This window comes from Kitasatospora sp. NPDC097643 (assembly GCF_040302625.1).
In the GTDB taxonomy this organism is placed as follows: Bacteria; Actinomycetota; Actinomycetes; order Streptomycetales; family Streptomycetaceae; genus Kitasatospora.
This window is the reverse complement of sequence record NZ_JBEOSA010000057.1, coordinates 1-56,238: the sequence shown is the minus strand read 5'-3', so window position 1 is coordinate 56,238 and position 56,238 is coordinate 1. Positions and strand designations below refer to the sequence as shown.

Annotated in this window: 50 protein-coding genes, 1 pseudogene and 1 riboswitch (1 of these 52 only partly in view); of the genes and pseudogenes, 31 read left to right on the top strand and 20 right to left on the bottom strand. The window is 72.7% G+C overall.

The window, feature by feature from the left end:
- Nucleotides 1–726, bottom strand: the 5' portion of a protein-coding gene (locus ABTY15_RS29575) for an FHA domain-containing protein (protein ID WP_350602038.1). 552 nt of this gene lie to the left of the window's left edge; the window shows 726 of its 1,278 coding nt (coding positions 1–726); it begins with the start codon at nt 724–726; its stop codon lies beyond the left edge, outside the window.
- A gap of 80 nt (nt 727–806) precedes the next feature.
- On the opposite strand from ABTY15_RS29575, the gene ABTY15_RS29570 reads away from it, so the two are divergent.
- Nucleotides 807–1,301 carry a GNAT family N-acetyltransferase gene (locus ABTY15_RS29570; protein ID WP_350602037.1) on the top strand — a complete coding sequence of 165 codons (495 nt, stop codon included), beginning with the start codon at nt 807–809 and terminating at the stop codon, nt 1,299–1,301.
- A 52-nt stretch (nt 1,302–1,353) separates the two neighbouring features.
- On the opposite strand, the gene ABTY15_RS29565 is transcribed toward ABTY15_RS29570, so the two are convergent.
- A complete protein-coding gene (locus tag ABTY15_RS29565; RefSeq protein ID WP_350602036.1) occupies nt 1,354–2,391 on the bottom strand; it encodes a carboxymuconolactone decarboxylase family protein in 1,038 nt (345 codons plus the stop codon).
- A gap of 93 nt (nt 2,392–2,484) precedes the next feature.
- Here ABTY15_RS29565 and ABTY15_RS29560 point away from each other — a divergent pair, with 93 nt between their 5' ends.
- Nucleotides 2,485–3,180, top strand: coding sequence for a TetR/AcrR family transcriptional regulator (locus ABTY15_RS29560; RefSeq protein ID WP_350602035.1), 696 nt, complete (start codon nt 2,485–2,487; stop codon nt 3,178–3,180).
- Between the two features lie 139 nt (nt 3,181–3,319).
- On the opposite strand, the gene ABTY15_RS29555 is transcribed toward ABTY15_RS29560, so the two are convergent.
- The gene (locus tag ABTY15_RS29555; RefSeq protein ID WP_350602033.1) at nt 3,320–4,084 is read right to left on the bottom strand and encodes an SDR family NAD(P)-dependent oxidoreductase; all 765 of its coding nucleotides are present in this window, start codon (nt 4,082–4,084) and stop codon (nt 3,320–3,322) included.
- A gap of 137 nt (nt 4,085–4,221) precedes the next feature.
- Between ABTY15_RS29555 and ABTY15_RS29550 the strand changes: the two genes are divergently transcribed.
- Together ABTY15_RS29550 and ABTY15_RS29545 are read left to right on the top strand one after the other, a co-directional pair.
- Complete coding sequence (locus ABTY15_RS29550) at nt 4,222–4,836, top strand: TetR family transcriptional regulator (protein ID WP_350602032.1); 615 nt, start codon at nt 4,222–4,224, stop codon at nt 4,834–4,836.
- Nucleotides 4,837–5,029: 193 nt separating this feature from the next.
- Entirely contained in the window at nt 5,030–6,172 is a 1,143-nt protein-coding gene (locus tag ABTY15_RS29545; protein WP_350602031.1) for an alpha/beta hydrolase, read from the top strand.
- Between the two features lie 44 nt (nt 6,173–6,216).
- Here the strand turns inward: ABTY15_RS29545 and ABTY15_RS29540 are convergent, their stop codons facing one another.
- Nucleotides 6,217–6,546: a MoaF-related domain-containing protein gene (locus ABTY15_RS29540; RefSeq protein ID WP_350602029.1), complete on the bottom strand. Its 330-nt coding sequence runs from the start codon at nt 6,544–6,546 to the stop codon at nt 6,217–6,219.
- Between the two features lie 207 nt (nt 6,547–6,753).
- On the opposite strand from ABTY15_RS29540, the gene ABTY15_RS29535 reads away from it, so the two are divergent.
- Nucleotides 6,754–8,085 carry an esterase/lipase family protein gene (locus ABTY15_RS29535; protein WP_350602028.1) on the top strand — a complete coding sequence of 444 codons (1,332 nt, stop codon included), beginning with the start codon at nt 6,754–6,756 and terminating at the stop codon, nt 8,083–8,085.
- Between the two features lie 286 nt (nt 8,086–8,371).
- Nucleotides 8,372–8,497, top strand: a riboswitch (cyclic di-AMP (ydaO/yuaA leader).
- Nucleotide 8,498: 1 nt separating this feature from the next.
- Nucleotides 8,499–9,785, top strand: coding sequence for a glycoside hydrolase family 16 protein (locus ABTY15_RS29530; RefSeq protein WP_350602027.1), 1,287 nt, complete (start codon nt 8,499–8,501; stop codon nt 9,783–9,785).
- Nucleotides 9,786–9,919: 134 nt separating this feature from the next.
- Here ABTY15_RS29530 and ABTY15_RS29525 read toward each other — a convergent pair whose 3' ends face one another.
- Nucleotides 9,920–10,489 (bottom strand): hypothetical protein, encoded by a 570-nt coding sequence (locus ABTY15_RS29525; protein WP_350602025.1) that lies wholly within the window; start codon nt 10,487–10,489, stop codon nt 9,920–9,922.
- A gap of 185 nt (nt 10,490–10,674) precedes the next feature.
- Nucleotides 10,675–11,415, bottom strand: coding sequence for an IclR family transcriptional regulator (locus ABTY15_RS29520; RefSeq protein ID WP_350602024.1), 741 nt, complete (start codon nt 11,413–11,415; stop codon nt 10,675–10,677).
- Between the two features lie 265 nt (nt 11,416–11,680).
- Here ABTY15_RS29520 and aceB point away from each other — a divergent pair, with 265 nt between their 5' ends.
- Nucleotides 11,681–13,333, top strand: a complete 1,653-nt coding sequence (aceB, locus tag ABTY15_RS29515) for a malate synthase A (RefSeq protein ID WP_350602023.1) — start codon at nt 11,681–11,683, stop codon at nt 13,331–13,333.
- Nucleotides 13,334–13,476: 143 nt separating this feature from the next.
- Nucleotides 13,477–13,878, top strand: a complete 402-nt coding sequence (locus tag ABTY15_RS29510; RefSeq protein WP_350602022.1) for an allophanate hydrolase-related protein — start codon at nt 13,477–13,479, stop codon at nt 13,876–13,878.
- 113 nt (nt 13,879–13,991) lie between these two features.
- Here the strand turns inward: ABTY15_RS29510 and ABTY15_RS29505 are convergent, their stop codons facing one another.
- The gene (locus tag ABTY15_RS29505) at nt 13,992–15,011 is read right to left on the bottom strand and encodes a winged helix-turn-helix domain-containing protein (RefSeq protein ID WP_350602020.1); all 1,020 of its coding nucleotides are present in this window, start codon (nt 15,009–15,011) and stop codon (nt 13,992–13,994) included.
- A gap of 56 nt (nt 15,012–15,067) precedes the next feature.
- Between ABTY15_RS29505 and ABTY15_RS29500 the strand changes: the two genes are divergently transcribed.
- Nucleotides 15,068–16,351: an MFS transporter gene (locus ABTY15_RS29500; RefSeq protein WP_350602019.1), complete on the top strand. Its 1,284-nt coding sequence runs from the start codon at nt 15,068–15,070 to the stop codon at nt 16,349–16,351.
- 182 nt (nt 16,352–16,533) lie between these two features.
- Here the strand turns inward: ABTY15_RS29500 and ABTY15_RS29495 are convergent, their stop codons facing one another.
- The 7 genes from ABTY15_RS29495 to ABTY15_RS29465 all read right to left on the bottom strand — a co-directional run bounded on the left by ABTY15_RS29495 (nt 16,534) and on the right by ABTY15_RS29465 (nt 22,537).
- Entirely contained in the window at nt 16,534–17,919 is a 1,386-nt protein-coding gene (locus ABTY15_RS29495) for an 8-oxoguanine deaminase (protein ID WP_350602018.1), read from the bottom strand.
- 68 nt (nt 17,920–17,987) lie between these two features.
- Nucleotides 17,988–19,430 carry a nucleobase:cation symporter-2 family protein gene (locus ABTY15_RS29490; protein ID WP_350602016.1) on the bottom strand — a complete coding sequence of 481 codons (1,443 nt, stop codon included), beginning with the start codon at nt 19,428–19,430 and terminating at the stop codon, nt 17,988–17,990.
- Between the two features lie 365 nt (nt 19,431–19,795).
- Nucleotides 19,796–20,716: a factor-independent urate hydroxylase gene (gene pucL / locus ABTY15_RS29485; protein WP_350602014.1), complete on the bottom strand. Its 921-nt coding sequence runs from the start codon at nt 20,714–20,716 to the stop codon at nt 19,796–19,798.
- Nucleotides 20,717–20,747: 31 nt separating this feature from the next.
- Nucleotides 20,748–21,083, bottom strand: a complete 336-nt coding sequence (uraH, locus tag ABTY15_RS29480; RefSeq protein WP_350602013.1) for a hydroxyisourate hydrolase — start codon at nt 21,081–21,083, stop codon at nt 20,748–20,750.
- A gap of 110 nt (nt 21,084–21,193) precedes the next feature.
- Nucleotides 21,194–21,697, bottom strand: coding sequence for a 2-oxo-4-hydroxy-4-carboxy-5-ureidoimidazoline decarboxylase (gene uraD / locus ABTY15_RS29475; RefSeq protein ID WP_350602011.1), 504 nt, complete (start codon nt 21,695–21,697; stop codon nt 21,194–21,196).
- 217 nt (nt 21,698–21,914) lie between these two features.
- Complete coding sequence (locus tag ABTY15_RS29470) at nt 21,915–22,295, bottom strand: helix-turn-helix domain-containing protein (RefSeq protein WP_350602009.1); 381 nt, start codon at nt 22,293–22,295, stop codon at nt 21,915–21,917.
- Nucleotides 22,292–22,537, bottom strand: a complete 246-nt coding sequence (locus ABTY15_RS29465) for a thiamine-binding protein (protein WP_502893625.1) — start codon at nt 22,535–22,537, stop codon at nt 22,292–22,294. The genes ABTY15_RS29470 and ABTY15_RS29465 overlap by 4 nt, the downstream gene beginning before the upstream one ends.
- Nucleotides 22,538–22,750: 213 nt before the next feature.
- On the opposite strand from ABTY15_RS29465, the gene ABTY15_RS29460 reads away from it, so the two are divergent.
- The 14 genes and pseudogenes from ABTY15_RS29460 (at nt 22,751) to ABTY15_RS29395 (ending at nt 37,849) form a co-directional block, all read left to right on the top strand.
- On the top strand, nt 22,751–23,596 hold the full coding sequence (locus ABTY15_RS29460; protein WP_350602007.1) for a TIM barrel protein: 846 nt from the start codon (nt 22,751–22,753) through the stop codon (nt 23,594–23,596).
- Nucleotides 23,597–23,667: 71 nt separating this feature from the next.
- Complete coding sequence (locus tag ABTY15_RS29455) at nt 23,668–24,555, top strand: 2-hydroxy-3-oxopropionate reductase (protein WP_350602006.1); 888 nt, start codon at nt 23,668–23,670, stop codon at nt 24,553–24,555.
- Between the two features lie 362 nt (nt 24,556–24,917).
- Entirely contained in the window at nt 24,918–26,060 is a 1,143-nt protein-coding gene (locus ABTY15_RS29450) for a glycerate kinase (RefSeq protein WP_350602004.1), read from the top strand.
- A gap of 190 nt (nt 26,061–26,250) precedes the next feature.
- Nucleotides 26,251–27,690, top strand: a complete 1,440-nt coding sequence (gene allB, locus ABTY15_RS29445; RefSeq protein ID WP_350602003.1) for an allantoinase AllB — start codon at nt 26,251–26,253, stop codon at nt 27,688–27,690.
- A pseudogene (alc, locus tag ABTY15_RS29440) lies at nt 27,687–28,733 on the top strand (allantoicase); the annotation flags it as partial. The gene allB and the pseudogene alc, both read left to right, overlap by 4 nt.
- A 296-nt stretch (nt 28,734–29,029) precedes the next feature.
- Entirely contained in the window at nt 29,030–30,490 is a 1,461-nt protein-coding gene (locus tag ABTY15_RS29435) for a catalase (protein ID WP_350602001.1), read from the top strand.
- Nucleotides 30,491–30,753: 263 nt separating this feature from the next.
- The gene (locus ABTY15_RS29430; protein WP_350601999.1) at nt 30,754–31,533 is read left to right on the top strand and encodes an IclR family transcriptional regulator; all 780 of its coding nucleotides are present in this window, start codon (nt 30,754–30,756) and stop codon (nt 31,531–31,533) included.
- A 206-nt stretch (nt 31,534–31,739) separates the two neighbouring features.
- The gene (locus ABTY15_RS29425) at nt 31,740–32,657 is read left to right on the top strand and encodes a metal-dependent hydrolase (protein WP_350601997.1); all 918 of its coding nucleotides are present in this window, start codon (nt 31,740–31,742) and stop codon (nt 32,655–32,657) included.
- 141 nt (nt 32,658–32,798) lie between these two features.
- Nucleotides 32,799–33,896: a PDR/VanB family oxidoreductase gene (locus ABTY15_RS29420; protein WP_350601995.1), complete on the top strand. Its 1,098-nt coding sequence runs from the start codon at nt 32,799–32,801 to the stop codon at nt 33,894–33,896.
- Between the two features lie 13 nt (nt 33,897–33,909).
- A complete protein-coding gene (locus ABTY15_RS29415) occupies nt 33,910–34,842 on the top strand; it encodes a M24 family metallopeptidase (protein WP_350601994.1) in 933 nt (310 codons plus the stop codon).
- The gene (locus ABTY15_RS29410; RefSeq protein ID WP_350601992.1) at nt 34,839–36,650 is read left to right on the top strand and encodes an SDR family oxidoreductase; all 1,812 of its coding nucleotides are present in this window, start codon (nt 34,839–34,841) and stop codon (nt 36,648–36,650) included. Before ABTY15_RS29415 ends, ABTY15_RS29410 begins: the two co-directional genes overlap by 4 nt.
- A gap of 76 nt (nt 36,651–36,726) precedes the next feature.
- The gene (locus ABTY15_RS29405) at nt 36,727–36,924 is read left to right on the top strand and encodes a type II toxin-antitoxin system VapB family antitoxin (RefSeq protein ID WP_350601990.1); all 198 of its coding nucleotides are present in this window, start codon (nt 36,727–36,729) and stop codon (nt 36,922–36,924) included.
- The gene (locus ABTY15_RS29400) at nt 36,917–37,333 is read left to right on the top strand and encodes a PIN domain nuclease (RefSeq protein WP_350601988.1); all 417 of its coding nucleotides are present in this window, start codon (nt 36,917–36,919) and stop codon (nt 37,331–37,333) included. The genes ABTY15_RS29405 and ABTY15_RS29400 overlap by 8 nt, the downstream gene beginning before the upstream one ends.
- A 228-nt stretch (nt 37,334–37,561) precedes the next feature.
- Nucleotides 37,562–37,849, top strand: a complete 288-nt coding sequence (locus ABTY15_RS29395) for a hypothetical protein (protein WP_350601986.1) — start codon at nt 37,562–37,564, stop codon at nt 37,847–37,849.
- A 59-nt stretch (nt 37,850–37,908) separates the two neighbouring features.
- On the opposite strand, the gene ABTY15_RS29390 is transcribed toward ABTY15_RS29395, so the two are convergent.
- From ABTY15_RS29390 to ABTY15_RS29370, 5 genes are all read right to left on the bottom strand, one after another.
- Nucleotides 37,909–39,114 carry an XdhC family protein gene (locus tag ABTY15_RS29390; protein WP_350601984.1) on the bottom strand — a complete coding sequence of 402 codons (1,206 nt, stop codon included), beginning with the start codon at nt 39,112–39,114 and terminating at the stop codon, nt 37,909–37,911.
- Between the two features lie 154 nt (nt 39,115–39,268).
- A complete protein-coding gene (locus tag ABTY15_RS29385; RefSeq protein WP_350601983.1) occupies nt 39,269–40,777 on the bottom strand; it encodes an NCS2 family permease in 1,509 nt (502 codons plus the stop codon).
- Between the two features lie 322 nt (nt 40,778–41,099).
- Complete coding sequence (gene pucD / locus ABTY15_RS29380; protein WP_350601981.1) at nt 41,100–43,466, bottom strand: xanthine dehydrogenase subunit D; 2,367 nt, start codon at nt 43,464–43,466, stop codon at nt 41,100–41,102.
- Nucleotides 43,463–43,951, bottom strand: a complete 489-nt coding sequence (locus ABTY15_RS29375) for a (2Fe-2S)-binding protein (RefSeq protein ID WP_350601980.1) — start codon at nt 43,949–43,951, stop codon at nt 43,463–43,465. Before ABTY15_RS29375 ends, pucD begins: the two co-directional genes overlap by 4 nt.
- Nucleotides 43,948–44,835, bottom strand: coding sequence for an FAD binding domain-containing protein (locus ABTY15_RS29370; protein ID WP_350601979.1), 888 nt, complete (start codon nt 44,833–44,835; stop codon nt 43,948–43,950). Before ABTY15_RS29370 ends, ABTY15_RS29375 begins: the two co-directional genes overlap by 4 nt.
- 447 nt (nt 44,836–45,282) lie before the next feature.
- Here ABTY15_RS29370 and ABTY15_RS29365 point away from each other — a divergent pair, with 447 nt between their 5' ends.
- Nucleotides 45,283–46,875, top strand: coding sequence for a PucR family transcriptional regulator (locus tag ABTY15_RS29365; RefSeq protein WP_350601978.1), 1,593 nt, complete (start codon nt 45,283–45,285; stop codon nt 46,873–46,875).
- Nucleotides 46,876–46,991: 116 nt separating this feature from the next.
- Here ABTY15_RS29365 and ABTY15_RS29360 read toward each other — a convergent pair whose 3' ends face one another.
- Nucleotides 46,992–48,140, bottom strand: coding sequence for an alpha/beta hydrolase (locus ABTY15_RS29360; protein WP_350601977.1), 1,149 nt, complete (start codon nt 48,138–48,140; stop codon nt 46,992–46,994).
- Between the two features lie 303 nt (nt 48,141–48,443).
- Between ABTY15_RS29360 and ABTY15_RS29355 the strand changes: the two genes are divergently transcribed.
- The 7 genes from ABTY15_RS29355 to ABTY15_RS29325 all read left to right on the top strand — a co-directional run bounded on the left by ABTY15_RS29355 (nt 48,444) and on the right by ABTY15_RS29325 (nt 56,133).
- Entirely contained in the window at nt 48,444–49,469 is a 1,026-nt protein-coding gene (locus ABTY15_RS29355; RefSeq protein WP_502893624.1) for a substrate-binding domain-containing protein, read from the top strand.
- The gene (locus tag ABTY15_RS29350; RefSeq protein WP_350601975.1) at nt 49,466–50,497 is read left to right on the top strand and encodes an ABC transporter permease; all 1,032 of its coding nucleotides are present in this window, start codon (nt 49,466–49,468) and stop codon (nt 50,495–50,497) included. Before ABTY15_RS29355 ends, ABTY15_RS29350 begins: the two co-directional genes overlap by 4 nt.
- An 11-nt stretch (nt 50,498–50,508) precedes the next feature.
- Nucleotides 50,509–51,351, top strand: coding sequence for an ATP-binding cassette domain-containing protein (locus tag ABTY15_RS29345; RefSeq protein ID WP_502893623.1), 843 nt, complete (start codon nt 50,509–50,511; stop codon nt 51,349–51,351).
- Nucleotides 51,348–52,454 carry an ROK family glucokinase gene (locus ABTY15_RS29340; protein WP_502893622.1) on the top strand — a complete coding sequence of 369 codons (1,107 nt, stop codon included), beginning with the start codon at nt 51,348–51,350 and terminating at the stop codon, nt 52,452–52,454. Before ABTY15_RS29345 ends, ABTY15_RS29340 begins: the two co-directional genes overlap by 4 nt.
- Before the next feature lie 127 nt (nt 52,455–52,581).
- Nucleotides 52,582–54,369, top strand: coding sequence for a gamma-glutamyltransferase (gene ggt / locus ABTY15_RS29335; RefSeq protein ID WP_350601974.1), 1,788 nt, complete (start codon nt 52,582–52,584; stop codon nt 54,367–54,369).
- Nucleotides 54,370–54,508: 139 nt separating this feature from the next.
- Complete coding sequence (locus tag ABTY15_RS29330) at nt 54,509–55,312, top strand: exodeoxyribonuclease III (RefSeq protein WP_350601973.1); 804 nt, start codon at nt 54,509–54,511, stop codon at nt 55,310–55,312.
- A 197-nt stretch (nt 55,313–55,509) separates the two neighbouring features.
- Nucleotides 55,510–56,133, top strand: coding sequence for a hypothetical protein (locus tag ABTY15_RS29325; RefSeq protein ID WP_350601971.1), 624 nt, complete (start codon nt 55,510–55,512; stop codon nt 56,131–56,133).
- The last annotated feature ends 105 nt before the right edge of the window (nt 56,134–56,238 follow it).

Sequence of the window (56,238 nt, the reverse complement as noted above, 5' to 3'; positions counted from 1 at the left end):
CGTCGGCTTGGGCGGCGGTACGTCGGCGGCCTTCGGTGGTACGTCGGTGGCCTTCGGCGGTACCTCAGGGGCCTCCGGTGGTGCCTCCGAGACCTTCGGCCGGACCCGGGACGCCTTCGACGGCGGCTCGGACCGCTTCGGCGGAGCTCCGGGCACCCGCGAGGACGGCTCCGTCGGTCCCTCCAGGCCGGCGGACCCCATCGGCGCGTCGGCAGCGGGACCGCCTGCCGGACCGGCCGCCGGACCGCCTTCCGGCTCCGACGCAAGGCTGGACGCCCCAGCCGCCTTCGCTCTCTCGGCGGCGGCCTTCGACCCCTCGGCGGCCGCCTTCAGCAGGCCGGCCGTCCGGTCCGACGCCCCCACGTCGTGCCCCGGGTCCGTCACCACGACGGTGGCGGCCGCATCGCGCGGCTCCTCGTAATGCACCTCGAACGGCCCGAAGTCGATCACGTCCCCGCTGTGCAGCACCGTTTGCCCGTACACGGGGTGGCCGTTCAGCAGGGTGCCGTTGGTGGACGCGAGATCCTCGACGGTGGTGTGACCGTCCGACCACCACACCACCGCATGGCGTCGGCTGATCTTGGGATCGCCCACGTGGATCTGGCAGTCCGAGCCCCGCCCGACCAGCATCGGCTTGTCGGCCAGCTCGTAGACCTGGCCGCGCAGCTGTTCCGGGCTGTCGACGACGAGTCGCGGTAAGTCCTGTTTCTGCGGAGTGGGTCGCATGGCACGACCTCCTGCCGAGGAACCCTCCTCTCCAGTAAAGGCCACCACGCCGCCACCGCGCACCCCCTAGCGTGGCGGTCATGCTGTCGTTGAAGATCCTCGCGCCGGACGACTGGCCGCTCTGGCGCGAGCTGCGCCTCGCCGCCCTCACCGACGCGCCGCACGCCTTCAAGGCGGGCCTCGCGGGCTGGCACCACGGCGGCGAGGAACGCTGGCGCGCCCGGCTGCACCTCCCGGGCTCCCACCAGGTCGCGGCCCTGCTGCACGAACCCGGAGGCGTCGGGGCCGTCGGCCTCGCGGGCGGGGTGCCCGGGGCCGACGGTGTACGGGAGCTGCGCTCGGTGTGGGTCGGACCGAAGGCGCGCGGCCGGGGCGTCGCGGACCGCCTGATCGAGGAGGTCGAACGCTGGGCCCGCGCGTCCGGCGGTACGACGCTGCGCCTCGCCGTGCTGCCCGGCAACGAGCCCGCCCTCGCCCTGTACCGCCGCCACGGCTTCGTCCCCCTCACGGAGCCCGGTGAGCCCCTGCGCGCCGCAACCGCACGCGAACTCGTCATGGCGAAGCCCTTGCGCTGACCGCCACCCACGACCCCCCCACCCACGACCCCCTCCCACGACGCCGCGACCGCTACCGCCCCACCGCAACCCCGCCGGCGATCCACCCCTCCACCCGTTCGACGGCCGCGAAGGCCCCGAACGCGAGCAGCCGGGTCAGCTCCTCGTCGTCCGCCCCGGGTCGGACGGCGCGCCAGGCGGCGACGTCGGCGGCCGTGATCCGGTACGGCGCGAGGGCGGTGAGCAGGGCGAGGCGGGCGGCAGGGCGGTCCGGTTCGGCGAGTGCGGCGAGGTGCGGGCCGACGGGGTCGCCGCCGAGGGGCGGGTGGGTCCCGTCCCAGGCGGCCAGCGTGTCGCGGACGGCGGAGCGTGCGGCGGGCGTCAGCAGCTCGCCGCCACCGGACGCGGCCGTGCGCAGGGCCAGGAAGGCCGGCCCGATCGAGCCCCGCCCGGCCCAGTCGGGCACCGGGGCGTCGGGGGAGGGCCGGTCGGTGAGGACGGTCAGTCCGGCGCCGGGTGTCACCGTGCGCCGGGCGGCCTTTCCGACGGTCAGCGCGGCCGCCCGTCGGACGTAGCGGGAGCGGCGCAGGGAGCTCGGCAGCAGCGCCTCCTCGTCCAGGAGGGCGGTGACCATCCGGTTCACGAAGTGGGTGACCAGTGCCGTCCCGACGAACTCGGGGGCGAGCGCGGCCGGGAACGGTGGCCGGGCCAGCAGCGGGTCGCCCGGTGAGCGGGTGGCGGCGGCCCAGGCGAGCAGGGCGGCCTGCCCGGGGTCGGCGGGCGCGGTGCCGGCCCGGACGGCCTCGGCGAGTTCGTGGCCGCCGGCGCCGTGGACCAGCAGGGCGTGCGCCTCGGTGCAGAACGGACACCGGTTGGCGAGCGAGACGGCGCTGGCCACGGCTTCCTTGTCGGTGCGCGGTGCGGCTCCGGCGAGTTCGGCCTCGCGCAGCAGTGCCCAGGTGGCGGCGAGCACCGTGGGGGCGGGGGAGAGGCTCATCAGCGGGCCGTCGGCGAGCAGGAAGTCCGCTTCCATCTGGGCGTACACGGCGGCGACCGGGCCGGTGGCGGCCTTGGGACGGACGGGCGTGGTGTGGCGGTAGGGCGTGGGCATACGGGTCCCCTCCAGACATCCGGCTATCGCAACCCCCAGTTGCGATACGGTGAGCGTGACACGCGCGCCGCCCTAACGCAACCAGGAGTTGCAATGTCTTCCCCGGACCCTGCCGCCCCCGCCGACCCCGCCGATGCCCCCGACCCCGCCAACCCCGCCAACCCGGCCGACCCCGCCAACCCGGTCGGCCCGTCCGCCCCGCGCGCCGCCGTCGGGCGCGGCGAGAAGGTCCGGACGGCGGTGCTCGCCGCCGCGCTCGCCGAACTGGCCGACGTCGGCTACGCCGCCCTCACCGTGGACGGGGTCGCGCAGCGGGCCGGTGTGCACAAGACCACGGTGTACCGGCGCTGGAAGGACCGGGACACCCTGATCGTCGACGCCCTGACCGGGCAGATCGCCACCGACATCCCGATCCCGGACACCGGCTCCGTCGACGAGGACCTGCGCCTGCTCGCCCGCGGTCTGGCGGCCTGGCTGACCGGACCGTCGGGCGGCGCCGTGCTCGCCGTCCTGCTGTCGGACGCCGTTCGGGTGCCGGCCATGGCCGAGGTGCGGTCGCGGATCTTCGACGACCGGCTGCGGCGGGCCGAACCGGTGGTCCGCCGGGCCGTCGAACGGGGTGAACTGCCCCCCGGCACCGACCCGGCGGAGGTCGTCAAGAACCTCGCCGCGCCGCTCTACTTCCGGGTCCTGATCACCGCCGAACCGGTGGACGCGGACACCGCCGACCGCGCCGCCACCGCCGTCCTCACCGCCGCCCGCCACGGCGGTCTCGGCGGCCTCGGCTGACGAACTCCGTTCTCCGCCGATGCCACGAAACGCCGACGGGGCCCGCGCCGCTCGATCGAGTGGCACGGACCCCGCCGGCAGGCCCCGTTTGTCAGGCCCCGCTGTCAGGCTCGCTGATGTGACGTGCGGACCCGGCGCGTCACATGTGCGTGCCGCCGTCGATGCGGATCTCGGTGCCGGTGACGAACGCGCCGTCCTCGGAGGCCAGCATCGCGATCACGCCGGCCACCGTCTCCGGGCCCGCGAAGCCCTGGCCGATGGCGGGGGCGAGCTTGGCGAACAGGCTGAAGTCGGCGTCGGCGGGCAGGCCGGGGTTGTTGGTCATGCCGCTGTCGATGCTGCCCGGCGCGACGCACACCGCGCGCAGGCCCTGCTTCGCGTACTCGGCGGCGATGGCGTGCGTGAAGGACTGGATGCCGCCCTTGGTCGCGGCGTACGCGGCCATGTAGGGGTGGGCGAAACTCGCGGACGTGGAGCTGAAGTTGACCACCACGCCGGCGCCGCTCGCGAGCAGGGCGGGGAGCGCCTCGCGGGTCATCAGGAAGGTGCCGGTCAGGTTCACGGCGAGGAGCCGGTTCCAGAACTCCAGGCTGGTCTGGTGGGTGTGCGCGGAGCGCAGGATGCCGGCCGCGTTGACCAGGACGTCCAGCCCGCCGAGGTGCGCGACCGCCGCTGCGACGCCCGTGACGACGGCGGCCTCGTCCGAGATGTCCAGGACCGCGATGGTCAGGCGGTCCGCGGTGCCGTCGGCAGTGGCGCGGTCCAGGGTCTTCTTCAGGCCGTCCTCGTTGACGTCGACGGCGACGACCTTCCCGCCCTCGGCGAGGATCCGGTGCACGGTGGCCTGGCCGATGCCCGAGCCGCCTCCGGTGATCAGGACGTTCCGTCCGCTGAAGCGCTCCATGGTGGTACTCCGTTCGTTCGTGGTCTCTCGACCTCAAGAGACACGGTACGCCCAAGTGGCACAACGTGCCAATAAGTCTTGGCGTGCCAGCCCGGCGCGACATGTCACAGTGGCACCCACCCGCGTACGCTGGCCCGGTGACCGGACGCCCCACCCTGAACCAGCGCCGCCGGGACGCCACCCGGCTGGAGATCGCCCACACCGCCGCCGCACTCTTCGCCGAGCGGGGGGTCGAGGCCACCACCGCCGAGGAGATCGCCCTCGCCTCGGGCATCTCACTGCGCACCTTCTACCGCTACTTCTCCGTCAAGGAGGACGCCGTCGCCCCGCTGCTGGCGGCCGGCGGGCGGCGCTGGGTCGACCAGTTCGCCGCGAGCGCGACCGACCTCCCGGTCCGCGAGGCGCTGCGACGCTCGGCGGTCGCGTCCCTGACCCCGGCCGACGACTCCGCCGCCGAGGCGATGCAGTGGACCCGCAGCCTGTTGCGCGACCCCCGCCTCGACGGCACCTGGCAGCGCGTGCACGCCGATTCGGAGGAGCGGCTGCGCGTTGTTCTCGCCGAGCGCTGCCCGAACGGGACCGACCCGCTGGAGATCCGTCTGGCCGCCGCCGCCGCGACCACGGCGATCCGCGTCGCGCTGGAGGAGTGGGCCGGCTCCGACGCCCCCGCCACCGGCCCCGGCTCCCCGCAGGACCTCGGCGCCCGCTGCATGGACGAACTCACGGCGGGGCTGCGGCTCTGGGCCGCCTGACAACTGACAGATAACAGATGACAGATAACAGATTTCGAAATCTGAAGTCTGTTATCTGTCCGCTGTCATCTGTCACCCCTCCGCCACCCCGCTAGGGTGGGTGATCACGCGCCCCGGCGGGGGAACCGGGGGGACCTCCCGGGTGTCCTGAGCGGAGGGGGCGGGGAGTTCGAGGCGTGGGAGCAAGTAGGACATGGGTCTGACGAGCCACAAGGTGCTGGCGCTGACCGTATTGATCGCCGTCGTGATGATGGCCGGCACGGTCTGGCTGTGGCCCAGACTTGCCCGGCAGACCTGGCAGGCCGTGCTCGGCCGGATCGGCGCGCTGCTCGCGACCCAGCTCGCGGTGCTCGCCGCACTCGGGCTGGTGGCGAACAACTACTTCTCCTTCTACAGCAGTTGGGACGACCTGCTGGGCACCGGCGACAACGGCCCGGTGGTCATCCACAACAAGGCGGACGCCTCCGGCCGGCTCCTCGTCGAGACGATCGGCCACGCCAGCGTCCAGGGCGGCGGCGCGCTGGGCCGCGAGCCCGGCCAGTCCGGCGAGATCCGCAAGGTGCGCATCGACGGGGCCGTCACCCGGCTGTCCACCGAGGGGTACGTCTACCTCCCGCCGCAGTACTTCCAGCCCGAGTACGCGCACAAGCAGTTCCCGGCGGTGATCGTCAGCACCGGCTTTCCCGGGCTCGCCGAGAACCTGATCACCCGGTTCAACTACCCCGGCGCGGCGCTCAAGCTGCTCCAGGAGGGCCGGATGCAGCCGACCGTCATGGTCCTGATGCGCCCCTCGCCCGCCCTGCCGCAGGACACCGAGTGCGAGGACATCCCGGGCGGCGCGCAGTCCGACACGTACTTCACCAAGGACGTCCCCTCGGCGATCCAGGCGAGCTTCCGGGTCTCCACCGACCCGCAGGCCTGGGCCTTCATGGGCAACTCGACCGGCGGCTACTGCGCCCTCAAGCTGGCCATGCGCCACCCCGACGTCTTCCCCACCGCCGTCTCACTGTCCGGCTACTACCAGGCCGCCGACGACCCGACCACCGGGGACCTCTTCGGAGGCAGCAAGCAGCGCCGCAACGAGGCCGACCTGATGTGGCGCCTGAAGAACCTGCCGCAGCCGAAGGTGTCGGTCCTGCTGGCCGGCACCAAGCAGGGCGACGGCGACTACCGCCGCGAGACCGACGCCTTCGTCGACGCCGTGCAGAGCCCGATGAAGGTCTCCTACGCCAACCTGGAGACCGGCGGCCACAACTTCGAGACCTGGAGCCGGCTGCTGCCGTCCTCGCTGGAGTGGCTGTCCCAGCACCTCAAGGTGCCGGACCAGACCGCCTGAGGCCTGCCCGAGGCCCCCCGGGGAGGGGAGGGAAACCGGTCGATTCAGGCGACCTGCTCCAGCGTGCCGGTGTGCAGCTCGCCGACCCGGCCGCCCTCGCCCTCGAAGGTCCAGAACGCGCGCACCGTCAGCCGGCCGAGGTCCATGACGTGGCTGACGGTGATCCCGCTCTGCTCCGTCCAGCTGACGAAGTAGATCTCCGGGGCGACCTCGGCGACGTGCAGCTGGACGTCCTCCCACTGGCCCGCCGACTCGCCGAGCCCCTCCCAGCGCAGCCGCTTGCCGTCGGCCGAGTAGGCGTTGCGGAAGGCCGCGCCGTTGTCGGCCCGAAAGAGGTAGGTGCGGCCGGCGAAGGCGGGCAGGGACGCGGTCATGGCTGGGCGGTTCCTCGCTCCTGTGAGGCCGTGCACGGCGGTCTTGTGCACTGCGGAAGATGTCGGACCTCCAATTTATCCGACCGGGCGTGCCGGCTGGGCGGAACGGACGACACTGCGCCACGGCACGGTCCACCACCGGGCCGCCCGCCGGATGTGCGACCGGCACATGGGCGACCACCCCGGCCGGTCCTACCGTCCACCCCCATGAGACGCACCCCCACCGGAGCCACCCCCACCAGAGTGGTCCCCACCCGAGCGGTCCCCACCAGACCGGCCGCCGCCGCGAGGCCGGCCGCACTCCTCACCGTCCTCCTCACCCTCGCCGCCCTGCTCCTCGGCACCCCCGCCCCGGCCCGGGCAGCGGCCACCGCCGCCCCTCTCACCCTGGAAGCCACCTTCCCCGCCCCCGGCAACGGCTGGGCCAAGGTCGAGCGCTACCTCGACACCACCCCCGGCTTCCGCACCGAGCAGTACCCGGCCGACGGCCGCGGCGACCAGGACGGCGCCCGCCGGACGTACTTCGGCGGCACCGGCGAGCCGTACTCCGGCCGCTTCCTCCTCTACTCCGCCACCGGCTGGGACACCGGCAGCCGGGGCACACCCGTCCTGCTCGTCCACGGCGCCAACGACAACGCCGACCGCGCCTGGGCGAACCCGGGGGAGAGCGGCACCTGCGGCGCCGCCGACTGCCCCGCCACCGGCCTCGCCCAGTACCTCGCCGGGACGGGCCACCGGGTCTTCGCGATCGGCTTCGCCCACAAGCACGGCGACAACCTGCTCCAGGCCCAGGCGGTCGGGGACGCCGTCGCGCTGATCCGGGCCCGCCTCGGGGTGCCCCAGGTGGACGTGGTGGCGTGGAGCAAGGGCGAGGTGGCCGCGCGGGCGTACGTGTCCTCGGTGCGCCCGTCCTGGGGGCGGGCCTACGCGGGCGACGTCCGCCGCCTGGTCACCCTGGGCGGACCGAACGGCGGGCTCGACTACGTCTACGCGCACGGCTGGTCGTTCGACCTGGCCACCTGGCCGGCCTGCGGCGGCACCGCCAACGCGCCGTCCCCGCACCTCTACATGACCTGTTACGGGACGTACACCGCGCAGCCCTGCCTGGGCGTGCTGCCGAGCGGCGGGTACGACTGCTACCCGGGCCAGCGCCAGCTGCTCGCCCGTTGGGACGGCCGGTACGGGGTGGACGCCACCGCCCAGGACTGGTGGACGACGTACTACGGCGGCCAGGGCTTCTACACCTCCGGCCAGGGCATCCAGGCCGCCGTCGACGCCGGCTCGCTGATCGCGCCGTTGCAGCGGGCCGGGATCCCGGCCTCGGTCCGTACCTACCTGCTCGCGGGCGGCTCGGCCGACATCCCGGGCGTGCTGAACGAGAACCGCGGGCCGAGCGACGGCATCGTGTTCACCGCCAGCGCCCTGGACACCACCGGCATCGGGACGGTCGGCGGCACCCGGCTGCTCGGCGGCCTCAACCACCTGGAGCTGGCCTGGGCGCCGGAGGCCGCGAGCCAGATCGAGGCCTGGCTCGGCTGACGTGCGACGCCGCCCTTCGACGCCACCTTCGGCGCCGCCCTTCGACGTCGCCTTGCCAGTGCCGCCCCACCAGGTTGATCAACTCCGCTGCCACCCAGCGTCGTTGATCGACACCACTGTGAGCTGCACGACAACGGGCCCGGTCGGGTTGTCCGTTCACGGACGGCCTGCCTAGCCTGCAACGGTCGTCCGCTGTCGTCGCGGACCCCGCCGCCGGGACGCCTAGTCCCGTCCACCCGCCGGCGGGCAACCGAGCACCACAGCGGACGGGAGCGGGGGAACCAAGGTCAGCGCCCGGCCCGCACGTTCGCGCGTGCGGGCCGCGGCTAGGGGTGAAGCCGCTCCCACCGGCGGCCGGGCAACTGCAGCCCGAATCCGACAGCTCACCTCGCAGGCGTCGCAGAGGACACTCCATGCCCCAGTCTGCCCTCCGGCGCCGCGCGCCCCGCCACGCCCGTCCGTCCCGCCGCGGCCGCTTCGCCGCCCTCGCCGCCACCGGAGCGGTCGCCGTCAGCGGCGCCGGCCTGCTCGGCCTGCCGGCGACCGTGGCCGCCCAGGCCGCGACCTTCCCGACGGCCACCACCCCGACCGTCACCCAGGACCGGCTCGCCCCGGCCACCATGGTCGCGGGCAAGGCCAGCACGGCCTCGCTCGCCCTGCACTCCTCGGCCTGCTTCACCGCCAAGACCGTGGGCGTGGGCGTCCGCGACGCGGCCGGCACCAACCTCGACTTCCCCGGCAACGCCTCCAACGTGCAGATCTGCCCGGGCGGGCTGACGTTCACCAGCGGCGCGCGCACCCTGTCGGCCGGGACGTACAGCCAGTTCGGCTTCTGGCAGGACCTCGGCGGCGCCTGGCACAACCTGCCCGCCCAGCAACTGGTGGTCTCCAGCACGGCGACCGCGACCGCCACGCCGACCCCCACCCCCACCCCCACCGCGACCGCCACGCCGACCCCGTCGCCGACGGCCACCGCCTCGCCGAGCGCCACCCCCAGCCCGGCCTCCCCGGTCGCAGGCAAGTCGCTGACCTGGTCCGACGAGTTCAACGGCCCGATCACCTGGGGCTCACGCTGGGTCGGCGACAAGAGCACCGCGTACAAGTACGGCAACCACAACCCGGACGACAACAAGCTCGACTGGCTGAACAAGAACAACGTCAGCGTCGCGAACGGCGTCGCCACCTTCACCGCCAGCCCCAGCGGCAACACCCTGGAGAACGGCAAGCAGGCCTGGAACGCGGGCTTCCTCACCACCGAGGGCTCCAGCGAGGGCTTCCAGGTGAAGACCGGCGACTACGCCGAGACCAGGGTCAAGATGCCGTCCGGCTCCGGTGCCTGGCCGGCCCTGTGGACCTGGAAGAACGGCAACGGGGAGATCGACTCCTTCGAGTACCACCCGGACAACCCGAACCTGCTGGAGCTGACCAACCACGTCAACCCGGGCAACGCCAAGTACTACACCGACGCGAGCGCCGTCGCCAAGGACCAGTGGGTGACCATCGGCACCTACTACGGCGCCACCTCGGTGGACTGGTACGTCAACGGCGTCAAGGTGTTCTCGGACGGCAAGGGCGTCGGCACCAACTTCTCGGCGTACCTGATCCTCAACCTGTCGGTGTGCGCGGGGCAGTACCACCCGGCGCCGCAGGGGACCACCCCGCTCAGCTTCGCCGCGGACTACGTCCGGGTCTACCGCTGAGACCCGGGCTGTCAGGCCCAGCCGCTCGGGCCTGACAGCTCACCCTGATCACCCTGACCACGCTTCACGCCGGAGCGCTCGGGCCCGACGACTCGGCCCCGAGCGCTCCGGCGTGACGGCTCCGGTGCGACGCCTCAGGACTCGTCGTCCGTCTCGACCACCCGGAGCTCGAACGGCTGCCGGTTGTTGCGCTCGTCCTTGTCGTCCGCGCTGCGCACCGCGACCCAGCCGCCGTCCAGCGGGCCCAGCGGCACGTCCGGGGAGAGCCGGACCGGAACGAGCGCGGTCGCGCTGCGGCCCTCCTTCAGCCCGGCCCCGAAGACGCAGCGCACCCGGTGACCGTTCTGGAACACCTCACAGTCCTGCGGGAAGAACGGGCCCTCCGGCGTCACGCCCTCCGGCAGGGTGACCACGACGGTCAACGAGGAGGCCGTGGTGTCCGGGCCGCGGTTGGCGACGAAGGCGTGGACGGTGGTGGTGCCACCGGGGGCGACCGCGTCGGGGTCGATCCGGACCACCTCCAGGTCGGAGTGCGAGGGCGCCGCGGCCACGGCCGGGCCCACGTCCACCACCGGCCTGGGGTCGGGTCGCCGCAGTGCCCAGGACGGGCCGGCGGCCAGCACCGCCGCCGCACAGCCCGCCGCCACCACCGCGACCAGCCCGGCCCCGCCGAATCCCCGACTCCGCGCGCTGCTGCGCTCCATCGCCGCTCACCCGTGCCCTTGCGTTCCGGCGGCCCGCGCCGTCGCGGGCCGCGTCCGCACCAGGGTGGCGGAGCGGTCGCGGGGGCCCGGTGCAACCCGCCAGCCGTCCGCCCGAACGGACGAACCCGCGCACCGGAAGTCGACCGAGCCGACTTCCGGTGCACGGGCACGCTGCTGACTGCCCGTCAGGGGGCGAGGACCTGCCCCAGTCGGGCCGCGATCTGACGCATCACCGGCACCAGCGAGGACGCTCCCGCCTGCTCCTCCAGCGCCCTGATCCGGGCCTCCGGGCCGGAGACCGAGAGCGCCGTGGGCGTCGGCGCGCCCGGTACGGCGAGCGCGATGCAGCGGACGCCGATCTCCTGCTCCTGGTCGTCGACGACGTAGCCGCGTTCGCGCGCCTCGGCGAGCTGGTGGAGCAGCTCCTGTGGGTCGGTGACGGTGTACTCGGTGTGCGCGGGCAGCGGGTTGGGGCCGAGGACGGCCCGCGCCTCCTCCTCGGGCAGCTGGGCCAGCAGTGCCTTGCCGACGCCGGTGCAGTGCGGCTGCACCCGGCGGCCGACCTCGGTGAACATCCGCATCGAGCGCCGCGACTGCACCTGTCCGACGTAGACCACCTCGCCGCCCTCCAGCACCGCCAGGTTGGCGGTCTCGCCGGTGGCCTCCATGAGTTCGGCCAGGTACGGGCGGGCCCAGCTGCCGAGCAGGCGGCCGGCGGTCTCGCCGAGGCGGATCAGCCGGGGGCCGAGGGTGTAGCGGCGCGCGGTGTCCTGGCGTACATAGCCCTGCTGGACGAGGGTACGAACCAGGCGGTGGATGGTCGGCATCGGGAGGCCGGAACTGGTGGAGAGCTCGCTCAGCGTGGCCACTCCGCCGGAGTCGGCCAGCGCCTCCAGCAGTTGGAAGGCGCGCTCGACGGACTGCACGCCACCGCTCGCGCGGTCGGTGCCCGTCGCCGATGCTGAGCCTGGCGTCCCTGCTGTGTCGGGGGTCGCAACCACCGGCGTTCCCTTCGCTGTCGGGGGAGGAGTAGAGTCCCTGCGATCACCTCAACAAACCGTTGAAATTCTGTATCGCGGAAACTAGTCTCCACCTTACAGAATCGAACTCGTCGACAGGCGGGTTCCGATCAAGGAAGTTCCCACCGGAGCTCCCTTCGCCAGGCTCAACCGTCTTAGGAGTGTCCTGCTCATGGCTGCAGATCAGGGACCCGTCGGCACCTCCCCTGCCGCTCCGGTCGTCACTGTCGCCGGTCCGCGCGTCCACCGGGCGGAGGAGGTGCTCACTCCGGAGGCGGTCGCCTTCGTCGTCGGCCTCCACCGCGCGTTCGAAGGCCGCCGGCAGGAGCTGCTGAGCAGGCGGAAGACCCGACGCGCGGAGATCGCGCAGGCCGGCACGCTGGACTTCCTGCCCGGGACGGCCGAGGTCCGGGCCGGCGACTGGAAGGTCGCCGAGGCGCCCCGCGCCCTCCAGGACCGCCGGGTCGAGATCACCGGCCCCACCGACCGCAAGATGGTCATCAACGCCCTCAACTCCGGCGCGAAGATCTGGCTCGCCGACTTCGAGGACGCCACCTCCCCGACCTGGGAGAACGTGGTGAGCGGCCAGATCAACCTGATCGACGCCTTCGAGGGCCGGATCGACTTCACCACCTCCGCCGGCAAGGCGTACACCCTCAAGCCCGCCGCCGAACTGGCCACCGTGGTGGTCCGCCCGCGCGGCTGGCACCTCGACGAGAACCACCTGCTCGTCGACGGTGTCCCGGTGGCCGGCGCCTTCTTCGACTTCGGCCTCTACTTCTTCCACAACGCGGCCCGGCTGCTCGCCAAGGGCGTCGAGGATCCCAACTCCGGCCCGTACTTCTACCTGCCGAAGACCGAGAGCCACCTCGAGGCCCGGCTGTGGAACGACGTGTTCACCCACGCCCAGGCCCAGCTCGGCATCCCGCACGGCACCATCCGGGCCACCGTGCTGATCGAGACCATCACCGCCGCGTTCGAGATGGACGAGATCCTCTACGAGCTGCGCGACCACGCGGCCGGCCTCAACGCGGGCCGCTGGGACTACCTGTTCTCGATCGTGAAGAACTTCCGCGACGCCGGCGAGCACTACATCCTGCCGGACCGCAACGCCGTCACCATGGCCTCGCCGTTCATGGCCGCCTACACCCGCCTGCTGGTGCAGACCTGCCACAAGCGCGGCGCCCACGCCATCGGCGGCATGGCCGCGTTCATCCCCAGCCGCAAGGACCCCGAGGTCAACGCCGCCGCGCTGGAGAAGGTCAAGGCCGACAAGGACCGCGAGGCCGGCAACGGCTTCGACGGCTCCTGGGTCGCCCACCCCGACCTGGTGCCGGTCGCCCGCGCCTCCTTCGACGCGGTCCTCGGCGAGCGTCCCAACCAGAAGGACAACCCGGGGCCGTCCGAGCCGGTCACCGCCGAGCAGCTGCTCGACATCGCCGGCGCCGGCGGCACCTGCACCCACGCCGGACTGCACAACGCCGTCCAGGTCGGCATCCGCTACATCGAGGCCTGGCTGCGCGGCCTCGGCGCGGTCGGCATCTTCAACATGATGGAGGACGCCGCCACCGCCGAGATCTCCCGCTCGCAGATCTGGCAGTGGATCCACAACGGCGTCGTCCTCTCCGACACCGGGGAGAAGGCCACCGCCGACCTGGTCCGCACCCTGGTCGCCGCCGAGCTGGCCGAACTCCGCGCCGAGCTGGGCGACGAGGCCTACGCCGCCGGCCGCTGGCGCGAGGCCGCCAAGCTCTTCGAACAGGTCGCCCTGGCCGAGGACTTCGCGGACTTCCTCACCCTTCCCGCGCTTCCCCTACTGGGCTGAGCCCAATCTATCCGCCGGCGCCACCGCTGCCGCCTGCCAGGCTGTAGCACTCGCGCCGACCCTTTGCTCCGTTCCGTACGGCGACGAAACCACCTGTCCTCTCGCCGCCGTACGGGACGGCTTCCCCGGTGAGGAGTTCACCCGTGGCACGCATCTTCTTCAACGGCCAGGCCATGGTCGGCGGGCCCTTCCACGCCTCGGTGGCCGACGCCCTGATCGGCCCCGCCCGCACCGCCCCCGGCTACCGCTTCTTCTCCATCGACCACAGCGGCGGGACGGATGTCTGCCCCGGCCTGCTGCCCGACCCCGCCGCCGACACCGCCATCGAGGGCGAGCTGTACGACGTCTCCCTGGAGCACCTGCGCGACGTCATCCTCCCCGGTGAGCCGCGCGAACTGGAGCTCGGCGTCATCGAGCTCGACGACGGCTCCGCCTGCCTCTCCATGCTGCTCGCCCGCGGCGAGGTCGAGCGCGGCGTCCACCGCGAGATCACCCACCACGGCGGCTGGCGCGCCTACCTGGCCACGCTGGGGCGGACGGCCTGAGCGGCGGACAGCGAACAGCGGACAGACGACAGCAAACAGCTGACAGCTGACGGCGAACAGATAACAGCGAACAGATAACAGATGACGAAAGTTGTCAGCTGTCATCTGTTCGTTCAACCCCGTCCACCCGCCACCAGCGCGTTCCCCAGGGCGCTGCGCCGGTACAGCACCCGGCGGCCGTGCCGGGCGCGTTCCAGCAGGCCGGCCGCCGCGAGCGCGCCCAGGTGGCGGCTCACCGCGCCCGGGGTGACGCCCAGCCGGTGCGCCAACTCCGTGGTGCTGGACGGGGTTTCCAGCATTGCCAGCAGCCGGGCCCGGGGCGCGCCGATCAGCGCGGTCAGCGCCGTCAGCGGCCCGGGCGCCGCCGCGGGCCGCCCGGCCACCAGCCCCTCGCCCATGGTGGCCTTGCCCCGCGCCGGGTAGCAGATCAGCGGCGGCCCGACCTGGGTGATGTCGGTCTGCGCGCCCATCCCGAACAGCGTCGGGATCAGCACCAGCCCCCGCCCGGCGACCTCCACCGAGGTGCCCAGCGCCTGCACCGCCGGGTTGGAGTCGTTCAGCGTCAGCACCCCGGCCCGCCAGGAGAGCCGGAAGTCGAGGTCGGCGAAGAGCCCCTCCGCGCCGCGCTCGGAGAGCATCCGGCCCCGGTAGGCGATGTCCGCCTCCAGCACCGAACGCGCCCGCGGCCACCACGTCGGCGACAGGCAGCGGACCCAGTACGCCTCCAGCTCCCCGGCCGCCCGCGCGACCAGTGCCGAGGGATCGTCCAGCAGTGCGGCGAGCACCGGCGGCACCGGGCTCCCGTCGCTGCGGTAGGCGGCCAGCACGTCCGCCCGTGCCACCTCCGGCGGGGTGGCAGCCATCCCGGCGAGCTCCTCGGCGAAGTCCGGGTGGGGCGAGGACGGCCGGGGCGTCAGGAAGTCCGGCACGAAGGCCTTCGGCGTCACCAGGGACGCCAACAGCGCGGTGTCCAGGGTCTCGTAGCGCGACTGCCAGCCGGCGATCCACGGCTGCTGCTCCGGGTAGTACCCCGCGAACCTGCGGGCGCGCAGGCTCAACACCGTCTCCTGGAGCGGGGAGTAGGCGAACCAGGTGGCGGCGAGATCGTCAACGCCGAAGCGGAACTCGAACATTGACCGTAACGGTAAAAGAATTCCGCCCGCGCCGGAAGCCCGCTGTCCTACTGGGCATGACCTCCACCGCGGTGCGTCCGCCTGTCGTCGGCCGTCTGCTGCGCCTCGACCCGTTGGTGCGCCGGCTCGCCCTGATGAGCCTGGTGACCACGGTCGGCAACGGCCTCTTCTCCACCGTCAGCGTGCTGTTCTTCACCCGCTCGATCGGCCTGACCCCCGGCCGGGTCGCGCTCGGCCTCACCGCCGCCGGCGTCTGCGGGGTCCTCGCCGGGGTGCCGATGGGGCGGCTCGCCGACCGGGTCGGCAGCCGTCGACTGCTGCTCGTGACCGGCCCGTTGGAGGCCCTCGCGGTCCTCGGGTACGCCTTCGTGCACTCCTTCGCCGCGTTCGTCGCCCTGACCTGCGTCGCGACGGTGCTGGAGCGCGGCGGGGCGGCGGTGCGCAGCGCGCTGATCGCCCGCGCCGTCCCCGCCGAGACGCAGGTGCACACCCGGGCGCTGCTGCGCTCGGTGATGAACGCCGGGCTGGTGGTCGGTTCCGCGGGCGCCGCGCTGGCACTTCAGGCCGACAGCCGCGCCGCGTACGTGGCGGTGCTGGTACTGGACGCGTTGACCTTCCAAGGCGCGGCGGCGCTGTTGGCCGGGCTGTCGGTACCGGCCGGGGCGGCCGCCGCGGCGCGGGAGCGCCGTGCCGTGGCGGGGCGGCGGACGGCCCTGCGGGACGGCCGCTACCTGCTGGTCACCGGGCTGCACGCGGTGCTGGAGCTCCAGCTCGCGGTGCTCACGGTGGCGATCCCGCTCTGGGTGGTGCTGGCGACGGGGGCCCCGCCCGCGCTGGTCGCGGTGGTGAACGTGGTCAACTGCCTGCTGGTGGTGCTGTTCCAGGTGCGGGCGAGCCGGGGGATCACCGATGTGCCGACCTCGGCCCGGGCCTGTGCGCGGGGCGGGCTGCTGCTGGCGGCGGGCTGTCTGCTCTACGCGGTCGCGGGTTCGAGCTCCGGTTCCGGTTCCGGTTCCGCGGCGCTGGCGGCCGCCGCGATCGTCGCGGGGGCGCTGATCCACAGCCTCGGCGAGCTGTTGACCTCGGCGGGCGGTTGGACGCTCAGCCTGGACCTGGCGGACCAGCGGGCCCACGGCGAGTACCAGGGCGTGTTCATGAGCGGTCAGGCCGCCGCGCACGTGCTCGGCCCGCTGGTGATGAGCCTGACGGTGGTCGCCCACGGGTCGGCCGGCTGGCTGGTGCTGGCGGCGCTGTTCACCGTCTCCGGTGCCGCGCTGCCCGCCGCGGTGCGCCCGCGGGAGAGCGCCGGACGCGGGGCGGCCTCCGGGAAAGACCGCTGACGGACCGCCGGCCCGCTCCCCACGGGGGTGGGAGCGGGCCGACGGTCCGTCAGGACGGGGGCGCCACGGCCCCGGACCCTCGCCGTGGGTCCGGGGCCGTGGTCCGCGAGCCGGCTGTCAGGGGCTGGTTCGCGGAGTCCGGGTCACGCACCGTCCCTGGGCGGCCCGGAGTCGGGGGGAGGTCACACCGGTCGGGCGGCGAGCTCCTTGGCGGCCCGGGCGCAGTCGCGCGCGATCCGGTCCTCGTTGACGGTGGTGAGCTGGCCCTTCTCGACGACGGCGTTGCCGTTGACGAAGAGGACGGCCAGCGGCGGCAGGGCGCCGAAGGTGAGCGCGGCGACCGGGTCGGCGATGGAGGAGTGCATGACGCCGTCGATCTTCCACAGCGCGAGGTCGGCGAGCTTGCCGGCCTCGATGGAGCCGATCTCGTTCTGGCGGCCGAGCACCCGGGCGCCGCCCATGGTGCCCAGGCGCAGCGCCTGGCGGCCGGTGAGGGCGGTCGGGTAGCCGTGGAGTCGGTTGATCAGCAGGGCGTTGCGCAGCTCGGTGCCGAGTTCGCCGGACTCGTTGGAGGCGGTGCCGTCGACGCCGAGGCCGACCGGGACGCCGGCCTTGAGCATGTCGGGGACGCGGGCGATGCCGGCGGCCAGGCGGGCGTTGGAGGACGGGCAGTGGGCGACGCCGGTGCCGGTCTCGGCGAACTTGGCGATGTCGGAGTCGTTCATGTGGACGCAGTGCGCCATCCAGACGTCCTCGCCGAGCCAGCCGACGGACTCGAAGTAGTCGGTCGGGCCCATGCCGAACAGTTCCTTGCAGAACTGCTCCTCCTCGGCGGTCTCCGAGCCGTGGGTGTGCAGTCGGACGCCCTTGCGGCGGGCGAGTTCGGCGGACTGGCGGAGCAGGTCGGTGGAGACCGAGAAGGGCGAGCAGGGCGCGATGGCGACGTGCAGCATGGAACCGAAGGAGGAGTCGTGGTACTTGTCCACGGCGGCCTCGGAGGCGGCCAGGATGTCGTCGAGCTCCTCGACGGCGTGGTCCGGCGGCAGGCCGCCGTCCTTCTTGCTGCGGTCCATGGAGCCGCGCAGCGCGGTGAAGCGCAGACCGAGTTCCTGGACGGCCTCGATGGAGGCGCCGAGGACGTCACCGCCGTCCTTGGGGAAGACGTAGTGGTGGTCGGAGGCAGTGGTGCAGCCGGACTTGAGGAGGGCGGCGGCGGAGCCCTGGCTGGCGGCGTGGACGAGCTTCTCGTCGATCCGGGCCCAGGTCGGGTAGAGCGCGACCAGCCAGTCGAACAGGATGTTGTCCTGGGCGAGGCCGCGGGTGATCCACTGGTAGAAGTGGTGGTGGGTGTTGACCAGGCCGGGCGTGATCAGGTGGCCCTCGCCGTTGATCCGGCGCACCACGTTGTCCAGCCAGGCCGGGGCGGGGCCGTCGCCGACCGACTCGATCTTGTTGCCGAGGATGACGACGTGGCCGCGGGCGTACTCGGTGTCGTCGGCGTCGACGGTGGCGATGGCGACGTTCTCGATGACGATCCGCTGGTCGGCGGGCGGGGGCTGGACTGCCATGGTGTAACTCCTATGGGGGAGGGCCGGGAGGGGTGCGCGTTGAGCGGCGCGCGCCCCTCCCGGGCCGGTCAGGACGGTGTCGCCGTCGGCACCGTGGCGCCGGGTCCGTCGCCGGTGGAGGACCGGCGGGCGGCTCCGACGTGGTGGAAGAGCAGGTTGAGCAGGACGGCCATCACGCAGCCGGCCGAGATCCCGGAGTGCATCAGGGTGCGGACGGTCTCCGGGAAGGAGTCGTAGAAGTTCGGCACCGCGATCGGGATGATCCCGACGCCGAGCGACACCGACACCAGGATGGTGTTGGAGCTGGACTCCATGCCGGCCTCCGCGAGGGTGCGGATGCCGCTCGCCGCGACCGTGCCGAAGAGCACGATCCCGGCGCCGCCGAGGACGGGTTGCGGCACGAGGGAGACGAGTGACCCGAGCACGGGGAAGAGCCCGAGCAGGATCAGGATGCCTCCGCCGGCCGCGACCACGAAGCGGCTGCGGATCTTCGTCAGCGCCACCAGCCCGATGTTCTGGGCGAAGGCGCTGGCGGCGAAGCCGTTGAAGACGGGGCTGAGCGCGGTGGCCAGTCCGTCGGCCCGGAGGCCGGCGGCGAGCGTGGGTTCGTCGGCCTCGCGCTCGACGATCTTGCCGAGCGCGAGCATGTCGGCGGTGGACTCGGTCATCGAGACCACCATGACGATGCAGAGCGAGGCGATCGCGGCGGCGTCGAACATCGGCGCGCCGAAGTGGAACGGGGAGGGGAGCGCGAAGATCTTCGCGTCCTTGACCGCGCCGAAGTCGGCCAGGCCGAGCGGGAAGGCGATCAGGGTGCCGAACGCCAGTCCGAGGAGCAACGAGAGCTGCTGCCAGAAGCCGCGCAGCAGGCGGTTGCAGAGCACCACCGCGACGAGGGTGATCGCGGCGAGGCCGATGGCCCGCGTGGAGCCGAATCCGGGGGCGCCCGGCGAGCCGCCGCGCGCCCAGTTGACCGCCACCGGGAGCAGGGACACCCCGATGAGGGTGATCACGGTGCCCTGGACGACCGGGGGGAAGAACCGGATGAGCTTGCAGAAGTACGGAGCCGCGAGGAAGCACAGGAGCCCCGCGACGATCACCGCGCCGAAGATCACCGGGAGGGCGTCCTTCGGTCCGTGCTCCTTGGCGATGGCGATCATGGGTGCGACACCCGCGAACGACACGCCGTTCACGAACGGCAGCCGTGCGCCGATCCGCCAGACGCCGAGGGTCTGGAGCAGGGTGGCCAGTCCGGCGGTGAACAGGCTGGCCGAGATGAGCAGGGCGAGTTCGCCGGGGGAGAGCCCGACGCCGGCGCCGACGATGAGCGGGGGTGCGACGACTCCCGCGTACATCGCGGCGACGTGCTGGAGTCCGGTGGAGACGAGCTTCACCGGGGGCAGCAACTCGTCCACGGGGTGGGTCCCGGGCCCGGCCGGTGTGCCGTCCGGGCCCGGGTTTCTTGCAGGGGTGGAACCGCCGTCGGTGCTGCTGGTGTTGCTGGGTGCCATGTCGAGCCCCTCTTGTGCCCATGGCTCCCGGCGCGCCCGTGGCGCTGGAGACTGCCCGATGGTTCTGGTGCCGAGGGCGGGACGGCGGTGCAAGGGTCCCTCGGCCGGCCTCTCCAGTGCCCCGGGCCGGCCGCCGTGAGGCAGGCACGAACTCCGGTGGGTGGGGGTGGAGAAACTGGTGGTGCAGAAACACGTGGTGCAGAAACAGGTGGTGCCGTAACAGGTGGTGCCGTAACAGGTGGTGCCGTGGGTGGTTCGGGAACTACCGGTACTGACAAGGGTGTTGCTGCCCGCCCGGGATCGACCGGTCGCGGAGGACCGGAGGGTGCGGCGACGCCGGGCGGTGTTCACGGGGTCTCCCCGGGTCAGACGACCGGGATGACCGGGACGACGCCCTCGCGGTGCACGGTGCCCTCGATCAGGCCGTACATGCGGTCGGCGGCGTAGTAGACCTCGTTGTCGTTCTTGAGGCCGAAGGGCTCCAGGTCGACGAGGAAGTGGTGCTTGTTGGGCAGCTCCAGGCGGACCTCGTCCACCTCGGCGCGGTTGTTGAGGACCCGGGTGCCCATCGAGTGCAGGGTCTGCTGGAGCGAGTAGGAGTAGGTCTCGGCGAAGGCCTCCAGCAGGTGCCGCTTCACGTGGGTGTAGGAGCGGTTCCAGTTGGGCTGGGCCTCGTCGTCCTTGCCGCTGTAGCCGTACTTCCAGCGGGCGGTGACCTGGGTGGCGAGGATGCGGTCGTACGCCTCTTGCAGGGTGGTGTACTTGTCCTTGATGTAGCCCCAGAACTCCGAGTTGGTGGAGTTCATGACGATGAGGTCCTTCAGGCCGGAGATGACCTGGACGTTCTCACCGTCGTACACGACCTCGACGGTGCGGGTCTCCTGGCCGTTGCGGACGAAGGAGTGGCCGACCTCCTCGGAGCCGATGAAACGGGCCGAGTTGTCCGGGGTCTTGATCCGGTCCCAGGTGTACTCCTCGATCCGGATCCGGGCGCTGTGGACGACACCGCGCTCGGTGTTGTCGACGAAGTGGCGCGCCAGGATGATGCCGAAGGCCTCGGCCGACTCGATCCCGTACTCCTTGGCGAAGGCGTAGACGGTGTTCTTGGTGGTGTCGGTGGGCAGGCAGTTGGCGTTCGAGCCGGTGAGGTGGACGTCCTCGAACTCGCCCTGGAGGGAGACCGAGACGTTGAGGTCCTTGATCTCGTGCCGGGTGGAGTCGCGGTAGACCCGCACGATGCGGTTCTCCGCCTTGCCGTACTGGTTCTGACCGAGCACGTGGGCCATGACGGCTCCTAGTTGCTTCCTGGTCGGTCTACTAGCTTCCGCGGTAGACCGAGTATCCGAACGGGTTCAGCAGCAGCGGCACGTGGTAGTGGTGCTGCGCGGGGGCGACCGTGAAGACGATCGAGACCTCGGGGAAGAACGGCGTCTCCTCGGACTTGCGCGCGTAGTACGCGGCGGTGTCGAAGAGCAGCCGGACGACCGAGCCCGCCTCCACGGCCGGCAGGTCCTTGGCCCGGCCGTCGGAGTCCGTGGCGGAGGTGCCGAGCACCTGCCAGCCACCCTCGGTGTGCAGTGCGAGCTCGACCGGGACACCCTCGGCCGGGCGGCCGAGGCTGGTGTCGAGCACGTGGGTGGAGATGCCAGTCATGGGTGAGGTGACCTTACTGATGGCAGAGGTGGTGGAGCGTCAGCAAGCGCTGGCCGAGCGGGCCCTGACGGTACGCCGGATTGACGGTACGTCAGGACACCTGCAACCGGTCAGGACTCGTCGAGCAGCCGGTTGAGACGGATGTCGTTGATCTTGCGCAGTTCGCCCCGGACGATCTCCGCCTCGGCGGCGGCGTCGTTGGGGTAGCGCTCGCGCAGCGCGGCGAGCATGGTGGCCGCGGTGCGGCCGGTCGCGCAGATCAGGAACACGTGGCCGAACTTGGCCTCGTAGGCGGCGTTGGCCTCGTGCAGCTCGTCGAGGAGCGTCTGGTCCACGCCCTGGATGCCGGCCTGCTCGCGCTCGGAGGTGGCGTCGCCCGTCTTGGGCTTGCCGATCCGGGCGTGGCCGGCCATGGCGTCGTGCAGGTCGGCGTCCGTCAGCCCCGCCATCGCCGCCGCGTTGGCGGCGAGCAGGGCCTCGCGGTCGGACCAGGGCCGGGCCGCCGCGACGGCGGTGGCCCAGTGGGGGCTGGAGCAGACCTCCAGCAGGATCGCCCTCAGGTCCGCGGCGTCGGCCGCGGCCAGGGCGTCAAGGGCGTGGGGGTGGTTGGTCACGGGTGGACCTCCTGAAGAGTGGTGCCACCCGCACAAGCTAGATCCACCCCACCCGGCCGTCAACACTTTGTTGAACGGTTGGTGGTTACGTTTTGAACCGCCCCTGGTTACGCAGCCGTTTCGTGTGCGATTAGCCAAGTGTGCCCCGCCGGGGGCTGGACCAGACTGGCCGCACCGGCGGGGTCCGCCCCGCGTCGAACCGACTGGTCGGTGCGACTCAGGAGGACTTCGAGCCGTCCTGGCGGTTGAGGTAGTTGTACACGGTGAAGCGGCTGACGCCGAGCGCCGAGGCGACCGTCTCGACCCCGTGGCGGACGGTGAAGGCGCCGCGCTCCTCCAGGAGGGCGACGACCCGCTGCTTCTCCCAGCGGTCCAGCTCGGCCAACGGGCGGCCGTCGAACTGGCGGGTCATCTCGGCCAGCAGCCGGTCCAGCGCACTGCTCAGGTGCGGCAGCCGGACGGCGATCGCCGGGGCGCCCTCCCACTCCAGGACGACGTCCTCGGCCTTCGCCTCCTCCAGCGGGACGGGCGTCGCGCCGACGGCGTCCAGCAGCGGCTTTATCGCCGCGGCGAGCGGGTGGTCCACGTGTTCGGTCACGGCGCACCGCCCTCCTGGTCCAGCACGCTGACCTGGACCGAGATCCGGGTCGCACCGGCGTCCAGGGTCTCCCGGAGTAGCCGGCCCACGGCGGCCAGGACCTGGTCGGCCTCGCCCTCGGCGCCGGTCCCGAACGGTCCGACCGAGACGGCCAGGCCCGCCTCGTCGACGACCTTGCGAGCCGCCGCGGCGTGCTCGGGGAACGTGTCCAGTTCGAACGGTTCTGTCGTGAACTCCACCATCAATCGCACGTGCTCACTGTAGCGAGCGGGGGTGGTGGCGGGCAGGGGCTGGTCGATCGAACAGCCGCGGGCCTGGCAAGAGCGCGATTCCGGTCTTCTTCAACAAATTGTTGCGGCGGCCTTGACACTCGCTCAGCGGGCCGGAGATGCTTCCACCAAGCAGAATCCCTCTTCCGGATCGTGGAAGTTGAGGATGTCGGAAGAGAGTGAGAGGTGATTGACGTGACGGCCGCTTCCCGGCACAGCTTCACGGTCAACCTGTCGATCCTGTTCAGCGAACTGCCGCTGCTGGAGCGCCCCGCCGCGGCCGCCGCCGCCGGCTTCACCGCCGCCGAGCTCTGGTGGCCCTTCGGGGAGGAGACCAACCCCTCCGAGGCCGAGCTGGACGCGCTCCGCAAGGCCTTCACCGACGCCGGCGTCCAGCTCACCGGCCTCAACTTCCTGGACGACCTGAGCAAGGGCGCCCGCGGTACGGTCTCGGTACCGGCCGAGAGCGAGCGGTTCCGGGCCAACGTCCCGGTCACCGCGGAGCTCGCCGCCTCGCTCGGCACCAAGGCGCTCAACGCGCTGTACGGCAACCGGGTCGAGGGCGTCGAGGCGGCCGAGCAGGACGCGCTCGCCCTGGAGAACCTGGTGATCGCCGCCCGGGCCGCGCACGAGATCGGCGCGGTCCTCCTGATCGAGGCGCTGAACGAGCCGGAGTCCCCGGACTACCCGCTGGTCTCCGCCGCCGCCGCGGTCGAGGTCGTGGACAAGGTCAACGCCGCCACCGGCCTCGGCAACGCGAGGTTCCTCTGCGACCTGTACCACCTGGCCAGGAACGGCGAGGACCTGGCCGCCGTCATCGACGCCTACGCCGACCGCTTCGGCCACGTGCAGATCGCCGACAACCCGGGCCGCAACGAGCCCGGCACCGGCGAACTCGACTTCGAGGACCTCTTCGCCCGCCTCACCGCCGCCGGCTACACCGGCCGGATCGGCCTGGAGTACCGCCCCTCCACCGGCGTCAGCGCCGACAGCTTCGGGTGGCTGCCGCGCGAGCTGCGCGCCGCGAAGTAGACCCGGCCACCACCCGCGAATCCGCACCCACTCCGCACCCACTCCCCACCCACGACTTAAGGAACGACGCGATGAGCCGCAAGATCGCCTTCGTCGGCCTCGGCATCATGGGCAAGCCCATGGCCATCAACCTGGTCAAGGCCGGCCACGACGTCACCGGTTTCGACCTCTCCCAGGCCTCGATCGACGCCGTGGTCGCGGCCGGTGGCCACGGTGCCACCAGCATCGCCGAGGCGGTGAAGGACGCCGAGGTCGTCATCACCATGGTCCCGGCCGACCCCCACGTCGAGGCGGTCATCCTCGGCGAGGGCGGCGTGCTGGAGAGCGTGAAGGCCGGCACCCTCGTGATCGACATGTCCTCGATCACCCCGCAGACCTCCATCAAGGTCGGCAAGGCCGCCGTCGAGAAGGGCGTGCGCACCCTGGACGCCCCGGTCTCCGGCGGCGAGGCCGGCGCCGTCGAGGCCGTCCTGTCGATCATGGTCGGCGGTGCGGCCGAGGACTTCGCCGAGGCGAAGCCGCTGCTCGACGCGCTGGGCACCACGGTCATCCACGTCGGCCCGTCCGGCGCCGGCCAGACCGTCAAGGCCGCCAACCAGCTGATCGTCGCCGTCAACATCCAGGTGCTGGCCGAGGCCGTGGTCTTCCTGGAGAACGCCGGTGTCGACCTCGGCGCCGCGCTCGACGTGCTCGGCGGCGGCCTGGCCGGCTCGACCGTGCTCAACCGCAAGAAGGCGAACATGCTCAACCGCGAGTTCGCACCCGGCTTCCGGATCGACCTGCACCACAAGGACATGGGCATCGTCACCGACGCCGCCCGCGCCGTGGGTGCCGCGCTGCCGGTCGGCGCCGTGGTGGCCCAGCTGGTCGCCTCCGCCCGGGCCAACGGCGACGGCTCGCTCGACCACTCGGCGCTGCTGCGCGGCGTCGAGCGTCTCTCGGGCCGCGAGGTCAAGTAACACCCCGCGGTTCCAACGACTCCTCCTGGTGGCGTGTACCTATCCGGTCGTGCCCGCGCCACCAGGAGGCCAGATCCGACCGGCGGACGGGCTGGGGCTCATCCGTCCGCCCGCCGGTCGACCCAGCCGGTGACGCGCACTCCCTGTCGGGGGCACTTCGGTCGTGCCTGTTGCGTGTCGCCTGGCCCCCTCCCCGCCGAGGGGAGCCCCTCGTACGTCGGAAGCGGGACGAGGGGAACGGCGGGGAGGGGGTCGCACCCGGGAGGCCCCGGGCACATGCTTGACGAGACACCCGGGCGCGGGCGCTGTCCGCGCCGCGCCCGATGAACCAGCGTCACCCGTACGGAAGTGAGGACCGCGCCATGCCCGTCACCCCCCACCAGGGTCATGTGGTCGTAGCTCCCGACAAGTTCAAGGGCACCCTGGAGGGCGCCGAGGTCGCCGCCCGGATCGCCGCCGGCATCCGGCGCGCCGCGCCCGGCGTCGAGGTGCGCGAACTGCCCGTCGCCGACGGCGGCGAGGGCACCCTGGCTGCCGCGCTCGCGGCCGGCTTCACCCGCGTCCCCGCCAAGGTGGCCGGCCCGACCGGCCTGCCGGTGGACGCCGCGCTCGCCGTCCGCGGCGACACCGCCGTGGTCGAGCTGGCCCAGTCCTCCGGACTCGCGCGGCTCCCCGGCGGCCGCACCGCCCCGCTCGCGGCCGGCTCCTACGGGGTCGGCCAGCTGATCGCCCGGGCGGTGACCCTGGGCGCCAAGCGGATCGTGCTCGGCCTCGGCGGCAGCGCCTGCACCGACGGCGGCGCCGGCATGGTCCAGGCGCTCGGTGTCGGCCTGTACGACTCCGACGGCGCCGAACTCCCGCCCGGCGGGGCCGCCCTGCGCCGACTGGAGCGGATCGAGCCCGGCCCGCTGGCCGACGTGCTGACCGGCGTCGAGATCGTGGTGGCCTGCGACGTGGACAACCCGCTGCTCGGGCCGCGCGGCGCCACCGCCGTCTACGGCCCGCAGAAGGGCGCCGACGGTGACGACCTGGTGATCCTCGAAGAGGGCCTGACCCGCTTCGCCGACCAGGTCGCCGAGGTCACCGGACGCGACGTCCGCGAGGCCCCCGGCGCCGGCGCCGCAGGCGGGGTGGGCTTCGCCGCCCTCGCCCTGCTCGGCGCCACCATGCGACCCGGCATCGAGCTCCTGCTCGACCTGCTGGGTTTCGACGAGGCCGTGCGTGGGGCACGCCTCGTCGTGACCGGCGAAGGCTGCCTGGACGCGCAGACGCTCCACGGCAAGGCCCCCGCCGGCGTTGCCGCGGCGGCCACCCGGGCGGGGGTTCGGGTGGCTGCTGTGGCAGGGCGACTGGAGCTGTCCGAGCGCGAGTGGCGCACCGCCGGCTTCGCCGCCGCCCTCGCGCTCACCGACCTGGCCGAGCAGCCGGGGGACAGCATGACCAGGGCCGGCGAGCTGGCCGAGGTCGCGGGGGAGCGGCTGGCGGCCGCGCTCCTCGCCGGCTGACGCCAGTGTCCTCACCGGCTGACACCGGTGCCCTCACCGGCTTCCGTCGGTGCCCTCGCCGGCTGACGCGGGTGCCGAGCCCTCGTACGTTCCTCCATTGACGTTTTGTTGAAGGCGGGCCTAGGCTCCCGATCATCCTTCGGCCAACTCCTGCGCCCCCACCCACTCTTCCAGGTTTCGGAGGTCCCCCATGCCTTTCAGCCAGCCAGCGGTGATCCGCTCCCGCCGGGTGGTCCTGCCCGACGGTGAGCGCCCCGCCGACGTGCTGATCCGGGACGGGAAGATCGAGCAGATCGCCGCCTACGGCTCGCTCCTCGTCGGCGACCGCGCCGACGTCGAGGGCGGGCTGACCGACCTCGGCGACACCGCCCTGCTGCCCGGCCTCGTCGACACCCACGTGCACGTCAACGAGCCCGGCCGCACCGAGTGGGAGGGCTTCGCCACCGCCACCCGGGCCGCCGCCGCCGGCGGCGTCACCACCGTCATCGACATGCCGCTCAACTCCATCCCGCCCACCACCACGGTGGACGGCCTGGCGGCCAAGCGGAAGACCGCCGAAGGCCAGGCCTGGGTCGACCTCGGCTTCTGGGGCGGCGCCGTCCCCGGCAACGTCCCGGACCTCGAACCGCTCCACCGGGAAGGCGTGTTCGGCTTCAAGAGCTTCCTCGCCCCCTCCGGCGTCGACGAGTTCCCGCACGTCGAGGCCGCCGACCTGGAGGCCGCGCTCGCCGAGCAGGCCCGGATCGGCGCGCTGGCGATCATCCACGCCGAGGACCCGGCCGTGCTGGCCGCCGCCCCGCAGCAACCCGGCGTCCACTACCGGGACTTCCTCGCCTCCCGCCCCGCCGACGCGGAGACCGCGGCCGTCGCCCTCCTGCTCGACACCGCCCGGCGCACCGGCGCCCGCGTGCACATCCTGCACGTCTCCTCCGCGGCCGTGCTGCCGCTGCTGCGCCAGGCCCGCGCGGACGGCGTCCAGGTGACCGCCGAGACCTGCCCGCACTACCTGACCCTGGACGCCGAACAGGTCCCGGACGGCGACACCGCCTTCAAGTGCTGCCCGCCGATCCGCGACGAGGCCAACCGCGACGCACTCTGGCAGGCCCTGGCGGACGGCGAGTTCATCGCTGTCGTCTCCGACCACTCGCCGTCCACCCCCGACGTCAAGCTGCTGCCCGCGTACGGCGGCAGCGGCGACTTCCTGACCGCCTGGGGCGGCATCGCCTCGCTCCAGCTCGGCCTGCCGGCCGTCTGGACCGAGGCCCGCCGCCGCGGCCACGGCCTGGCCGACGTGGTCCGCTGGATGGCGAGCGGACCGGCCGCCCTGGTCGGCCTCACCGGCGTCAAGGGCGCCATCGCGGTCGGCCACGACGCCGACCTGATCGCCTTCGACCCCGACGGCGAATTCGCCGTCCACGCCGACGAGTTGCACCACCGCAACCCGGTCACCCCGTACGCGGGCCGGACGCTGACCGGCACCGTGCGCACCACCTGGCTGCGCGGCCGCGTCGTCGACACCGCCGGCGAGCCCTTCGGCCGCCAGCTCGTCCGCCCCGCCGCCGACTCGTCCGCCAGCTCGGCCGCCCGCCCTTCCGCCCGCCCTTCCGCTCGTCCCGAGGAGACTCCGTGACCACTGCCGACACCCCGAGCGCTCCCTTCACCGAGCTGGTCAACCTGGCCTCCCGGCTGCTGGGCGCGGGCGTCGTCGCCACCAACGAGGACACCTTCGCAGACGCGGAGAACCTGCTGGTCGCCAAGCCCGCCGAGTTCCGCCCGCACACCTTCGGCCACAAGGGCCAGATCATGGACGGCTGGGAGTCCAAGCGCCGCCGCGGCGTCTCCGCCGACCAGCCGCACCCCACCGACCAGGACCACGACTGGACGATCGTCCGACTCGGCGTCGGCGGCGTGATCCGCGGCCTGATCGTCGACACCGCCCACTTCACCGGCAACTACCCGGAGAGCGCCTCCGTCGAGGCCGCCTCCGTACCCGGCCACCCCTCGCCCGAGGAGCTCCGGGCCGCCGAGTGGACCACGCTGGTGGCGCGCACCCCGCTCCAGGGCAACACCGCCCACGAGTTCGCCGTCGAGGACGACACCCGCTACACCCACGTGCGGCTCAACATCTTCCCGGACGGCGGCGTCGCCCGGCTGCGCGTGCACGGCGAGGTGCTGCCCGACCCGCGCGAACTCGACGGCCTCACCTTCGACCTGGCGGCCCAGGAGTACGGCGGCGTCGCCGAGGCGGCCTCCGACCGCTACTTCTCCTCCCCGCACAACCTGAACGCTCCCGGTCGCGCCTCCGTCATGGGCGAGGGCTGGGAGACCCGGCGTCGGCGCGACAAGGCCAACGACTGGGTACAGATCGCCCTGGCCGGGGGTGGTGAGGTCCTGGCCGCCGAGGTGGACACCACCCACTTCGTCGCCAACGCCCCCGGCTGGGCCGACCTGGTCGGATTCGACGCCTCGACCGGGGCCGACCCGGCCGACGGCGAGTGGTTCGAGATCCTGCCCCGCACCCGGCTCCAGCCCGACACCCGGCACCGCTTCCGGCTCGACGTCGGCCGCCCGGTGACCCACGTGCGCATCAACGTCTACCCGGACGGCGGGCTCGCCCGACTGCGCCTCACCGGCCGTCTCACCGAGGCCGGCCGCGCCGCCCTCGCGCTGCGCTGGTTCAACGCCGTCCCGGCCGCCGAGGCGACCGCCGCCCTGGCCGAGGCCGGGCTCGCCGCCGACGAGGCCGCCGCGCTGACCGCCGCCCGCCCGCTGGCGGACCCGGCCGCGGTCACCGCCGCCGTCGCCGCGCTCCAGCCCGTCGACGGGCCCGACGGCGAGCACTCCTCCCGTCGCCGCTCCGCGATCTGGCGCCTGCTCGGCATCTGAGCAGGCATCTGAGCTTCCATCAGCTGAGCCTCCGTCAGACCCTCCTCCACGCACCGCCTTTATCGACACCTGAAGGACCCTCCATGTCCAAGATCCTCACCACGGAGTCCGGCGCCCCGGTCGCCGACAACCAGAACTCGGCCTCGGCCGGCGAGTACGGCCCGCTGCTGATCCAGGACCAGCAGCTGCTGGAGAAGCTGGCCCGGTTCAACCGCGAGCGCATCCCGGAGCGCGTCGTGCACGCCCGCGGCTCCGGCGCGTACGGCTACTTCGAGGTCACCGACGAGGTGTCGCAGTACACCCGGGCGGACTTCCTCGCCGAGGTCGGCAAGCGCACCGAGGTCTTCCTGCGCTTCTCCACCGTGGCCGGCAACCTCGGCTCCAGCGACGCGGTGCGCGACCCGCGCGGCTTCGCGCTGAAGTTCTACACGGCGGAGGGCAACTACGACCTCGTCGGCAACAACACCCCGGTGTTCTTCATCAAGGACCCGGTGAAGTTCCCCGACTTCATCCACTCGCAGAAGCGCGACCCGTACACCGGCGTGCAGGAGGCGGACAACGTCTGGGACTTCTGGGCCCACTCGCCCGCCTCCACCCACCAGATCACCTGGCTGTTCGGCGACCGTGGCATCCCGGCCTCCTACCGCCACATGAACGGCTACGGCTCGCACACCTACCAGTGGGTCAACGCCGACGGCGACGCCTACTGGGTCAAGTACCACTTCAAGACCAACCAGGGCATCCGCAGCCTGGACGGCGACCAGTCCGCCGAGGTGCTCGGCGCCGACGCCGACTCGCACCAGCGCGACTTGCACCAGGCCATCGAGCGCGGCGTGTTCCCGTCCTGGACCCTCTACGTCCAGCTGATGCCGGTCGCCGAGGCCGCCGACTACCGCTTCAACCCCTTCGACCTCACCAAGGTGTGGCCGCACGCCGACTACCCGCTGGTCAAGGTCGGCCGCCTGGTGCTCAACAAGAACCCGGAGAACGTCTTCGCCGACGTCGAGCAGTCCGCGTTCTCGCCGAACAACTTCGTCCCCGGCATCGGCCCCTCCCCGGACAAGATGCTCCAGGGCCGCCTGTTCGCCTACGCCGACGCCCAGCGCTACCGCCTCGGCGTCAACCACACCCAGCTGCCGGTCAACGCGCCGCGCGCCACCGAGGCCAACAACTACGGCCGCGACGGCCTGATGGCCGCCAACAAGTCCGGCCGCGGCAGGAACTACGAGCCCAACTCGTACGACGGCCCGGCCCAGACCGACAACGCCCTCGCCGCGCCGGTCCGTCTGGACGGCTACACCGGCACCTACACCACGCCGGCCCACACCAAGGACGACGACTTCTTCCAGGCCGGTGAGCTCTACCGCCTGATGTCCGAGGGCGAGAAGACCCGCCTCATCAACAACATCGCGGGCTTCCTGGCCCAGGTGACGCGCGACGACATCGTCGAGAAGAACCTGGCCCACTTCCACGCCGCCGACGAGGAGTACGGCGCCCGTCTGGAGGCCGCCGTCGCCAAGCTCCGTGCGGGTGAAGAGGGCTGACGCCTACTCATCGACGGACCGGCTGACCCACCCTCACCGGCCGCCGGGGCCCGCACCCCGGCGGCCGCACGACGGGCCCCTCCCCCAGGGCAGTGGGGAGGGGCCCGTTCGGGCTGTCCGTGTTCAGGAGGCCGGTGGCGGTCCGGCGACTGCTCCACTGAATGTTCACGGATATTCACGGACGCCAGTTGTCGGACCCGCTGGGTCGATAGGCTGGAGGGTGCCCGCGGTCGCTCCGTGGGGGGACATCGGAAGGGGACGACATGTCGACACCAGCCCCGGGTCGTCACGCCGCGCTGGACCAGGGCCCGACCGGCCCGTTTTCCTCCCTGCAGCACGCCCTCAGACTGCTGGAGGCCGTCGACCGGCACCCCGACGGCGCGACCCTGGTCGCCCTCGCGCGGGAGACCGCGCTCGGCCTGCCGACCGTTCGCCGGCTCGCGGAGATCCTCGAAATCGAGGGGTACCTCCAGTGCCAGGAGGGCGCTTGGGTGCTCGGCGGCACCTTCGCGCTGCTCGGTCAACACAACCGGGAGCAGCTCGTCCGGGCCCGGTTGAACCGTAAACTCGCCGAGCTGCGGGACGAGTTGGGTGCCGCAGTCTACTTCAGCCGGTACCACGACGGGGAGTTGAAGGTGGAGGCGGTGTCCTCCTCCGAGCTCGCCCCGGCGGTGCACGAGTGGGTGGACTTCCGCGCCACCGCGCACGCCAGTGCGATCGGCAAGTGCCTGCTCAGCCAGCTCGACGCGGACGGCCGCCGGGACCACCTCTCCCGCCACCCGGTGGCCCGGCTGACCTCCCGCACGGTGACCGACGCCGATCAGCTGATGCACCGCCTGGAGCGGCAGCCGGCCACCGTTCCGGTGCTGGACCTCCAGGAGTACGCGCTGGGCACGGTGTGTGCCGCCGTCCCGGTGACGGCGGGCAGCACGGTGGGTTGTCTGGCGATGTCGATGCCGGTGGACAACGTGCACCGGCTGAAGGCCGCCGCCGAACTGCTGGCGGCCCGGGCAGCGCCGCTGATGCTGGCGATGGCGGTCTGACCCCCGGCCGGTTCGGCCGCTCGTTCGCGCCTTCAGGGCCCCGTCGGGAATCCGGCGGGGCCCGGGTGTTTCCCGGGGCGTTCTCCGGTGCACATCACTTATTAGACTCGATGTCGATAAGGCGCGCCGAAACCCTTGTCCCGGCCGCTACCCGCGAGTACGTTTCCCTGAAGCCGAGCCGCCGCCCCAGGTCAGGAGGGTCTGCCATGCCCCGATCCACCCCCGTCCCCGCCCTCGCCGCCCCCGCGGCGCGCGTGCACGACAGCCTCGTCCTGGAGCCCCGGGACGTGCGCTTCGACTGGGCCCAGCTGCCGCTGCACTGGATTCCGGACGAGCCGATGGCCACCCACGTCATCAACGTGCTGCACCTCCTGCTGCCCGAGGGCGAGCGCTGGTTCGTCAAGGTGTTCAAGGAGGCGCTGCCGCTGATCCGTGACGAGCAACTGCGCGAGGAGGTCCTCGGGTTCATCGGGCAGGAGGCCATCCACGCCGAGGCGCACCAGGAGGTGCTCGACCACCTGCTCGGCCAGGGGCTCGACCCGCGGCCGTACGTACGGCAGATCGCCTGGCTGTTCCAGCGGGTCCTCGGGGACAAGCCGGGGCTCAGCCCGGCCCGGCGGCGCGAGAACATCATCGAGCGGGTCGCCTTCGTCGCGGCGATCGAGCACTTCACCGCGTTCCTCGGTAACTGGGTCCTCAACTCCCCGGGCCTGGACCGCGCCAAGGCCGACCCGACGATGCTCGACCTGCTGCGCTGGCACGGCGCCGAGGAGGTCGAGCACCGCAGCGTGGCCTTCGACCTGATGGTCCACCTCGACCCGGGGTACCTGCGCCGGATCCGCGGCATGGCGGTCTCCGGGCCGCTGCTGGTACACCTCTGGGTGCGCGGCGCCCGCTTCCTGCTCGCCGCCGACCCGACCCTGCACGGGCGGCTCAAGCCCACCTGGCGCGAGGCCGGCCGGATCGCCAAGCGCGGACTGCTGCCCGACCCGGTCAAGTCGGTCCGCTCCGGCCTGCGCTACCTGCGGCCCGGCTACCACCCCACCCAGGAGGGCTCGTCCAGCCAGGCCCTCGGCTACCTCGCGACCTCCCCGGCCGCCCGCGCCGCCGCGGCGAACGGCTGACGTCGACAGTCGACAACCGACAGCTGACAGATTTCAGAGTTCAGATAACAGCGAACGTTATCTGTTATCTGAACTCTGAAATCTGTTCGCCGAAACCCGTCAGCCGCCGCCCGCCCCTCCTCTGACGTCAAGGACCGCCGGATGGACCTGCTCAACCCGCCCCCCGATCTCTACGGCCGCCCCCGCGCCGACACCTTCATGCGCCGGCTCACCGCCTTCGGGGACCGCTACTCCCCGGCCCTCGGTGGCCCGCTGTTGCGCCGCAACCCCCGCCGCCCGCTCAGCCGGCCCACCCCGCCGTTGCAGCTGGTTGTCACCGCCCGCCGCCAACTCACCTCCGACGTCGCCGAGTTGAGGCTCGCCGACCCCTCCGGCGGCCCGCTGCCGAGCTGGCAGCCCGGCGCCCACCTGCGGCTCGCCCTGCCCTCCGGCCGGGAACGCCACTACTCGCTCAGCGGCGACCCCGCCGACCCCGCCGAGCGCGGCACGTACCGGATCGCCGTGCGCCGGCTGCCCGGGGGCGGCGGCGGGTCCGTCGAGGTCCACGACACCCTGCACCCCGGCACCCGGCTGACCGCCCGCCGCCCCCGCAACGGCTTCGCGTTCTGCGCCGAACCGGCCGTCCTGCTCCTCGCCGGCGGCATCGGCATCACCCCGCTGTTGCCGATGGCCCGCGAGGCGCAGCGGCACGGCCTGGACTGGCGCCTGGTGCACGTGGGCCGCAGCGCCGTCTCCCTCCCGTACGCGGACGAGCTGCGCGCCCTGGACCCGCACCGCGTGGTGCTGCGCACCGACGACGAGCACGGCGGCGTGCCCACCGGCGCCGAACTGCTCGCGCACGCCCCGCGCGGCGCCGCCGTCTACTGCTGCGGCCCGGCCCCGATGCTGGCCGCCGTGCAGCGCGCCCTGGCGGGCTCCCCGGCCGCCGCCCTGCACTTCGAACGCTTCGGTGCCGCGCCGATCACCGGCGGCGAGCCCTTCGCGGTGCGCCTGGGCGCCGACGGCCCGACGCTCGACGTCCCCGCCGACCGGTCCGCGCTGGACGTCCTGCGCGAGGCCCGCCCGGATCTGCCGTACTCCTGCCACCAGGGCTTCTGCGGCACCTGCGAGGTCCGTCTGCTGGCCGGCGCGCCCGACCACCGGGACCGCCGCCTCACCCCCGAGCAGCGCGCCGCCGGTGCCCTGTTGCCCTGCGTCTCCCGGGCCGCCGAGGGCGAGACCCTCGTGCTCGACCTCTGACTAGGAGCCCCCGATGGCGAAGCCCCCGCAGCCCCCGACCGCGAACCGTCCGACGGCGGACCGGACCACCTCCCGTACCCCGGCCTTCCCCTACGACGAGCGCGACCTCGCCCGCTTCCGCGAGACCCAGCAACTCGCCTACGACTGCGCCGAACAGGTCGCCGCCTGGATCGAACCGGGAGTCACCGAGCGGCAGGCCACCGCCGAGCTGCGCCGCCGTCTGGTCGCCGCCGGGGTACAGGACTTCTTCCACGTCCCGTTCGCCTGGTTCGGCGACCGCACGGCCTTCCGGCACTTCCACACCCCGTTGCAGTTCTTCGCCGGCAACCGCCGCCTGGCGGAGGGCATGCCGTACGTGCTGGACTGCGCGCCGATCGTGGACGGCTACACCGCCGACATCGGGTACGGCGGCAAGGTGGGCGAGAACCCGGTCTGGGACCGTCTCGCCGCCGACCTGCGGGTCTACCGCGAGCTGATCCTCGCCGAGGTGCGCGCCCGTCGGCCGCTGAACGAGGTGTACGCGGCCGTGGACGCGCAGCTCGCCGCGCACGGCTACGACAATCGCCACCAGGTCTACCCGGGCCGGGTGATCGGCCACCAGGTCACCCGGACCACCGTCCGCGGCCCTGCCGGGGTCACCCTGTTCGGCTTCGGCGTGCGCACCTTGCAGACCCTCGGTCGCGAGCTGATCTCCGAACGCCTGCACGGGCGTTCGCCGCTGTGGGCGGACGGCCGCTCCTCCCGGCACGCGCCGACCCCGGGCCTGTGGGCGGTCGAGCCGCACATCGGTTTCCGAGGCGTGGGCATCAAGTTCGAGGAACTGCTGGTGGTCACCGAGGATGATGCCTACTGGCTCGACGACGACCTGCCGCACGTCCGCCGCTGGACGGCGCCGCCCACCACCGGGCAGGCGACCGACGCGACCCCCCAGGAGGCCACCCGATGAAGACCCCCGCCCCGCGCCCGTCCGACCCGAACTCGCCCGCCCCGCACGCGCCGGTCCGCCGCCGCACCGTCCACTCCGGCGGCCTGCCACTCGCCGTCTTCGAGCAGGGCGTGCAGGGCGTGCAGGGCGCCCCGGACGCCCCGGGCGCCCCCGAGGCCCCCACCGTCATCCTGGTGCACGGCTACCCGGACACCCACGCGGTCTGGGACGACATCGCCGCCGACCTCGCCCGCGACCACCACGTGGTCCGCTACGACGTGCGCGGCGCCGGCGAGTCCGGCGTGCCCGCCGACCGGTCCGGCTACCGCCTGGAGCAGCTGGCCGCCGACCTGTTCGCGGTGGCCGACGCGGTCAGCCCGGACCGCCCGGTGCACGTGGTCGCCCACGACTGGGGTTCGTTGCAGTCCTGGGAGGCCGTCACCGCGCCCGGCGCCGAGCGGCGGATCGCCTCGTACACCACCATGTCCGGGCCCTGCCTGGACCACATGGGCTACTGGCTGCGCCACCGGATGCGCCGGCCCACCCCGCGCCACCTGGGGCAGCTGCTCCACCAGGGCCTGCACTCCTGGTACATCACCGCCTTCCACCTGCCCTTCCTCGCCCCGGGCGTCTGGCGCCTGGGCCTGGCCCGGGCCTGGCCGAGGGTGCTGCGCGACCTGGAGCACGTCACCCCGCGCCCCGACCACCCGCAGCCCAGCCTGCGCCGCGACGCGGTCCGCGGCATCGAGCTGTACCGGGCCAACTTCCGCTCCACGCTGGGCAGTCCGCGCGAGCGGCCGACCGAGGTGCCGGTCCAGCTGATCACCCTGACCCGGGACCGGTACGTCGGCGGCTACCTCTCCGAGGGCCTGGAGCGCTGGGTGCCGAACCTGACCCGACGGACGCTGCACGCCGGCCACTGGTCGGCGCTGCTGGAGAAGGGAGCCACCGTGGCCGGCATGGTCCGCGAGTTCACCGCCCGCATCGAGGACGGGAGCACCGGGCCCGCGGACGCGGCCGGCGACGGTCGGCTGGTCGTCGTCACCGGCGGCGGCAGCGGCATCGGCCGGGCCACCGCGCTCGCCTTCGCCGAGGACGGCGCCCGGGTGGTGGTCTGCGACCTGGACCTCGCGGCCGCCGAGCGCACCGCCGAACTCGCCTCGCTGATCGGCCCGCCGGCGCACGCCTACCGGGTGGACGTCGCCGACGGTGCGGCGATGGACGCCTTCGCGCAGGCCGTCGCCGCCGAGCACGGGGTGCCCGACGTGATGGTCAACAACGCGGGCATCGGCCACTCCGGCACGTTCCTGCAGACCACCGAGAAGGAGTGGCAGCGCGTCCTGGACGTCAACCTGTGGGGTGTCATCCACGGCTGCCGCGCCTTCGCCGCCCTGATGGCCGAGCGCGGCGAGGGCGGCCACATCGTCAACGTCTCCTCGGCCGCCGCCTACCTGCCGTCCAAGGCGCTCACCGCCTACGCGACCAGCAAGGCCGCGGTGTTCATGCTCTCCGACTGCCTGCGCGCCGAGCTCGCCGGGCAGGGCATCGGCGTCTCCACGATCTGCCCCGGCATCGTCAACACCAACATCACCCGCACCTCCACCTTCTCCGCCACCACCGCCGACCAGCAGGCCGCCAAGCAGGCCCGCGCCGCCCGCCTCTACGCCCGGCGCGGCTTCCCCCCGGAGAAGGTCGCCGCCGCCATCCTGCGTGCCGTCCGCACCAACAAGCCGGTCGTCCCGGTCACCCCGGAGGCCAAGGTCGCCCGGCTCCTCTCCCGCGCCGCCCCCTCCCTCCTGCGCCTCGCCGCCCGCCTCAACGTCACCTGACCGGCCGCTCGGGCTTGTGATATCCACTAGGATTGATTTTGATATCGCAGGCCCGCAGTGCTCCGGTAGGTCGGCCATGGCTCGCACCGTGATAGACGTCAATGACGAACTGCTGGCGGAGGCCGCCGAGATCTTCGGTACGACGACCAAGGTCGCCACCGTCAACGCCGCCCTGGAGGACGCGGTCAAGCGCCGCAAGGGCAAGGAGTTCCTCGCCTGGCTCGCCGAGGGCGGACTGCCCGATCTCACCGGACCGGTGGACAAGGGTGAGTGAGCGCTTCCTGATCGACAGGTCCGCGTTCGCCCGCTACACCGAGCCCGCGGTCCGGGCCGTGATCGACGGGCTGTTCAATGAGGGGCTGCTCGCGCTCTGCGGCGCCGTCGAGCTGGAGATCATGCACAGCGCCCGGTCCAAGGCCGACGCCGACCGGATCCGGGACGGCCTACGCGGGTTCGACTGGCTGCGGACCCCGGACGAGGTGTGGGACCGCGCTATCGAGGTCCAGGCGTTGCTCACGGCCGCAGGGAACTGGCGGGCACTGTCCGTGGCCGACCTCGTCATCGCTGCCACCGCTGAGCGTCACGGCGTCACCGTCCTGCACTACGACGGCGATTACGACATGATCGCGGCCGTCACCGGCCAACCCACCCGCTGGGTCGTGCCGTCCGGTACGGCCGACTGACCTTGTGCCCGGCTCGCCGGCTTGATCCCGCCCGTGATCTGTGGGAACTTCTCGGCCATCGCTCCGTCGGTGATGACCTGGTTCGAGGTCTCGGTGTCGAGTTCGATCTCCAGCAGCGCCGCCGACTTCGGCCCGCGGCGTCACCCGGGTGGTGGCCGTGAGTGGCTGTGTCCGGCCTGCCGGGGCTGCACTGGAAGCACCATTCCCCGAGCGCACAGGAGCGTTCCCATGGCGATCGTCGCGGTCTTCGACCTCCCCGGGGCCACCCAGGCCCAGTACGACGAGACGGTGCGCCGCCTGACCAACGGCGGCAGCCTCGACAAGCCCTCCGACTGGCCGGTTCCCGGTCTGGTGTCGCACGCGGCCGGCCCGACGCCGACCGGCTGGCACGTGACCGACGTGTGGGAGTCGCGGGAGGCCTTCGAGCGCTTCGGGGAGGTGCTGCGGCCGATCCTCCAGGAGGTCGGCATGGCGGGGCAGCCGGTGATCTTCGAGGCCCACCGCGTGGTGACCTGAGCCGGTCGGGCCGACGTGGTGACCTGAGCCGCTCGGGCCGGTGTCGCGGCCCGGGCCGCTCAGGCCGCGTGGGTACGGGGCTCGCGGTCCCGCACGGACTCCTCCTCCTCGGCGGCCGTGGCCGCCCGCGCCACGTCGTGGTGGATCGGCCCGTCCCCGGCGCTCAGCGGCAGGCAGCTGCCGCCGCGCCGGTGGGCGATGATCTCGGCGGCCACCGAGACGGCGGTCTCCTCGGGGGTGCGGGCGCCGAGGTCGAGGCCGATGGGGGAGCGCAGCCGGCCGATCTCGGCGTCGGTGAGTCCGACCTCGCGCAGCCGGGTGTTGCGGTCGCGGTGGGTGCGGCGGGAGCCCATCGCGCCGACGTAGCCGACGGGCAGCCGCAGGGCGCGTTCCAGCAGCGGGATGTCGAACTTGGCGTCGTGGGTGAGCACGCAGAGCACGGTGCGCCCGTCGATCCGGTCGAGCTGGGAGTCGAGGTAGCGGTGCGGCCAGTCGACGACGACCTGGTCGGCGTCGGGGAAGCGCTTGGCGGTGGCGAAGACCGGGCGGGCGTCGCAGACGGTGACGTGGTAGCCGAGGAACTTGCCGATCCGCACGACGGCGGCGGCGAAGTCGATGGCGCCGAAGACGAGCATCCGGGGGGCGGGCACGTAGCTCTCGACGAAGCAGGTGACGGTGCCCTGTCCGCGGTCGTCGCAGGGGCGTCCGTCGAGGCCGAGGACGAGGGTGCCGGTGCGTCCGGCGTCGAGCATGGCGCGGGCCTCGGTGACGACGGCCCGTTCCAGCGCGCCGACCACGGTGGGGGCCGGGGAGAGCGCGCCGTGGTGGGTGTCGGCGGTGACGGCGACGGTGGCGCCGAGGAGCGCGCCGGGGCCGGCGATCACCCGGGCGAGGGCGACGGGCGTGCCGGAGGCGATGTAGGCGATGCCGGCGTCGAGTCCGGCGTCGGCGCCGGGGACGACCGGCTGGACGAAGACGTCGAGGATGCCGCCGCAGGTCAGGCCGACGGCGAAGGCGTCCTCGTCGCTGTAGCCGAAGCGTTCCAGCACGGCCTCGCCGGACTCCATCGCGGCCTGGCACAGTTCGTAGACCGCGCCCTCGACGCAGCCCCCGGAGACGCTGCCGATCGCCTCGCCGGCCGCGTCCACGGCCAGGGCCGCCCCCGGGTCGCGCGGGGCGCTGCCGGAGACGCCGACGACGGTGGCCACGGCGAAGGAGCGCCCGGACGCGTGCCAGGCCTGTAGCTGCTCGGCGATGTCCTGCATGTCGGGGGCTCCTTGTCGCTTTCGAGCGTAGACGAGGGGGGACGAGGGTGCGGGGAGGACGGGGTAACGGGGAGGGGACGAGGGTCCGGGCAGGGACGTTACGGAACGGGAGACGCCGCCGTACGGGAAACGGTCCCGTACGGCGGCGGTGCCGCTAGTGGGCGCCCAGCCAGGACTTGACCGGGGTGAGCGCGAAGTAGACCACGAAGACCACGGTCAGGATCCACATCAGGGCGCTGGGCTCGCGCCACTTGCCGGTGCCGGCCTTGATGGTCACGTAGGAGATGACGCCGGCGGCGACACCCGCGGTGATGTTGTAGGTGAACGGCATCAGGACGCAGGTGAGGAAGGCCGGGATGGCGATCTCGCGGTCCGACCAGTCGATGTGCCGGGCCTGGCTCATCATCATCGAGCCGATGACGACGAGGGCTGCGGAGGCGACCTCGACCGGGACGATGCCGGCCAGCGGGGAGAAGAACAGCATCAGGGCGAACATCGCGCCGGTGACGGTGGAGGCGAGGCCGGTGCGGGCACCGTCGCCGACGCCGGTCGCGGACTCGACGAAGACGGTCTGGCCGGAGGCGCCGACCACACCGCCGACCGCGCCGCCGGCGCCGTCGATGAACAGCGCCTTGGACAGGCCGGGCATCCGGCCCTGCTTGTCCGCCAGGCCCGCCTCGGTGCCGACGCCGATGATGGTGGCCATCGCGTCGAAGAAGCCGGCCAGCACGAGGGCGAAGACGGCGACCGAGGCGCTGATCGCGCCCATGCCCTGGCTGCCGAAGGCGCCGAACAGGTCGACCTTGCCGAAGAGTCCGAAGTCGGGCGCGGCGATCGGGCTGCCGGGCCACTCGGGGACGGAGCTGGCCCAGGTGTGCTCGGGCAGGTTGACGGTGGCGTTGACGATGAAGGCCACCACGGTGCCGCCGGCGATGCCGATCAGGATGGCGCCGCGGACCTTGCGGGCGAGCAGCACGAAGATCGTCAGCAGGGTGATCGCGAAGACCAGCACGGGCCAGCCGGTGAGTTCGCCCTTGGGGCCGAGCGAGACGGGCGGGCCGAACGGGTCCGGGCCGTGGTGGATGAAGCCCGACTTGACCAGGCCGATCAGCGCGACGAACAGGCCGATGCCGATGGTGATGGCGTGCTTGAGCGGCAGTGGGATCGCGTCCATGATCTTCTGCCGGAGGCCGGAGACGACCAGCAGGACGATCAGCAGGCCGTAGACCACGCACAGGCCCATGGCCTGCGGCCAGGTGGTGTTGGGCACCACGATCGCGGAGACCGCGCCGGAGACCGAGAGGCCGGCCGCCAGGGCGAGCGGGACGTTCCCGATGAGGCCCATCACGATGGTGGTGATGGCGGCGGCCAGCGCGGTGGCGGTGGTCAGCTGCGCGTGGTCGAGCTTGAGGCCGGTCTTGTCGGCGCCGCCGAGCAGGATCGGGTTGAGCAGGACGATGTACGCCATCGCCATGAAGGTGGTGAGACCACCTCGCAGCTCGTTGGCGAGCGTCGAGCCCCGGGCCGAGATCTTGAAGTACGCGTCCAGTGCGTTCTTCGGCCGGGCCTCCGGGGTCGACGCAGTGGTGTCGTCCTCGGCGGGCCCGTTGTCTCTGTTGGAGCTGTCTTCGGTGGTGCCGGTCTCCGTGGGGATCCGGGTCATGTCCACTCCCAAGGTTCAAAGGGGGTTGGGGTGGGCGAGCCGACCTGATTGCCAGTCAACGAAGTTGGCACAGGGGGACTGTTCGACTCACTGGGCGCACTCTTCGGCGTTGCCGTGTGCGGTGCGTGGGCGGTGCGCACCGCTGCAGTACCCCGGCGTGGGAGAGGCAGCGGGATGGTGCGTTCGCGTATCGGCAGGTGGTGCATGGGAGTTGCCTGTAACTGCGAGGGTGGGTGGTGCTGCCCCGGGGCGACGGGGAAGACGTTCGTCGCCCCGGGGAGGCCTGCGGTCGGGGGGCGGTGCGGCCCCCGGGGTCCTCGGCTCAGCCGGGGAGTTCGGTGGTCAGGTGCTCGGGGCGGACGGGGATCCGCTTGAGCGCGAGACCGGTGGCGTTGCGGATGGCGGCCACGATCGACGGCGTCGCCGAGACGGTCGGGGCCTCGCCGACCCCGCGCAGCCCGTACGGGGCGTTGGGGTCGGGCAGTTCGAGGATCTCCACCGGGATCGGCGGGGTGTCGAGGATGGTGGGGATCAGGTAGTCGGTGAAGGAGGCGTTGCGCACCTTCCCGTCCCGGACGATGATCTCCTCCATCACGGCCAGGCCGAGGGCCTGGGTGCAGCCGCCCTGGATCTGGCCGACCACGGAGAGCGGGTTGAGCGCCTTGCCGACGTCCTGGACGGCGGTGAGCTCGACCACCTTGACCAGGCCCAGTTCGACGTCCACGTCGACCACCGCGCGGTTGGCGCAGAAGGTGTACTGGACGTGGCCGAAGCCCTGGCCGGTCTCCTTGTCGAACGGCTGGGTGGGCCGGTGGTGGTGCTCGCGGGTGAGGTCGATGGCCTCGTCGCCGAGTAGGTCGACCATGGAGACCAGCGCGCCGGCGCTCTCCGAGACGACCTTGCCGCCGACCAGCGTGATGTCGCCGTGGGTCCAGCCGTAGCGGCGGCGGCCCTTCTCGATCAGCGCCCGCTTGACCGCCTCGGCGGCCAGCTTGACGGCGCCGCCGGTCATGTAGGTCTGGCGCGAGGCGGAGGTCGAACCGGCCGAGCCTACCTCGGTGTTGGCCGGGTGGATGGTGACCTGCTCGACGCCGAGCTCGGTGCGGGCGATCTGGGCGTGCACGGTGACGCCGCCCTGGCCGACCTCCGCCATCGCGGTGTGCACCATGGCGACCGGCTCGCCGCCGATCACCTCCAGGCGCACCCGGGCGGTGGAGTAGTCGTCGAAGCCCTCGGAGAAGCCGACGTTCTTGATGCCGACGGAGTAGCCGACGCCGCGCACGATGCCCTCGCCGTGCGAGGTGTTGGACAGCGCGCCCGGGAGCTGGCGCACGTCCAGGTGCTCGGTGTCCAGCGGCGGCGGCAGCGGCATGTCCTTGACGCGCTGGAGCAGTTCGGCGACCGGGGCGGGCGAGTCGATCTGCTGGCCGGTGGGCATGAAGTCGCCCTCGGACATCGCGTTGAGCTGGCGCAGCTCGACCGGGTCCATGCCGAGCTCGGCGGCCAGCCGGTCCATCTGGGTCTCGTAGCCGAACGCGGCCTGGACGGCGCCGAAGCCGCGCATGGCGCCGCAGGACGGGTTGTTGCTGTAGAGCGCGATGGCGTGCATCTTGACGTTCGGGATCACGTACGGGCCGTGGCCGAGCGAGGCGGCGTTGCCGACGACGGCGGGGGAGGCGGAGGCGTAGGCGCCGCCGTCCAGCACGATCCGGCAGTCGGCGTAGACCAGCTTGCCGTCGCGGGTGGCGCCGTGCTCGTAGTGCATCTTGGCCGGGTGGCGGTGCACGTGGCCGTAGAAGGACTCGTCCCGGGCGTAGACGATCTTGACCGGCTTGCCGGTGTGCTGGGCCAGCAGGCAGGCGTGGATCTGCATGGAGATGTCCTCGCGGCCGCCGAAGGCGCCGCCGACGCCGGCCAGGGTGAGCCGGACCTTCTCCTCGGGCAGGTCGAGTACCGGGGCCATCTGCTGGCGGTCGACGTGCAGCCACTGGGTGGCGATGTAGAGGTCGATGCCGCCGTCCTCGGCGGGGACGGCCAGGCCGGACTCGGGGCCCAGGAAGGCCTGGTCCTGCATGCCGACCTCGTAGTCGCCGGAGACGATGACGTCCGCCATCGCCCGCACCTCGTCGGTCACGCCGAGGCCGGAGACCAGCTTCTGCTCGTGGCAGATGTTGCCGTACCCGTGCGACTTGAACTCGTGCGGCTCGTGCACGTAGCCGTGGGTCTCGGGGTCGAGGCACTGCTCCTCGGTGACGATCGGGGTGAGCACCTCGTACTCGACCTTGATCTTCTTCACCGCGCGGCGGGCCGTCTCCGGGTGGTCGGCCGCGACCAGCGCGATCGCCTCACCGTGGTAGCGGACCTTGTCGATCGCCAGGGCCGGCTGGTCCTGGATCTCCAGGCCGTAGTACTTGGAGCCGGGGATGTCCTGGTGGGTGAGCACGGCGTACACGCCGGGCACCTTGAGCGCCTCGGAGATGTCCACGCTCAGGATGTTGGCCCGGGGGTGCGGCGAGCGCAGCGCCATACCCCAGAGCATGTCCTCGTGCCACATGTCGGACGAGTACGCGAACTCGCCCTTGACCTTCAGGTTGCCGTCCGGGCGCAGCGGCGAGCCGCCGATGCCGTCCTTGGACGCCTGGTTGATGTTCTGGAGGTTCTTCTGCCCCTGGATCGTCCGCGTGCTCATTCGGCATGCCCCTTACCAGCGCACTTGCGGGCGGAGGCGAGCCGCACCGCGTCCATGATCTTCTCGTAGCCCGTGCAGCGGCAGAGGTTGCCCGACAGCGCCTCGCGGATGTCGTTGTCACTCGGCTGCTCGTCGCGCTCCAGCAGCGCGTCGGTCTGCACCAGCAGGCCGGGGGTGCAGAAGCCGCACTGGACGGCGCCGGCGTCGATGAACGCCTGCTGGACGAGGCCCAGCTCGCCGTTCTCGTCGGCGAGGCCCTCGACGGTGCGCACCTCGCGGTCCTGCACCTGGCCGGCCGCGACCAGGCAGCTGCAGACCGGCACGCCGTCCAGGTAGACGGTGCAGGAGCCGCACTCGCCCTGCTCGCAGGCGTTCTTCGAGCCCGGCAGGCCGACCCGCTCGCGCAGCACGTAGAGGAGGCTCTCGCCCTCCCAGACGTCGTCCGCCTCGACGGGCTTGCCGTTGGCGGTGAAAGTCACCCTCATGCCGCGCTCCTGATCTGCTTGCTGTAGTCGTTCCAACACCAGGTGAGGGTGCGGCGGGCCATCACGGCCAGGGAGTGCCGCCGGTACTCGGCGGTGCCCCGGACGTCGTCGATGGGGGAGGCCGCGGCCTTCACCAGCTCGCCGAAGCGCTGGATCACCTCGGTGCCCAGCAGGCCGCCGGACTCCCAGAGCCCGCGCTCGGCGAGCACGCCCTGGAGGTACTCCTCGGCCTCGACGGCGCGGCGCGGCGTGGGGGCGGCCGAGCCGATGCCGGTGCCGACGGTGCCGTTCTTCGGGTGGAGGGCGAAACCGAAGGCGCAGACCGCGATCACCATCGCGTTGCGGGTGCCGATCTTCGAGAACTGCTGCGGGCCGTCCGCCACCGGGATGTGCACGGCCCGGATCAGCTCGTCGGCCTCCAGGCTGTTGCGCTTCACGCCGACGTAGAACTCGTCGATCGGGATCATCCGGGTGCCGCGGACCGAGGCGGCCTCCACGAAGACGTCCCGTCCGGCCGCCAGCAGCGCGGGGTGCGCGTCGCCGGCCGGGGAGGCGCCGCCGAGGTTGCCGCCGACGCCGCCGCGGTTGCGGATCTGCGGCGAGCCGACGGTGTGGGCCGCCAGCGCCAGCCCGGGCAGCGGCCCGGACAGTTCGTCGATGATCCGGGCGTACGGGACCGAGGCGCCGAGCTTGACGACGCTGCCGTCGTTGGACCATTCGGTGAGCTCGGTGATGCGGTTCAGGTCGAGAATCGCGGATGGCCGGTGCACGTCGAAGTTCATCTCGACCATGACGTCCGTACCGCCCGAGATGGGCAGCGCGGTCGGGTACTCAGCCTTCGCCGCGAGTGCCTCGTCCCAGGTAGCGGGCCGAAGGAACTCCATGCGGGTGTCTCCTCAAGTCGTCGCCTGCCGAACGGGTGGGCACAGTGCCCGGAACTCGGTGTTCGGACCCGGCCCGCCGTTCGTTCGCCTCGGCGTCGGATCCCGGTCACCGGGCTGTGTCCGGCGGCGTGTGGCCAGTGAACCGCTGTGACCGGGCCCACTGGGAGTCACCGATGGCATGAAGCCCGCGCTGTGGTCCCGCCCGGCATCCTGTACGTTCCTCTAAGGAGGACAATCTCGCAGCCCAGGTAATCACCGGGTGCTACCTACGACCGTAATCCGGCCGTGATTCGCAAGCTACGGGCCCGTGATCCGGCCGTCCGCCCAGACGTAACGCCAAGCACTGATGTTCGGGCACACTGTCACCCCCGGAGTGCCCCCGGACCGAAGACTCGGGCCCTCGTCTCCCCGCTCACCCTCACCCCCCAGCCCGTAAGGAGTCCGCGGATGCGTGTCCGTGACCTGCTCGCCCCCGGCGCCCCGCGACTGCGTCTGCTCGCGGCCGAGGACGAGCTTGACCGGCAGGTCAGCGGTGTCATGACCACGGACCTGCACGACCCCGGCCGCTACCTGCACGGCGGTGAGCTGGTGCTCACCGGCATGCTGTGGCGCACCGATCCGGCCGACTCCGAGCGGTTCGTGCGGACCATCGCGTCCGGTGGCGCGGTCGCCCTGGCGGCCGGCGAGGCCGAGGTCGGCCCGGTGCCGGAGGACCTGGTGGAGGCCTGTCGCCGCCACCGCATGCCGCTGCTGGCCGTGCCCGACGACATCGCCTTCGGCACCGTCACCGAGTTCATCGGCCGCCAGGTCTCCGCGGACCGGGCCGCCGACCTCGCCGCCCTGGTCGACCGGCACCGGCTGCTGGTCTCGGCGGCCGGCGGCGGCGGTCTGGACGCCGTCCTGGACCTGCTCGGCGGCGACCTCGACCTCGACTGCTGGGTGCTCACCCCCACCGGCACGGTGATCGCCGGCCCGGCCGACCGGCTCACCGCCGAGGACCGCGACCAGCTGGTCCGCGCCCACCTCGGCGCCCAGCGCCAGCGCCGCCGCCCCCCGCACCGCGCCCGCCTGGCCAGCGGCAACTACTCGCTGCTGCCCGCCCCGGCCTCCACCGAGCACGAGGCGCCGCTGGCCGACTGGCTGCTCGCGGTGGCCGGCGACGTCACCGAGTGGACCACCAAGCGCCAGCAGCTCGCCGACAACCTGGCCCGCCTGGTCGCCGCCGAGCGCCACCGCCGCGACGAGGGCCGCCGGCTGCGTCGCCGCCTCGCCGACGAGGTGCTGACGCTGTTGCAGCGCGACGCCGACCCGGCCGAGATCAGCCGCACCCTGTACGCCTCCTCGGCGATGGCCGCCCGCTACGAGAGCCCGGAGCCCAGGCCGCAGACCCCGCAGGGTTCCTGGCTGGTGCTCAGCGCCGAGGGCACCGGCCTGCCGGAGGGGGCGGTGCGGGCCGTCCTGGAGGAGGCGCTGGGCGCCGCCACCGACCGGGCCCTGGTCGCCGGGGCCGGCACCGGCGCGGTGGTGGTGATGCCCGCGATGGAGAGCGCGGTGCCCGCCGACACCCTGCGCGACCTGCTCGCCCCGCTGGAGGCCGGGCTCGGCTCGGAGGGCCGGATCACCCTCGGCGTCTCCGCCCCCGCGCTGGAGGCCGGCGGCCTGCGCGGCGCCCTGGAGGAGGCCCGGCACGCCCGCCGGATCGCCGCCGCCCGGGTCGGCCGGGTCTGCGTGGCCGGCCCCGAGGAGCTGGCCTCGCACGTGCTGCTGCTGGCCGCCGTCCCGGACGAGGTGCGCCGGGCCTTCCGCAGCCGGCTGCTGGACAAGGTGATCGCGTACGACATCGAGCACCAGGCGGACCTGGTCCGCACCCTGGAGGCGTTCCTGCGCTCGGACGGCTCCTGGACGCGCTGCGCCGCCCAGCTGCACGTGCACGTCAACACGCTGCGCTACCGGATCGGCCGGATCGAGGAGTTGACCGGCCGTGACCTGTCCCGGCTGGAGGACCGGGTGGACTTCTACCTGGCGCTCGAACTGGCCTGACGCCTCGAAGCGGGCCTGACGCCGGGTACGCGAACGGCCCGCCGCGTCGATGCGGCGGGCCGTTCGGCCGGGTGCGGGTGCGGGTTACCGCGGCGGGATGACCGGCCGGGTGCGGGTCACTGCGGCGGGATGATCGAGGTCAGCCACTGGAAGACGCCCGGCACCATCTTCTTCCAGAGCTCGGTGGCGTGCGGGCCGGTGGTCTCCTCGACCTGGACGGTGGTCGGGGCCTTGGCCACGCCGGCGATCGCCTGGCCGTCCTCGTAGCCGTCGCCCTTGGCGCCGCTGACGTACATGGCGACCTTCGGCGGCTGCTGGGCGCTCTTCAGGATGTTGACCGGGTTGTTGGCCTCGCGCAGCTTGGCGTCCTTGCCGACCAGCGAGTCCTTCTCGGTCGCCGGGTCGTTGTAGCCGGACATCGAGACGCCGGCCCGGTAGCGGTTGGGGTGCGCCAGGGCGAGCTTGGCCGCGCAGTGGGCGCCGGCCGAGTAGCCGGCGATCCCCCAGCGGTCGGGGGACGGGTCGGCGCGGAAGTTGTCCAGCACCATCTGCGGGACGTCGCGGGTGATCCAGGCGTCGGCGTTGACCTTGCCGGGGATGTCGGTGCAGCCGGCGTCGGTGTGGCCGCCGAGCAGCAGGGTGCGCGGCGCGACCAGGATGAACGGGGTGACCTTGCCCTGCTGCATCAGCGGCTTGAGCTGCTCGGAGACCTTGAGGCTGCCGTACCAGGTGGAGGAGGAGCCGGGGTAGCCCGGGATCAGCTCGACCACGGGGAACTTCTTGTCCTTGAACGCGGGGTCGTCGTACTGCGGCGGCAGCCAGACCAGCACCTCGCCGTCGACGCCGGACACCTGGCCCTTGAGCTCGGTCTTCTTGACGTCGCCGGGCACCAGCGGGTCGCCGACGCCGCCGAACTGCTGGGTGACCTTGGGCTGCTGCTTCGCGGCGGCGTCGCCGCCGCCCGAGGGGGCCTGCGGGTTCGCCGGGGCGGCCGGGTCGAGCGGCGCCACCGAGGGGACGGCCCGGACGTGGTCACCGGTGCCGAGCAGGTCGTCCCAGTTGCCGTAGATCAGGTTGGCGTTGTTGACCATCACGAAGACCATCAGCACGGCCGTGACCTGGCAGAACATGATCATGACGAGCCTGGACAGGATCCGCACCGGTTCGGGCCCGCGGACCTTTCCCCAGAACAGCAGCGCCACCGCGATGGACACCGGCACCAGGATGACGGTGAGGATGAAGAATGGCGTACCTGTCAGTTGCATCAGTTCTCGTATCCGGGTCGCAAGCCGCCCGGGCCCCACATGCCCGAACGCACTCCAATGGCATCAGACGGCGGGTAACCGATGATCGGTTGCCATCCGAATCTGTGCGGAACCTGAGAGGAACATCACGTTTCCGTGATGTTCCGGTTTCGGGTCGGCGCCTAGTCTGCCACCCGGACGGCGGTCGTCCGGACGAGATGTCCAGCGAACTTCCAGGAAGGTCCCCCGGGGCACCTTACCTCCCCGGCCGCGCGCGCCGCCGGGCGAGGCGGTGCGATCGCCCACCAGCCGGGCAGCGAGACTATGGGGATGAGCACAACCCGCTTTCGCCCGTCCCGCCGCCTCTGGCCCGCCTGTGCCGTGCTGGCCCTCGCGGTCGCCGCGGCCGGCTGTAGCAGTACCGGAGGCCGGCGCGCCGAGGAGGCGCGCGCCAAGGCCGCGGCCGCCGCCGGCAGCGCCGTCACCACCCCGCGCTGGAAGGTCGCCATGGTGACCCACGCCGGCGCCGGCGACGCCTTCTGGGACAGCGTGCGCAAGGGCGCCGAGCAGGCCGCCGCCAAGGACAACATCACCTTCCTGTACTCCAACGACGCGCAGACCCAGAACCAGGTCCAGCTCGTCCAGGCCGCCATCGACCAGAAGGTCGACGGCCTGCTGGTCACCCTCGCCAAGGGCGACGCGATGGCCGAGGTGCTCGGCAAGGCCAAGGCCGCCGGCATCCCGGTGATCACCATCAACTCCGGCCAGGAGTACTCCGCGAAGTTCGGCGCGCTCACCCACATCGGCCAGGACGAGTCCACCGCCGGCCAGGCCGCCGGCACCGAGCTCGCCTCCCGCGGCCGCAAGGACGTGCTCTGCGTCATCCACGAGCAGGGCAACGTCGGCCAGGAGCAGCGCTGCTCCGGCGCCCAGGCCAAGGCCGGCGGCTCGTTCCAGACGCTCTACGTGGACGGCGTCAACATGCCCGACGCCCGCGCCGCGATCTCCGCCAAGCTCCAGGCCGACCCGGGCATCGACACCGTGCTCACCCTCTCCGGCCCGATGGCCGCCACCGGCCTCCAGGCGATCCAGGACACCCACCGGGCCGTCGAGCTCGACACCTTCGACCTCGGCACGCAGGTGGTGACCGGCCTCAAGGCCGGCACCGTCGGCTTCGCCGTCGACCAGCAGCCCTACCTCCAGGGCTACGAGGGGGTCGACCTGCTCTGGCTGTACCGCTCCAACCTGGACATGCTCGGCGGCGGCAAGCCCGTCGCGACCGGCCCGCAGATCCTCACCAAGGACAACGCCGACGCGCTCGCCGAGTACGTCGCGAGGGGGACCAGGTGAGCACCACCGACCTGCTGGCGCAGGAGCGCCCGGCCGCGCTGCGCCGCCTGCTCGCCCGCCCCGAACTCGGCTCGCTGATCGCCGCCGTCGCCGTCTTCCTGGTCTTCGCGGCCGCCGCCGAACCGTTTCTGCGGGTCTCCTCGCTGGGCACCGTGCTCTACGCGGCCTCCACCATCGGGATCATGGCGGTGCCGGTCTCGCTGCTGATGATCGGCGGCGAGTTCGACCTCTCGGCCGGCGTCCTGGTCACCACCGCGGCGCTCACCTCGTCGATGGTCTCCTACCAGTTCACCGCGGTGACCTGGGTCGGCGTCGTGGTCTCGCTCGCGGTCACGCTGGCCGTCGGCGGCTTCAACGGCTGGATGCTCGGCCGCACCAGGCTGCCCAGTTTCATCGTCACCCTCGGCACCTTCCTGATGCTGACCGGCGCCAACCTGGGCGTCACCAAGCTGGTCTCCGGCACCGTCTCCACCAAGCCGATCTCCGACATGGAGGGCTTCGCCTCCTGCCGCTGGCTGTTCGCCTCCGAGGTCACCGTCGGCGGGCTGACGATCAAGGCCACCGTCTGGTGGTGGCTCGGCCTGCTCGCCGTCGGCACCTGGGTGCTGCTGCGCACCCGCTTCGGCAACTGGATCTTCGCCGTCGGCGGAGACGCGGCCGCCGCCCGCGCGGTCGGCGTGCCGGTCGCCCGCACCAAGACCCTGCTCTACCTCGGTGTCGGCTTCGGCGCCTGGGTGCTCGGCCAGCACCTGCTGTTCTCCTTCGACACCGTGCAGTCCGGCGAGGGCGTCGGCAACGAGCTGATCTACATCGTCGCGGCGGTCATCGGCGGCTGCCTGATCACCGGCGGCTACGGCTCGGTGGTGGGCTCCGCGCTCGGCGCGCTGATCTTCGGCATGACCAGCAAGGGGATCGTCTACGCCGAGTGGAACCCGGACTGGTTCAAGTTCTTCCTCGGCGCGATGCTGCTGCTCGCCGCCCTGCTGAACGCCTACGTCAAGCGCCAGGCCGAACGGGGGCCCCGATGAGCACCGAACCGATGAGCACCGAATCGATGAGCGCCGAACCGTCGGACACCGAACTCCTGTCGTTGACGGGCGTCGGCAAGACCTACGGCACCGTCCGCGCCCTCCAGGACGTCTCGCTCACCCTGCACGCCGGCGAGATCAGCTGCGTGCTCGGCGACAACGGCGCCGGCAAGTCCACCCTGATCAAGATCATCGCGGGGCTGCACCGGCACGACGAGGGCAGCTACACCATCGGCGGGGAGGAGGTCCGGCTGGACTCCCCCCGCCAGGCCCTCGACCGCGGCATCGCCACCGTCTACCAGGACCTCGCCGTCGTCCCGCTGATGCCCGTCTGGCGCAACTTCTTCCTCGGCTCCGAACAGGGGCACAAGCGCTGGGGCGGGCTGCGCCTGGACGCCGACGCCATGCGCGCCACCACCCGCGAGGCGCTCGCCCGGATGGGCATCGACCTGCACGACGTCGACCGCCCGATCGGCACCCTCTCCGGCGGCCAGCGCCAGTGCGTCGCCATCGCCCGCGCCGTGCACTTCGGCGCCAGGGTGCTCATCCTGGACGAGCCGACCGCGGCCCTCGGCGTCAAGCAGTCCGGGGTGGTGCTCAAGTACGTCACCGCCGCCCGCGACGCCGGCCTCGGGGTCGTCCTGATCACCCACAACCCGCACCACGCGTACCTGGTCGGCGACCACTTCACGCTGCTCAAGCGGGGCCGGATGGCCGGCAGCCACCCACGCGCCGAGATCGGCCTCGAACAGCTCACCACCGAGATGGCCGGCGGCTCCGACCTCGCCGAACTCTCCCACGAGCTCGCCCGTCCGAACACCCCTACTCCTCGTGAGGAGCGCCCGCAGCCGTGACCAGCCCCCGAGGCAGCACCAGGCCGGCCGTCCTGCCCACCCTGCTCGGCCTCGGCCCGCGCGCCGAGCGCCGCCGCCGCGCCCTGCCCGCCGGGATACTGCGGCTGCCCACCATCGGCGTCGACATCGGCGGCACCAAGGTGGTCGCCGGAGTCGTCGACGGCGAGGGCAAGGTGCTGGAGAAGCTGCGCACCGACACCCCCGACAAGAGCAAGAGCCCCAAGGTCGTCGAGGACGTCATCGTCGAACTGGTGCTGGAGCTCGCCGACCGGCACGACGTCCACGCGGTGGGCGTCGGCGCGGCCGGCTGGGTCGACGCCGACCGCTCCACGGTGCTCTTCGCCCCCCACCTCAACTGGCGGGGCGAACCGCTCCAGCAGGCGCTCAGCGAGCGGCTGCGCTTCCCGGTGATCGTCGAGAACGACGCCAACGCCGCCGCCTGGGCCGAGTGGCGCTTCGGCGCCGGGCGCGGCGAGGACCACATGGTGATGCTCACCCTCGGCACCGGAATCGGCGGCGCGGTCGTCCGGGACGGCTTCGTCGACCGCGGCAAGTACGGCCTGGCGGGCGAGTTCGGGCACATCCAGGTGGTGCCCGGCGGCCACCGCTGCCCGTGCGGCAACCGGGGCTGCTGGGAGCAGTACTCCTCCGGCAACGCGCTGGTGCGCGACGCCCGCGAACTCGTCGCCGAGGAGTCGCCGGTGGTGCAGCCGCTGCTCGCCCGGGCCGGCGGCACCGCCGAGGGCATCACCGGCCCGCTGGTCACCGAGGCCGCCCGGGCCGGCGACCCGACCGCCACCGAACTGCTCTACGAGGTCGGCACCTGGCTCGGCGTCGGCATCGCCAACCTGGCGGCGGCCCTGGACCCCGGCCGCTTCGTCATCGGCGGCGGCGTCTCCGAGGCCGGCGACCTCCTGCTGGGCCCGGCCCGGGACACCTTCCGCCGCACCCTCACCGGGCGCGGCTTCCGCCCCGAGGCCGCCATCGTGCACGCCGCCCTCGGCAACGAGGCCGGCCTGGTCGGCGCCGCCGACCTCGCCCGCCAGGTCGCCCGGCGCTTCCGCACCATCAAGCGGCGGCGGGTCGGGCGCGACGTGTCGTAACGCGCTTGAATCCGGGGCCGGTCGACGTCCGGCCGCGTCAACTACCGGTTGGTAACCGTGCGGTGTGGTTGTCGCGGCCATGCCTCCTGTGAAACAACGGAGTTGACGTCGACTCAGGAGGACTCGGATGAGAGCTCTGACCCGTCTCGCGCCACCGCTGCTGCTCGCCACCGCCCTGGTCTGGTCCTCCGTCGGACCGGCCGGGGCGGCGGCACCGCCGCCCAAGGTCCCCGAGGCGGTCGGCTGGGGCGGGGCGGTGTCCACCGTGGACGCCGACGCCACCGCGGCCGGGATCGAGGTGCTGCGCAAGGGCGGCAACGCGGTGGACGCGGCGATCGCGTCGGCGGCCGCCCTCGGGGTCACCGAGCCCTACTCGGCCGGTATCGGCGGCGGCGGGTACTTCGTCTACTACGACCACGCCAGCGGACGGGTGTACACCATCGACGGGCGGGAGACCGCCTCCCGGACCGCCGACGAGTCGCTGTTCCTGGAGGGCGGCAAGCCGCTGCCCTTCGCCGACGCCGTCACCAGCGGACTCTCCGTCGGCGTCCCCGGCACCCCGGCGACCTGGGAGACCGCCATCGGACTCTGGGGCAAGCGCTCCCTCGCCGACGCCCTGGCACCCGCCGAACGGATCGCCGAGCACGGGTTCACCGTCGACCAGACCTTCCAGGACCAGACCGCGCTCAACCAGGCCCGGTTCAAGGACTTCCCCGACACCGCCGAGCTCTTCCTGCCCGGCGGCGCGCTGCCCGTCGTCGGCTCCACGCTGCGCAACCCCGACCTGGCCGCCACCTACCGCCTGCTCGGCCGCGAGGGCACCACCGCGCTCTACCGGGGCGAACTCGCCACCGACATCGTCCGCACCATCCAGCACCCGCCGGTCGACCCGGCCTCCGGCCGCAACGCCCGGCCCGGCAAGGTGGACGCCGCCGACCTCGCCGGCTACCAGGTCCACCGGCAGCGCCCCACCCACGTCGCCTACCGCGACTACGACGTCTACTCGATCGCCCCCTCCAGCTCCGGCGGCACCACCGTCGGCGAGGCCCTGGGCATCCTGGAGGACGGCGACCTCGCCGGCCTGGACACCACCCAGTACTACCACCGCTTCCTGGACGCGTCCCGGATCGCCTTCGCCGACCGCAACCGCTGGGTCGGCGACCCGGCCTTCAGCGACGTCCCGGTCGGCGACCTGCTCTCCGCGCGCTACGCCGCCTCCCGGGCCTGCCTGATCAATCCCGACCGGGCCCTCACCAGCCCGCTCGCCCCCGGCGACCCGCGCCACCCGGCCGACTGCGCGAGCGAGGGCGTCGCCCAGCCCGAACCGTACGAGGGGCTGAGCACCACCCACCTGACGGTCGCCGACCGCTGGGGCAACGTCGTCGCGTACACCCTCACCCTGGAACAGACCGGCGGCAGCGGCATCACCGTCCCCGGCCGCGGCTTCCTGCTCAACAACGAGCTCACCGACTTCAGCTTCGCCCCGCTCACCCCCGGCGTGCCCGACCCCAACCTGCCCGGGCCGGGCAAGCGGCCGCGCTCCTCGATCTCGCCGACCGTCGTGCTGCGCGACGGCGAACCGCTGCTGGCGACTGGCTCGCCCGGTGGCGCGACCATCATCACCACCACCCTCCAGGTGCTGCTCGGCCGGCTCGACCGGGGGCTGAGCCTGGAGCAGGCGATCGCCGCGCCGCGCGCCAGCCAGCGCAACGCGGCCGCCACCCAGGCCGAACCGGGCTTCCTCGCACTGGCGGAGCGGGCCCGGCTGGAGGGGCTCGGGCACGTCTTCACCAGTACCGCCGAGATCGGCGCCGCCACCGGCGTCGAACGGCTGCCGGACGGGCGCTGGGTGGCCGCGGCCGAACCGGTCCGGCGCGGCGGCGGCTCGGCGGCGGTGGTCCGGCCGGCGCGCTGAGCGTCCGCCCCCTCGCTGGGGCCGCTGATTCCGGGGCCGCCGGGATTGTCGGTGCCGGGCGGTATGTTCGGGGTGGGCCTCCCCTGCACGGGGGCGCCCACCCCTCGTCCGTACCGAACCACCGGGAAGGCCGCCCGCCGTGACCGTCCGCATCGCCACCTGGAACATCAACTCCGTCACCGCGCGGCTGCCCAAGCTCCTGGAGTGGCTGGAGAGCGCCAAGCCCGACGTGCTCTGCCTCCAGGAGCTCAAGTGCGCGGCCGACGCCTTCCCGTACGAGGAGGTCCGCGCGCTCGGCTACGAGACGGCCGCCCACGGCACCGGCCGGTGGAACGGCGTGGCCATCGTCTCCCGGCTCGGCCTCGACGACGTCGTGCGCGACCTGCCCGGCCAGCCCGGCTACCTCGCCGACGACGCCCTGCTGGCCGACGTCGAGCCGCGCGCCATCGCCGCCACCTGCGGCCCGGTGCGGGTCTGGTCCGTCTACGTGCCCAACGGCCGCGAGGTCGACCACGCCCACTACCGTTACAAGCTGGAGTGGCTGGAGGCGCTGCGCAAGGCCTCCGTCGAGGACGCGGCCGGCCCCCGCCCGTTCGCCGTCCTCGGGGACTTCAACATCGCCCCCACCGACCAGGACGTCTACGACGTCGCCGCCTTCGCGGGCCTGACCCACGTCACCCCCGCCGAGCGGGCCACGCTGGACGCCCTGCGCGAGGCCGGCCTCCAGGACGTCGTCCCCCGCCCGCTCAAGTACGACCAGCCGTTCACCTACTGGGACTACCGCCAGCTGGCCTTTCCGAAGAACCGGGGCATGCGGATCGACCTCACGTACGCCAACAAGGCCTTCGTCGACGCCGTCACCGACAGTTACGTGGACCGCGAGGCCCGCAAGGGCAAGGGGACCTCGGACCACGCGCCGGTGGTGGTGGACCTCGACCTGTGAGGCCCGGGGGAGCGTTGGCCCGAGGCGTGACGTCGGGTCCGGCTCACGGTGGGTGAGGGCCCGCTAACCCGAACGGTCGACACCGGGTGGCCGGGCGGCGGGGCCGTCCCTAGCGTCGGTGAGTGACCGGGTGCAGTTGTTCGATCACGTGGACATCGGAGTCCCCGGCTGCGCCCGAGAATCCCGGAGGTTCCGGCATGCGCCCCACGCGTACGGCCGCCGCCGCCCTGATCGGCGCGACGGTGCTGACCGGCCTGACGGCCCCGCTCGCGCTGGCCAAGGACGGCGCGGCCTCGGTCAGCCCGTCCCAGGCCGCACCGGGCCAGACCGTGACGGTCACGGTCTCCTGCGAGAAGTCGGACAAGCCCGACGCCAAGACCATCACCGCCCACTCGGCCGCCTTCGAGGGCGGCCCGGCCACCCTCACCCTCGGCGCCGACGGCAAGCACACCGGCTCCGCCCGGCTGGCCGATCAGCACGGCGGGGACAGCAAGGTCGACGGCACCTGTCCGAACGGCGCCTCCTTCTCCACCAGCGTCACCGTCACCACGGTCGCGGCCGCCGGCCCCGACAAGGGCACGGACAAAGGCCCGGAGAAGGGCCCGGACAAGAGCCTCGGCGACTGGGGCAAGGCCGCCGGCGAGTGGGCCGGTTCGCTCGGGCAGTCCGGCGCCGGGAGCCAGCAGGTCGCCCCGCACGGCGCGGTCAAGACCGGCCTCGGCGGCTCGGTCGCGGCCAACCCGGCGGAGCTGGCCGGCGGCTTCGCGCTCGTCGCGGGCGGCATCGGCGGCTTCTGGCTGCTGCGGCGGCGCGGTGCCTGACGACGGGCTCCCGCACCTCGCCCCGCCCCCGCACGCACCCACCTGCGCGGGCCCCGCCCCCCCCCGCGCCGCGGGCGCGCGGGGGGGGGGGGTGGGCCGGCGGCG

Bases quoted from the DNA above. Each gene is read 5' to 3' on its own strand.
- ABTY15_RS29570 (WP_350602037.1), top strand. From the start codon at position 807: ATGCTGTCGTTGAAGATCCTCGCGCCGGACGACTGGCCGCTCTGGCGC.
- ABTY15_RS29565 (WP_350602036.1), bottom strand. From the start codon at position 2,391: ATGCCCACGCCCTACCGCCACACCACGCCCGTCCGTCCCAAGGCCGCC.
- ABTY15_RS29560 (WP_350602035.1), top strand. From the start codon at position 2,485: ATGTCTTCCCCGGACCCTGCCGCCCCCGCCGACCCCGCCGATGCCCCC.
- ABTY15_RS29555 (WP_350602033.1), bottom strand. From the start codon at position 4,084: ATGGAGCGCTTCAGCGGACGGAACGTCCTGATCACCGGAGGCGGCTCG.
- ABTY15_RS29545 (WP_350602031.1), top strand. From the start codon at position 5,030: ATGGGTCTGACGAGCCACAAGGTGCTGGCGCTGACCGTATTGATCGCC.
- ABTY15_RS29540 (WP_350602029.1), bottom strand. From the start codon at position 6,546: ATGACCGCGTCCCTGCCCGCCTTCGCCGGCCGCACCTACCTCTTTCGG.
- ABTY15_RS29535 (WP_350602028.1), top strand. From the start codon at position 6,754: ATGAGACGCACCCCCACCGGAGCCACCCCCACCAGAGTGGTCCCCACC.
- ABTY15_RS29530 (WP_350602027.1), top strand. From the start codon at position 8,499: ATGCCCCAGTCTGCCCTCCGGCGCCGCGCGCCCCGCCACGCCCGTCCG.
- ABTY15_RS29525 (WP_350602025.1), bottom strand. From the start codon at position 10,489: ATGGAGCGCAGCAGCGCGCGGAGTCGGGGATTCGGCGGGGCCGGGCTG.
- aceB (WP_350602023.1), top strand. From the start codon at position 11,681: ATGGCTGCAGATCAGGGACCCGTCGGCACCTCCCCTGCCGCTCCGGTC.
- ABTY15_RS29505 (WP_350602020.1), bottom strand. From the start codon at position 15,011: ATGTTCGAGTTCCGCTTCGGCGTTGACGATCTCGCCGCCACCTGGTTC.
- ABTY15_RS29500 (WP_350602019.1), top strand. From the start codon at position 15,068: ATGACCTCCACCGCGGTGCGTCCGCCTGTCGTCGGCCGTCTGCTGCGC.
- ABTY15_RS29495 (WP_350602018.1), bottom strand. From the start codon at position 17,919: ATGGCAGTCCAGCCCCCGCCCGCCGACCAGCGGATCGTCATCGAGAAC.
- ABTY15_RS29490 (WP_350602016.1), bottom strand. From the start codon at position 19,430: ATGGCACCCAGCAACACCAGCAGCACCGACGGCGGTTCCACCCCTGCA.
- pucL (WP_350602014.1), bottom strand. From the start codon at position 20,716: ATGGCCCACGTGCTCGGTCAGAACCAGTACGGCAAGGCGGAGAACCGC.
- uraH (WP_350602013.1), bottom strand. From the start codon at position 21,083: ATGACTGGCATCTCCACCCACGTGCTCGACACCAGCCTCGGCCGCCCG.
- ABTY15_RS29465 (WP_502893625.1), bottom strand. From the start codon at position 22,537: ATGGTGGAGTTCACGACAGAACCGTTCGAACTGGACACGTTCCCCGAG.
- ABTY15_RS29455 (WP_350602006.1), top strand. From the start codon at position 23,668: ATGAGCCGCAAGATCGCCTTCGTCGGCCTCGGCATCATGGGCAAGCCC.
- ABTY15_RS29450 (WP_350602004.1), top strand. From the start codon at position 24,918: ATGCCCGTCACCCCCCACCAGGGTCATGTGGTCGTAGCTCCCGACAAG.
- allB (WP_350602003.1), top strand. From the start codon at position 26,251: ATGCCTTTCAGCCAGCCAGCGGTGATCCGCTCCCGCCGGGTGGTCCTG.
- ABTY15_RS29435 (WP_350602001.1), top strand. From the start codon at position 29,030: ATGTCCAAGATCCTCACCACGGAGTCCGGCGCCCCGGTCGCCGACAAC.
- ABTY15_RS29430 (WP_350601999.1), top strand. From the start codon at position 30,754: ATGTCGACACCAGCCCCGGGTCGTCACGCCGCGCTGGACCAGGGCCCG.
- ABTY15_RS29425 (WP_350601997.1), top strand. From the start codon at position 31,740: ATGCCCCGATCCACCCCCGTCCCCGCCCTCGCCGCCCCCGCGGCGCGC.
- ABTY15_RS29420 (WP_350601995.1), top strand. From the start codon at position 32,799: ATGGACCTGCTCAACCCGCCCCCCGATCTCTACGGCCGCCCCCGCGCC.
- ABTY15_RS29415 (WP_350601994.1), top strand. From the start codon at position 33,910: ATGGCGAAGCCCCCGCAGCCCCCGACCGCGAACCGTCCGACGGCGGAC.
- ABTY15_RS29410 (WP_350601992.1), top strand. From the start codon at position 34,839: ATGAAGACCCCCGCCCCGCGCCCGTCCGACCCGAACTCGCCCGCCCCG.
- ABTY15_RS29405 (WP_350601990.1), top strand. From the start codon at position 36,727: ATGGCTCGCACCGTGATAGACGTCAATGACGAACTGCTGGCGGAGGCC.
- ABTY15_RS29395 (WP_350601986.1), top strand. From the start codon at position 37,562: ATGGCGATCGTCGCGGTCTTCGACCTCCCCGGGGCCACCCAGGCCCAG.
- ABTY15_RS29390 (WP_350601984.1), bottom strand. From the start codon at position 39,114: ATGCAGGACATCGCCGAGCAGCTACAGGCCTGGCACGCGTCCGGGCGC.
- ABTY15_RS29385 (WP_350601983.1), bottom strand. From the start codon at position 40,777: ATGACCCGGATCCCCACGGAGACCGGCACCACCGAAGACAGCTCCAAC.
- pucD (WP_350601981.1), bottom strand. From the start codon at position 43,466: ATGAGCACGCGGACGATCCAGGGGCAGAAGAACCTCCAGAACATCAAC.
- ABTY15_RS29375 (WP_350601980.1), bottom strand. From the start codon at position 43,951: ATGAGGGTGACTTTCACCGCCAACGGCAAGCCCGTCGAGGCGGACGAC.
- ABTY15_RS29370 (WP_350601979.1), bottom strand. From the start codon at position 44,835: ATGGAGTTCCTTCGGCCCGCTACCTGGGACGAGGCACTCGCGGCGAAG.
- ABTY15_RS29365 (WP_350601978.1), top strand. From the start codon at position 45,283: ATGCGTGTCCGTGACCTGCTCGCCCCCGGCGCCCCGCGACTGCGTCTG.
- ABTY15_RS29360 (WP_350601977.1), bottom strand. From the start codon at position 48,140: ATGCAACTGACAGGTACGCCATTCTTCATCCTCACCGTCATCCTGGTG.
- ABTY15_RS29355 (WP_502893624.1), top strand. From the start codon at position 48,444: ATGGGGATGAGCACAACCCGCTTTCGCCCGTCCCGCCGCCTCTGGCCC.
- ABTY15_RS29345 (WP_502893623.1), top strand. From the start codon at position 50,509: ATGAGCACCGAATCGATGAGCGCCGAACCGTCGGACACCGAACTCCTG.
- ggt (WP_350601974.1), top strand. From the start codon at position 52,582: ATGAGAGCTCTGACCCGTCTCGCGCCACCGCTGCTGCTCGCCACCGCC.
- ABTY15_RS29325 (WP_350601971.1), top strand. From the start codon at position 55,510: ATGCGCCCCACGCGTACGGCCGCCGCCGCCCTGATCGGCGCGACGGTG.